A 52,914-nucleotide genomic window follows, 5' to 3' on the forward strand; every position below is an offset into this window, starting at 1 on the left:
GAAAACGATATTCAGTACAATACTCAGTACTACAATAACTGCCAGGTTGGTTGCCAGGAACAGCAAGACTCTTTTCATATACCCTTACCTCAGTGACTTAACTGCCTTTAATATATGGGCTGCTAACTGAATTTCAAATTAAGTGACGTGCTGTTTTAACGGGAAATATGTAAGAAAACATGTCCCGCTGCACGCTTTTCGCTACAATACCAACAATAGACAACAGCTTAAAATCAAAGGTTCTTATGCAATTATTATTACTAAGCAGCTCACGGGCCCATAACAGCGACTATCTGGCACCTTATATGGACTGGCTTAGCGGCCATTTGTCTGGCATCGACGAGTTGTTATTTATTCCTTATGCCGGTGTTACCGTTAGCTATAATGATTATCTTCAGCAAGTAGCCAGCGCTTTAACGCCGTTATCAGTTAAAGTTAAGGGTTTACATCAGTGCCAGAGCCCACAAAAAGCCATCGCAGATGCTCAGGCTATAGCCGTAGGTGGCGGTAATACTTTTCAGCTACTTCATAAGTTATATCAACAGGATATCGTCCACCTAATTGAGCAACGCGTAACCAGCGGCGTGCCTTATATTGGCTGGAGCGCCGGTTCCAATATCGCCGGTGCTACTATTCGAACCACCAACGATATGCCAATTGTAGAACCGGCTTCATTTAATGCCTTAAATCTGTTGCCATTACAGCTAAACCCGCATTACAGCGACTATAAGCCGGAAGGTTTTCATGGTGAAACCCGGGATATGCGCTTAGCTGAATTTATGCAGTTAAACCCACAAACGCCGATTATTGCCCTGCCTGAAGGTACCGCTCTTAAATGCAATGGTGATGAACTAACATTGCTGGGTAAAGATGGTGGCTACCTGTTTAAAGGCGGTGCAAAAACAGCCATTGCAGAAAACAGCGATTTATCTCATTTTTTAGATAACAGCCCGCCTACATTAAAACGAAGGGGAATAAACTACACTGAAAAATCTTAGTTAATCGGGGTGAAAGGTTGGACTGATTAAACCTGGCTGATAAAACGAAGGTTGGAATACAGGCTCAGTCGCCACAGAGTGTCTGAGTGAACGCGTCAGCGGTAGCGAGTTGCTGTGGCAAGCTTAGCCTGTGTTGCAACCTGAAGTCCTCAACAAATTCCTGGCTAAATTCAGACCTAACTGCGTTTGCTCTTCAGGGTTGTATGGTACTACGCCTAAACACGGCGCTGTAATTCGTTGCTGAAGATCAGCAATATTCTGCTCTGCTAACGCCATATCAGGGTCAACACAATTGGCTACCCAGCCCACCAGCTGACAACCACTACGGGCAATTTCCCGCACCGTCAGCATGGCATGGTTCAGACAGCCCAGTTTCATGCCCACAATTAATATTACCGGCAACTGCTGTTTCGCTACCCAATCGGCCAGATAACGCTGCTCGCTAATAGGCAACAACCAGCCACCGGCGCCTTCAACTAACAGTTGTTGCACCGGTAACTGCTGCCAGCTGGCCAACGCCTGATCCAGTGTCGCCTCGCTGATTGGCAACTTCTCGTTAACCGCCGCCAGATGCGGTGCTACCGGTGCCTGATAACAAATGGGATTAACAACGCTATACGGTAACGCGATACCGGAATGGTGCTGCAGCAGTAACGCGTCACTATTTTTTTTCTGCTCGTCAGCACCTGCTGCTATTGGCTTTACGCCAGCCGCGGCGATATTAAGCGCCCTAAAGCCCTGCAGTATTAAACCGCTGATAAAGGTTTTACCGGCATCAGTATCAGTCGCAGTAATAAAGTAACAATCAGCGGGCATCTTTGGTTCCTGAAATAACTAACACCTGATAACTTGCCGGTAAGCCCAGGCCAGTTCGATGTATCTCATAAGCGGCGGCCAGTTTTTGCCAATAGCCTTTACCGGTTAATCCTGAGTGACTGCGGCCGGCTACCTGATTCGCACCAATGGCTTTTAACTCACGCGCTAAACTTTGTACATCAGGGTAATACAACGGATAACTGCGTAAGTCGAACTGCCAGTTAACCGCTGGAGTGGCTTTCGCCTGGTCAATAAGCGCTGCTTCAGGTAAAAATAACTGGGTATGCGGCTTTTGATCTAACGTCGCAAACGCCTGTTGCAGTTCCTGTAAAGTGCCCTGCACCAGTGTGGTCACAACCATTTTGCCGCCGGGTGCCAGCACTCTGGCAAATTCGCTGAGCACAGCACCTGGCGTTGGGCACCACTGCAACATTAGACTTGAAAATACTTTAGCAAAGTGTTCGCCCGGTAATGGCAATACTGCCGCATCTGCCTGAATATACTCACTGGCCAGTTGTTGATACCTGGCTTTATTGAGCATACCCTCACTAAGGTCAACAGCAGTGAACGCAGTACAATAGTGTTTGAATTCAGGGTGGATCCAACCCGGCCCGCAGCCTGCGTCCAGTAAGCGGCCTGTTCCGTCTGCAGCAAGTAACGCCAGCGCATCCCTGGCCACCTGTTGTTGCAATCTCGCTGCCGCCAGATAGCTATCACTGGCTTTGCCAAAACTAGCCGCCACCTGTTGTAAAAAATCTGCCTGATGCAGCTTTGGCTGTTCGCTGAGTGTTGGTAGCACTGTTGATGAAACTGCCATCAGACTGCCTGCCTTAAATGCTGTACCAGCATGCTGATATCCTGCTCAGTATGCTGGCTGCTCAGGGTTATTCTTAATCGCGCGCTACCTGCAGGCACTGTTGGCGGCCGGATGGCACTTAGCCAAATCCCGGTTTGCTTGAGTTGCGCACTGGCAGCCAATGCCCTCTCGCTGCTACCCAGCACCACGCCCTGAATTGGTGTCGTAGAGACCAGCAGTGGTAAATCCGCAGCTAACTGGCGGAACAGCGCAATATTTTGCTGTAGTTTGTCCCGCCGCCATTGCTGGCCGCGACAAAGCGCAATACTTTTTAATACCGCGGCACACAGTGCCGGTGATAAAGCGGTGCTGTAAATATAATGGCGGGCAAATTGCTCCAGATAATCAATCACGGTTTTGCTGGCTGCAACAAAGGCACCACCCACACCAAGCGCTTTACCAAAATTTGCCATCTGACAAAACAATTCAACGCCAGCCACACCCTGAGCCGCAGCGGTACCGCGCCCTTCCGGACCCAGTACTCCCAGGCCATGCGCATCATCCAGTAGCAGTGGCGCATCATATTGCTTACATAAGCTCAGTATCGCCGTTAAATCGGGGCTATCGCCATCCATACTGAACACGCCCTCGGTTACCACCATAGCGTGCTGCGAGGCTGGCGTTTGTTGCAACAATTGCCCAAGTGCAGTCAAATCATTATGAGCAAAACGCTTAAAACCTGCCTGGCTATGCATTGCTGCATCAATCAGCGAGGCATGGCTGAGTTTATCCAGCAGTAAAACGTCACTCTTTTCTGCCAGAGTTAGCAGCATTGCCTGATTGGCCGCAAATCCTGATGAAAATAGTAAGGCCCGCTCCTGGCCAAGCCACTCGCACAGGGTATCTGTTAACTGCTGATGCACTTTATGCTGACCGGTTACCAGAGGCGAGCCACTGCTGCCGGCACCATATTCTGTCGCGCCTGCGGCATAAGCCTGCAATACTTCGGGATCCTGTGCCAGCCCAAGGTAATCATTGCCGGAAAAATTCAGATACTGTTTGCCACCAGCCGTAATTAAGCGGCCATGATAACGCTCTACAGTAACAGGTTGGCGTAACAACTGCCTGGCAGCACGCTCATTGAGGGCCTGCTGCAACCTGGCCAGTCTGGTTAGCGCCATATTACTGCGCCGCCTTTTTATTGCGCGGCATAGTAAAGCGGTGGATTAGCCTGTTCGTTCAGGGCATCAGCCAACGCCAGCTCGTGCGCCTCATCTGATACATCAGCCCGTTGCTCTGGTTTAATGCCAAGCTTGGCAAACAACTGCATATCAGCATTGGCTTCTGGATTGTCGGTGGTCAGTAATTTATCACCGTAAAAAATCGAATTTGCGCCGGCAAAGAAACATAACGCCTGCATTTGCTCATTCATGCGCGAACGCCCTGCCGACAACCGAACATGACTTTGCGGCAGCATAATGCGCGCGACAGCAATGGTACGGATAAACTCAAATCCGTCTAAATCGTCAACGTTTTCAAGCGGCGTGCCCTGTACTTTAACCAGCATATTAATAGGCACACTTTGCGGATGCTCTGGCAGGTTGGCCAGTTGCATCAACAGTGCCGAGCGGTCATTCGCACTTTCGCCCATGCCAACAATACCGCCACAACATACTTTCATACCGGCGTCGCGCACGTGGCTGAGGGTATCTAAGCGGTCCTGATAAGTCCGGGTGGTAATAATTTCACCGTAAAACTCCGGTGAGGTATCCAGATTATGGTTGTAATAATCCAGGCCTGCCTGCGCCAGAGTTTGCGCCTGACTGTTATCAAGCATACCCAGGGTCATACAGGTTTCCAGCCCCAGCTGTTTAACGCCTTTTACCATTTCAATGATATAAGGCATATCCCGTTGTTTCGGGTTGCTCCAGGCGGCGCCCATACAAAAGCGACTGGCCCCCTGCGCTTTTGCTGCTGCGGCCTGGGTTAGTACTTTTTCAACTTCCAGCAGCCGCTCGCGCTCCAGGCCGGTATTATAATGGCCACTTTGCGGGCAATATTTACAGTCTTCGGCACAGGCGCCGGTTTTGATTGATAGCAAGGTACTTATTTGCACCTCATTAGGCTTGAAAAACTGACGATGGATTGTTTGTGCCTGAAACAGTAAATCATTAAAAGGTAATGCGTATAAGGCATTAACTTCGGCCAGGGTCCAGTTATGACGAACCTGAGAAGTGGCAGCAGCTTGCATAAGTTGTATCCATTGTTGTTATGCGGTTTTTCGGCTAGTCTAACCGGCGGCTGCAACTTGTCAACGCTGACCACAGCTAAAACTTTACCACTGGTTATTTTATGAGCATTAATTATGGCCATTAACTTAGAATTTGATCGAAACCACATCTGGCATCCCTACACTTCAATGCTAAATCCGCTGCCAGTGTATCCGGTAAGCCGGGCTGAAGGTTGCGAGTTAATACTGGAAAATGGCCAGCGTTTAATTGACGGTACCTCATCGTGGTGGGCAGCTGCCCATGGCTATAATCATCCGCGATTAAATGCCGCCATCACTGAACAATTAGAAAAGATGGCGCATGTCATGTTTGGTGGCATCACCCATCAGCCTGCGGTAAGCCTGTGCCAGCAATTGATCGAATTAACACCAAAGCCGTTAACCAAAGTGTTTCTGGCAGACAGTGGTTCAGTTGCAGTTGAAGTGGCGATAAAAATGGCGCTGCAATACTGGCTGGCCAGCGACAAGCCACAGAAAACCAGACTTATTAGCCTGCGCAAAGGCTATCACGGTGATACCTTCGCCGCCATGGCAGTGTGTGATCCGGTCGACGGCATGCACGATATGTTTGCCGGCATCTTAAACCAGCACTATTTTCTGCCTGCACCTGCCAGTGCTTTTAATACCGAATTTAACCCGGCAGATCTGGCCCCGCTGGCTGAATTACTGCAACAACAGCACCAACAGATTGCCGCCCTTATTCTGGAACCAATAGTTCAGGGTTATGGCGGCATGCGCTTTTATCACCCTGAATATTTGCGCCAGGCCCGCACCTTATGTGATCAGTACAACGTGCTGCTGATTGCTGATGAAATTGCCACTGGTTTTGGCCGTACTGGTAAGTTATTTGCCTGTGAGCATTCCGGCATTACCCCGGATATTATGTGCCTGGGTAAAGCATTAAGTGGTGGTTACATTACCTTAGCCGCCACGTTGTGCACCGATGAAGTAGCTCGTGGAATAAGCCAAAGCGCTGCTGGCGGTTTAATGCATGGCCCTACTTTTATGGCTAACCCGCTGGCCTGTGCCGTGGCTAACGCCAGCGTTGACCTGATCCGGCAGCATAACTGGCCGGCGCAGGTGGCAGCCATTGAGCAGCAACTTAAACAGGAACTGGCGCCATGTCAGACCTTACCGGCGGTTAAAGATGTCAGGGTGCTGGGCGCCATTGGTGTGCTGGAAATGCGGCAAAGAGTTGATGTAGCGCGCTTACAACAGCAATTTGTTGAACTGGGTGTCTGGATCCGGCCGTTTAATCACCTTATATATATAATGCCGCCTTTTATTATCAGCAAGTCACAGCTTAGCCGCCTTACTGCAGCCATGTATAAAGTAGCAGCAGCAAGCAGCTAGCATTAGCTATTACCGTAAAATATAGAACAACATGCCGCTGGCACTTAGCAGCAATAAAATAATATTAAAATGTAAATGATCGCTGCGCCGCTTCAGGCGCAATCGGTTTAGCAGCAAACTAACAGCACTGACAATGACACAGCCCCACAGTAAATACACCAACCAGAAGGTTAAGCGGGGACGCCAGTAGTCACGGATATCCAGCCCCAGGTAGCGCACTAAGCCTGAATCCATTTCCGGCCGGGCATAGTGGCTGACAATTAATGCTGCAAAAAACAACAACCAGGCGGCAATAGCCAGATACTTAAATGCCCGGCATAGTAAGTCGGGCCCTTCCCTGCGTTCGAAATCCGGTCCGCGCTTGTCGGGCACTGCCTTATTATATGCTGACATTTTTGGCTTCCTTCCAACTTTTACTTGTTTTCAGCTTCTGGCAAAGTATGATTACAGCTTTCATAAATATAGCCTAGTTATAACACCATCTGGAGTTTGTTGCATGACGCACGCCGTAGTTAAAGATGTGTTGGCCGGTAAGTACTCAACCGGTTCACAGATCACCGTTAAAGGCTGGATCCGCACCCGTCGCGATTCTAAAGCCGGTATTTCTTTTTTAGCAGTGCACGATGGCAGCTGCTTTGATGCGGTGCAGGCTGTTGTGCCGTCTGATCTGGCTAATTATGAAAATGAGATTAAACGGTTAACCACCGCCTGTTCAGTTATCGTCACTGGTATCGTTGCCCGCTCTGAAGGCCAGGGCCAGGCTTATGAAATTCAGGCGCAAACAGTAACCGTGGTTGGTTGGGTGGAGAACCCGGATACCTACCCGATGGCGCCAAAACGCCACAGTATGGAATACCTGCGCGAACATGCGCATCTGCGTCCCCGTACCAACGTCATGGGCGCCGTTACCCGGGTTCGTCACTGTTTAGCCCAGGCCGTGCACCGGTTTTTCCATGAACAGGGTTATTACTGGATCAGTACCCCGATTATTACCGGCTCCGACACTGAAGGCGCCGGTGAAATGTTCCGGGTAAGCACGCTGGATCTGGAAAACCTGCCCCGTACTGAGCAAGGCAAAGTAGATTACCGTGAAGATTTCTTTGGCAAAGAAACTTACCTGACCGTTTCCGGCCAGCTAAATGGTGAGACCTACGCCTGTGCCATGTCAAAAATTTATACCTTTGGCCCAACCTTCCGGGCCGAAAACTCTAACACCAGCCGCCATTTAGCAGAGTTCTGGATGATTGAACCGGAAGTAGCGTTTGCCGAGTTAAAAGACATCGCACAGCTGGCAGAAGATATGCTGAAGTATGTTTGTAAAGCCGTACTGGCCGAGCGTGCTGATGATATGGCGTTTTTTGCCGAGCGGATTGACCCGACAGCAATAAGCCGCCTACAAAAACTGGTAGATTCATCATTTGTGCGGATGGACTACACCGACGCTATTGAAATTCTGCAAAATTGTGGCAAGACCTTCCAGTACCCGGTGCAGTGGGGTGTGGATTTGCAATCTGAGCACGAGCGCTACCTGGCTGAAGAGCATATTGGCGCGCCCATTATTATGCAAAACTACCCGAAAGACATTAAAGCCTTTTATATGCGCTTAAATGACGACGGTAAAACGGTTGCAGCGATGGATGTACTGGCACCGGGTATCGGCGAAATTATCGGCGGCAGTCAGCGGGAAGAGCGGCTGGAGCAATTCGATAAGCGGCTGGACGAGATGGGCCTGAATAAAGAAGACTATAGCTGGTACCGTGACCTGCGCCGTTATGGTACTGTGCCACACGCAGGTTTTGGTCTGGGCTTTGAACGACTGGTCTCTTATGTTACCGGTGTAGGCAATGTCCGCGATGTTATCGCGTTCCCGCGTACCCCGGGCAACGCTGAGTTTTAACAGGCGGCCTATTGCAAAACAACAAACCCGCCACTGGCGGGTTTGTTGTTTTATAAGGTATCGAACTATTACAAGCCGTTAAAAATAACTGAAAAACGCGTCCGGATCCGGCTCGTTACGCACCGGTGCATTACCGGTAGCCGTACCTAAATATAAAAAGCCGACAATTTCATCATCTTCACCAACATCCAGTGACTGCTTAACAAAATCCTGCTGCGCGTAGCTGCCAGTGCGCCAAATCCCACCAAAGCCCTGGGCAAACGCCGCCTGTTGCATCGCCATTACCGCGCAGGCAGCAGATTGTACCTGCTCATGGGCAGGTATTTTGGGGTGCTCTGTTACCTTGGCAATACAAACAATAACCATTGGCGCACGCAATGGTAACTGCCTGGCACGTTCATGCATTTCCGGCGAAATACCAGGCGCATCTTCAATTGCCGCCTCAGCAAACACATCGCCCAGCCGATTTAACGCCTCTTTGCCGGTAACAATAACAAAGCGCCACGGCTTTAAGCCACCATGATCGGGCACTTTTAATGCTGCCTGTTTTATCAGCGAAAGTGCTTCGCCATCAGGCGCCGGCTCAGCTAAACGCGGGCTGGAATATCGTGTCGTTAATAATGTCAACGCATCCATAACTTAACCTCAGTAAACAACTCAGTAGACGTTTAAGTAATTATTCTGGCTAACAGGCTAACAAAGATTAATGATTGTGCCCACGACAAACTACGACCAGCAAGGCTGTTTGCTTAGCCGCTCGCCAAACTGTTCAAATTAGCACCGTCAATTGGCCTGAACGGCTTGTTTCGCCTGCTGATACAATGCCAGATATTGCACCATAGCCTCTCGCCAGCCAAAGCTTTGTGCCATAGCGTTTTGCTGGATAGCGTTATACCGCTGCTTATCCTGATACAATGCCAATGCCTGACGCAGAGCCTGCAGCAATGCCTCAGTGGTTGGTGCTACAAAGCCAATACCGGTTGCCTGCTCGTCTGGCCACGGCACTACCGTATCTTTTAAGCCGCCGGTTAACCGCACCAGCGGCAAGTTGCCATAGCGCAAACTGTACAGCTGATTCAGCCCACAAGGCTCAAATAAACTGGGCATCAGAAAAAAGTCGCCTGCAGCCTCCACCAAATGGGCCAGTGGCTCATTAAAGCCCTCAATAAAGCGAAACTTGTTTGGAAACCTTACCGTTAACTGATGCAGCTGCTGACAATAATGCGCTTCACCGCTACCCACTATCACCACCTGCATCGAATAATTGGCCAACATATGGGTAAGAGCCGGGATCAATATATCGTAACCCTTCTGACCGGTTACCCGGCTTACGGCGACCAGCAAAGGCAGTTCGGCTACCGCCAACTGACAATCCTGCTGTAACCGCTTTTTACATTGTGCCTTGCCCGCCAAGTTTGCAGCATCATAGTTTGCCGGCAACGCCTTGTCGGTTGCCGGGTCCCATAGCTGATAGTCACAGCCGTTTAAAATGCCGCTGAAATCATGCCGGCGCTGCTGATACCAGGCCGCCAGGCCATTGGCTGCCGGCTCTGTCAGTAACTCGTCCCGGTACCCCTGGCTTACGGTATTTATTTTAGTGGCATATTGCAGCGCTATCTGTAAAAAGTTAACGCTGTTGTTATGCATGGGCAAATCGAGCTGCGCTGCCCAGTGCGCTGCTGATTGTTGCTGGTAGGCGCCATTGTGAATGGTAAACACAAACGGCGTAGCGGCCAGGTTAGGGTGCTGACGATAGTTAGCGGCCAGATAATACGCAGCCGGGCCACTTTGCCAGTCGTGGCCATGCAAAACATCGAACGCCGGTTGGGTGGTACACCATGCTAAAACAGCTTTGCAGAAAAAAGCAAAACGTAACGGGTTATCCGGATAACCGTGCTCGCCATCATCATATGGCCGGGCTCTGCCATAAAAATCATGATGCTCGACCAGATATACCGTTACCCCGGCAACATCAGTCTGGCGCACTGCACAGCCAAAGGTCTGGCCGCCAAGTTCAACAAATACCGACTGTTCCCCCCGAGTTTGCACGTTATAAAGCGAGCCGTATCTGGGTATTATTACGCTAACCTGATGACCAGCTGCCACTAAGTTACTGGCCAGCCCCCGGCAGGCATCTGCCAGGCCGCCGGTTTTTATAAGGCCTTCATATTCACTACAAATAAACAGAATACGCAACACAAAATCCTTAGCAATTACTCAGCGTCATCAAAGCCAATCTTGGCCCCTTTCGGGATAACAACCACCCCGCCCGGCGAGATATGAAAGCGGGCTTTATCCTGCACCGGATCTTCACCAATAATGGTGCCCGGGGCAATTTTTACGTCTTTATCGATAATGGCCCGGCGAATACGACAGCCACGGCCAATATCGTTGTTACCCATCAGCACGCACTTTTCAATGTAACTGTGGCTGTGCACATGCACGTTGTAACCCAGAATCGACTGATACACGATAGCCCCACTGACAATACAACCCGACGCGACCATAGAGCTTATCGCCTGACCGGTGCGGTTGGTTTCATCATGCACAAATTTAGCCGGCGGCATCGGCGGCGTATAGCTACGCAGCGGCCAGTAGCGGTTATACACATCAAACGGCGGGTTTACAGAAATTAAATCCATATTAGCTTCATAGTACGAATCTATAGTACCTACATCGCGCCAGTAGCCTGCACTGCTTTCTGATTCGCCACGGATGCGGTTGCTTGAAAAATCATACACATACACTTCGCCCTGCGGATACAGGCCCGGAATAATGTTGTGGCCAAAGTCATGTTTTGAGTCCTCTACCTGCGCATCGGCGACAAGTACATCAACCAGGCATTTTGCTTCAAAAATATAATTACCCATCGACGCCAGCACAAAATCGGGCCGGCCCGGAATGGTTTTTGGGTTCTGTTTTGGTTTTTCTTCAAAGCCAATCATTTTACCCTTTTCATCTACCTCAATAACACCAAACTCATGGGCCTGGCTGACCGGCACCGGTATCGCTGCCACGGTAAGCTTGGCTTTATTATGACGATGAAAGTCGAGCATTTGCCGCACATCCATTTTATAAATATGGTCGCCACCAAATACGCATACATGCTCCGGATCCAGGCCTTCAATTAAATGCAGATTCTGATAAATGGCATCGGCAGTACCTAAATACCAGTGCTTACCGGTTTGCATCTGCGCTGGTATCGGATCAATAAAGCGGTTGGTTAAACCACTTACCCGCCAGGCCCGGCCTAAGTGCTTCATTAACGAGTGCGATTTAAACTGGGTAATCACGAAGATCTGCAGCAAGTCGGAGTTAACAAAATTGTTTAACACAAAATCGATAATCCGGTAATTACCACCAAATGGCACGGCCGGTTTAGCGCGAATGCCGGTAAGCGGCGCCAAACGGGTTCCCTCGCCCCCGGCCAGCACCATGGTTAACACTCCTGACATAAAGACTCCCTGTAATGACTTTGTAATTATATGGAAATGTACTGCAAAGCTAATACCACGATAGCAGCATTGGTAAATAAAGCATTAGAAAAGTGACTTGCCAATAGCAAAATCAGACTTAAGTCGGTGATCTTTCGCCAGAGCATGGTCAGCAATAGATTTTAATGGCGGGAAACGAAAATTGGGTTACAGCAGGATGACAAAATAAAACCGCACCATGTTGGTGCGGTTTTATTTCTACAAAGCAGCAGAACGTGGGCTACGAGTACTTAAATCTTAGCCGCCAGCTCTGCGCCCTGGCGAATAGCGCGTTTGGCATCTAACTCGGCTGCAACATCGGCGCCGCCAATTAAATGATTGGGGATGCCGCGCTCAGTTAAGCCTTGTTGTAACTCCCGAAGTGGGATCTGACCGGCGCAGATAATCACATTATCGACATCCAGACAGCGCTCTTCGCCGCCAATTTCCAGCCACAGGCCGCTGTCGTCTACCCGCAGATAATTAACGCCGCCCATCGACTCCACGCCTTTTTTCTTTAATGACGCCCGGTGGGTCCAGCCGGTGGTTTTGCCTAAACCGGCACCTACTTTACTGGTTTTACGTTGCATTAAATAAATTTTACGCTGTGCGGGTTCTGGCAGGCTGTCGGGCAATAAGGCACCGCGGCCGGCATAGTCTTTGTCAACGCCCCACTCTTTTAACCAGGCATCAGGTTGCAGGGTTAACGAATGCTCTTCGGTCAGGTATTCAGCGACATCAAAGCCAATACCACCGGCACCGATAATGGCGACGTTTTTACCCACTGATTTATGATCACGTAACACATCCAGGTAACTAAGTACTTTAGGATGGTCCTGGCCCGCCAGGCCGATATCGCGCGGCAATACACCGGTGGCCAGAATAACTTCATCAAAGCCAGCTTCTGCCAGGCTCTCTGCAGTTTGCTCTGAATTTAAATGTAACTTAATGGCGTGCAGTTCCAGCATTTTACCAAAGTAACGCAGGGTTTCGTGAAACTCTTCTTTACCCGGAATTTGCTTAGCGTAGTTAAACTGGCCACCAATTTGATGCGACTTATCAAACAAATGCACGGTATGCCCACGCTGCGCAGCATAAACACTGAACGCTAAACCAGCCGGGCCTGCGCCGACCACTGCCAGTTTTTTAGGCTGTGCTGCAGCGGTAAAATTAAGCTCGGTTTCATAACAAGCTCTGGGGTTAACCAGACAACTGGCCCTTTTGTTCTGAAACACATGGTCCAGACAGGCCTGGTTACAGGCAATACAGGTATTAATCTGATCCGCGTTATTGGCAGCTGCTTTATTAACGAAGTCGGCATCAGCTAAAAACGGCCTGGCCATACACACCATATCAGCCTGGCCGTTGGCCAGAATGTCTTCAGCTACCTGCGGATCGTTAATCCGGTTGGTGGCAATAACCGGTATACTCAGCTCTTTTTTAACCCGTTCAGTTATCCAGCTAAAGGCTGCCCGTGGCACACGGGTGGTAATCGTCGGCACGCGGGCTTCATGCCAGCCAATGCCGGTATTAATTAAGGTGGCCCCCGCGTCTGCAATGGCTTTACCCAGCTCTACCACTTCTTCAAAGCTGTTACCATCTTCCACTAAATCCAGCATCGACAAGCGGTAAATAATAATAAAATCGTTCCCGCACTGCTCGCGCACCGCTTTTACCGTTTCAATGGCAAAGCGGCTACGGTTGGCAAAGCTGCCGCCCCACTCGTCCTGGCGGCGATTCGTACGCTGACAAACAAACTGATTAATTAAATAGCCCTCAGAGCCCATTACCTCAACGCCATCGTAACCGGCTTTTTTGGCAAGCCTGGCGGCATAGGCAAAATCTTTAATGGTGCTGGTGATTTGTCGCTTTGACATTTCGGCCGGTTTAAAAGGGGTAATGGGCGATTTAATTTTGCTAGGCGCAACGTTAAACGGATGGTAGCCGTAACGGCCGGCATGCAGTAATTGCAGGCAAATTTTTGCATCATGCTGATGCACCGCCTCGGTTACCTGGTAATGCTTTTTTACCTGCCACCAATGGCTGAGCTGGCTGCCAAATGGCACCAGATTACCACGAAAATTCGGGCTGATACCGCCGGTAATAATTAAGCCCACCCCGCCTTTTGCCCGTTCAGCGTAAAACGCCGCCAGCTTGGCAAAACCATTTTTCTCTTCTTCCAGGCCGGTATGCATCGAGCCCATAATTACCCGGTTTTTCAGGGTAGTAAAACCTAAATCCAGTGGTTGTAATAATTTTTGATATGCCACCGCAGCCTCTCTGGTCGTACCTGTTAAATTATGAAGAATGTAGCCGCTTTGGCTAGTGATAGCAAGTGCTAAACATTTACTTACAAATTGGATTTAGTCTTTGCCGGCAAATTGGTTAGCATAGCAATATTACAATAATGTTTTTTGTTATCTATACAGGAATTTACTATGTCTGAACCAAGAAAAGGTCTGATACGCCGTTTTTTCGGCGCTATATGGCGGGTTTATAAAGGTTTTCGCGCGACAGTGCTTAACCTGCTGTTTATTTTTATTGTCGCCATTGTGGTTACGGCCATGTTCAGCGGCGAAGACGAAGTACAAATAGCAGACACTGCTGCTTTGGTGCTTAACCTGAACGGTGATTTAGTTGAAGAAAAACGCTGGGTAGACCCGGTATCCGCAGCGGTAAATGAAAGCCTGGGTGCCGGTGAAGAGTCGCCAGAGGTGCTGGTTTCAGATGTGGTTAAAGTGATTAAAACCGCCACCACCGACAACAGAATTCAGGCCATGGTGCTGGATGTGTCGGGTTTAGCTGGCGCTTCTATCGATAAATTAAAACGTGTTGGCGAGGCCATTGAAGGCTTTAAAGCAGCGGGTAAAAAGGTATTCAGTCATGGCGCTTACTACGGCCAAACCCAGTACTACCTGGCCAGTTACGCTGATGAAATCAGTTTAAGCCCAATGGGTGCGGTTATTCTGGAAGGCTATGGCAGCTACCCGATGTACTATAAAGAAGCACTGGAAAAACTTAAAGTAAACACCCATGTATTCCGGGTGGGCACCTATAAGTCGGCAGTAGAACCGTTCCTGCGTAACGATATGTCTGAAGCGGCTAAAGAAGCCAATATTGCCTGGTTGTCTGATTTGTGGGCGACTTACAAGCAGGATGTCAGCAGCCGTCGTGGCTTTGAGCTGAGTAATTTTGATGAAACTTACGAGGCGTTATTCCAGAAGCTGCAAGCGGCTGATGGTGATACAGCTCAGTATGCAATTAACAATAACTATGCTGACAATATTGCAACCCGTGAGCAGTTCCGGCAGAAACTGATTGGCATTGTCGGCGAAAACGACAAACATACCTACAACCACGTTAGCTTTAACGACTATGCAAAATACGCCATTCCAAACAGTAACTTTGTTAATCCGTTAACCTCTAAAGTTGCCGTAGTTGTTGCAAGGGGCATGATAGTTGATGGCTCGGCCAAAGCCGGCACCATTGGTGGCGATTCAACCGCAGCCCTGTTACGCCGTGCCCGCTTCGATGAAAAAGTAAAAGCCGTGGTTCTGCGGATAGACAGCGGTGGTGGCAGTGCCTTTGCCTCTGAAGTTATTGGTCAGGAAATTACTCTGTTGCGTGAAGCGGGTAAGCCGGTTATTGCTTCTATGGGTGCGGTTGCGGCCTCTGGTGGTTACTGGATTGCGGCCCCGGCAAATGAAATCTGGGCAGCACCTACCACTATTACCGGTTCAATTGGCATTTTCGGCTTGCTGCATACCCTGGAAAACTCGTTAGATACCCTGGGCTTAAATGTTGATGGAGTAGGCACAACTGAACTGGCCGGTTTATCTTCAGGTTTACCGCTGTATAAGGGCTTAAATGACAAAGCGAAAGACGTGTTCCAGTTATTAATTGAACGCGGCTACAGTGAGTTTTTAACCATGGTAGGCAGCAACCGCAATATGTCGGTCTCTGAGGTTGATGCTGTGGCACAGGGCCGGGTTTGGACCGGCAGTACCGCGCTGGAACTTGGCCTGGTTGATAAACTGGGTACCTTTGATGAGGCCATTGCTGCGGCAGCTGAAAAAGCAGGCCTGGATAACTATGATGTGCAGGTTATCACTCAGGAACTGTCTCCTACTGAGCAAATGCTGAAAGAATTGTTTGGCAGTGCTCAGGCAAATGGCTGGTTGCCACAGGTTCAGGCGTCACCCGAGCAGCGCATGCTACAACGGGTTAGCAAACAACTGCGCCAGGATTTTGTTATTCTGAACCAGTTTAACGACCCTAACGGCATTTATTCCTATTGTGTAACCTGCACTGTTAACTGACAGTCAGGCTGAACTCTATTACAATGCCCGCCATGTTGCGGGCATTTTTTATGGTTAAGCCGGCTTTAATTCACCGAAAAGACTGAACAAATGAGAATGAACAGAAAACGTATCTATGTCGCTTATACCGGCGGTACCATAGGCATGCAACAATCCAGTCAGGGTTTTGTGCCGGTGCCCGGTTTTCTTAGTAGCACGGTTAAACAGATGCCGGAGTTCTTCCATCCCGATATGCCATTGTTCGATATTCATGAATATCATCCGGTGATTGATTCATCTGATATGACACCGGCCCACTGGCAACATATTGCCAATGATATTCAGCAGCATTATCAGCAATACGATGGTTTTGTCGTGCTGCATGGCACTGATACCATGGCATACACAGCATCGGCATTGTCGTTTATGCTGGAAAACCTGCAAAAGCCGGTGATCATTACCGGTTCGCAAATCCCGTTGGCCCAACTGCGCTCTGATGGCCAGGTGAATCTGTTAAATGCATTATATCTGGCCGCCAATTACCCGATTGCGGAAGTGGCGTTATTTTTCAACAACCAACTGTTTCGGGGTAACCGCGCGACCAAAGCCGATGCCGATGGTTTCAATGCCTTTGCGTCCCCCAATTTTTTACCGCTGCTCGAAGCCGGGATTAATATTGATCTGATAGAAGGTAAGGTTAGCCCTGCTCCGGCTAACGTTGCCGATTTAACGGTGGCAAGCATTACGCCGCAGCCTATCAGCGTGGTTACACTTTATCCCGGGATCAGCACCGATGTTATCAGTAACATGTTAAAAGCACCGGTAAGGGCTTTGATCATAAAATCGTTTGGGGTGGGCAATGCGCCGCAGCGGCCGGAATTGCTCAGCGTGCTGCAAGCAGCAACCGAGCGCGGTCAAATACTGGTGAACTGCACTCAGTGCTTTAAAGGTAAAGTGAATATGGACGGCTATGCCACTGGTAATGCATTGAAAACCAGCGGCGTAATAAGTGGTTTTGATATGACCCTGGAAGCCACCCTGACCAAGCTGCACTACTTATTAAGCCAGCAGTCTGATCCGGCACAGATCCGTCAGAAAATGCAGCAAAATTTGCGCGGTGAGCTCAGTAACAATGCAAAATAATCAGGGCGCTTACGCGCCCTGTTATTTAGCAGTGTTTACTCACTCAAAAATATTGCTTTAAGCCGGGCCACTAAAGGCTGTTCAGTCTTAGTCAGCGGACCAAAAGCCAGCCAGTGTTTCAGCAGATTTTGTTTGTCAGTCACTTCACCGGCGTTATGCTTCAGGGTCAGCAAGGTTAACTGCACTTGCTGGCGCTCGCTGCGCTCCTGCTCCGGGCTACTGATCTCACTGACTATCTCCAATGCCTGAGTTAAGCCTTTGCGATCTAAACCCAGCGCACCAGCCAGTTCTGTTTGCGGTTTAAACTGGGCTGGCCAGTTATCAGTGCCAGCAGCTGGCTGAGCTAATTGCGCAAACAATTCTTTAATATCCTGCTGTGCGGCCTCACGGCTTTGCTGCTGTACTAAATCAGCAAGTTGCTGCTGCAGTTTATCACGCTGTTTACGGGCGCTGGCAATCACCCCGACATCCAGCTGCTGCAGTTGCTCTCTGACCGCTTCAACCTCAGTGCTGGCACTGCCAACTGTTAACGATTGTAAGCGCTGTTCAATATCTGTCAGGGCAGTGGTTAATGCCTGCTCTTGCGCTAGTTGCTGCTGTTGCTGCTCAGCAAATGCGGCCTGGCGTTGGCTGAAAAAACCATCGCAAATCTGGCGGAATTGCTGCCACAATTGCTGATCGTGTTTTTTACCGGCAAAACCCAGCGATTTCCAGCGCTGCTGTAAGTCTTTCAGTATTTTACTGCTCTGATTGCTGTCAGCCAGCGCCACTGCGGCTTGTGCTTCAGCAATTAACGCTTGTTTCTGTTCAGCAACCTGTTGCTGTGCTGCACTAACCTGTGCTTTCAAAGGCTCTAATGCGGCCTGGTAGCGTTGTTGCAGCGCCAGAAAATCCTGCCGTTTAACCGGGCCGGCTTGCTGCCAGGCCTGAGTTAACCCTTTTAAGGCGCTCTCCAGCGTTGCAGCATCAGTTTCTGCAGCGGCCAGTTGCTCTAACTGGCTGATAATCGCCTCTCGCGACGTGACATTGGCCGCTTTTATTGCGTCCTGCTCAGCAAAATACGCTCTGCACGGTGCGTAAGCCTGCTCACAGGCAATATCAAAGGCTGCATTTAATTCTGCGTCCTGCTCTGGCGCTGCTTTGCCAAAACTGCCCCACTGCTGGCGGGCCTGCTTTACCTGCTCGGCCCGGGCTGGTAGATCAGCCGGTTCAGTTAGCGCAAGTTGTTGCAATTGTGCCAGCAATTCCTGTTTCCGGGGGGTGGCAATGTATTCCTGCCAGTCGGCCAGCTCTGCAATTCTCTTGCTGGCAAACTCAAAGTCCGCAGCCAGCTTTTGCTGCTCGGCTTCGCTGAGCGTGCTGTAATCGGCACTGATCCCTTTAAATAGGCCAAACAGCACTTTATAGCGCCCTTGCTGGTCAAGCCTTTTAAATTCAGCCAGTTTGCTTCGGCACTGGCGAACGGCACGCTCGTTATGGCTACTGATCGCCGAAATAGCCTGCTGCCATTGTTGCTGTAATTGCGCTTTTGCTTCGGCAAGCGAGGCGGGAACTGGTAGTGGTAAATCTGTTGTAAGGCTACGCCAGCTGGCTTTATATTGGTTAAGTTGCGCTTTTGCTGCATCAAGCACCGCCGGGTCTGCCGGTACTGGTTGCGCAGCCCAGTCACTGACTAACCGTGATACCTGGCTGAGCTTTTCAGCCGTTTGCGGCAAACTGGTTAGCTGGCTACTCAGGGCCTGTTGTTGTGTTTGTAAATCCTGGCGCTGTGCAACGCTTAAGTGTTCTGCAGCTGAGCTCTGCTCCGACAGCATTGCAACCTGCTCAGCAATAGCCTCGGCTGCACTGATATCAACCTGCGCTAACGCCTCGCTTAATTTGGTCGACAGTTCAGCGAACGCTGCAGAGAGTTGCTGATATTCCGCTGCAGCAGCCGCTTGTTGCTCTGCTTGTGCCTGCTCTTTTGCCAGTTGTTGTAATTGAGGCGCCAACCAGCTTTGAAGTTTGCTAAGCAATTGCTGGTATTTTTCTGCAATTGCCGTGGCTTCGGCTGCCGGCAAGCAATCCAGATCAGTCTGTAGCTGCTGCCACTGACTTTGCAGCTCAGTAAGCTGCGCCGGGATCTCGGCGGCAGCATGACGCTCACGAAGTGCATTTAATTTGGCCAGCAGCAAAGTTATATCTTTACGAAGCCTGGCAGGCTTCTGCTTTTGCTCGGCCTGTTCAGTGATTTTCAGCTGGAGCTGTTGCGCCAGCTCACCGGTTAAAACTTTGCTGAGTTTTTCCAGTTGTTTCTGATCGTCCAGCTGCCCCAGCAATTGCTGCTTCTGGGCAATGGTCAGCACAGTACCGGTCAGGGCTTTACTGTTTAACTCAGGTTTATTTAAGCGGCCAAGCACAGTAAACAGCATTTCGGCATCGGTTTCCCGCTCAGCTAATTGCTCCAGTAATGTCAGACGGTTGCACTGGGCAATAAACTGCTGCTTTTGTGGCGCAGAAATTTGCTGGTCCAACAGCATGGTTAACAAGTGCTGCTCAGCATGCAGCCGCAACCTGTCACTGTTATCCTGCTTACTGGCCTGCCACCACAGCGCAAAGTCGTTCAGGTGTTCAAGCGCACTGCGGCGAACCGTCTCGCTGCTGTCGTTAAACGCCAGCTCATGTAAAATTTCTTTGTGCTCTCGCTGGCCTGCAGATAAACCGGCAATTGCCTGCTGACGGGTACTGCTATCAGGATGTTGCCACTTAGGCTTAAACCAGTTTTTAAATATCATCGTGTCTGAACCTTGCTATTGCATCATTATTATCAAATTGCTTTTTAAGTTCAGCTTTTGTTTTCTGGATCAGCTGACCATCGGCACCCACTGTAAATAATTCGTCTGATTTGAGCACAGTGGCTTGATATGCCATCACCAACTGTAAGGTTTGGGCTTTTTGCTGCTCGTTTAATGCCGTGCCATCAGCCCAGCGTCCGGTAGCAACAGCTTCTGCCAGTTTTTGATAGGTTTCAGGCGCCATGGCGCTGACCAACGCTTTGAAATCCATGATTTTACTTTCGCTTTAGCATAATAATACGAGCACGGCTAACCACGTACCAACAAAAACCCAGCGCTATGGCTGCATTTGACAAATATTGGTTGTAACTGTGATTTTCCGGTTGCCACCAGTATAAAATACCGAAACCGCCCAGAAACAATACCATCGCCAGCATTGACTGGTTCATCAGCGACTGCATCTTACGGTTTTTCTTATCCCGTTCAAGGGCTGCCAGTTGCTCTGGAGTATTGCTACTGAGATCGCCACCACATTTACTGCAGGCGGCAGCTTTATCAGAGATGCGTTGCCCGCAGTACGGGCAGGAAATAATTGCCATAATACTTACCTTTACTTCTTAACTTAAACGCGACGCCATGCTGATAAACTGCCTTAGCGCAGCTTATCGACTACCTGCAAAATAGCAGCCAGGCTATCCTGGCCTAGTTTCATGGAGCGGATATCTGACCAGCCGAAGGCAGCATCGGGCAAATCGGCGTTATCTTTAAATGGCATTTCCACGGTATAAGCCAGACATTTAAACTGCTCGGCTACCCATGAGGTGGCCACCGTTAAATTGGCCTGACCCGGTTCATCTTTGTCATAACCGTATTTCACCTGAAACTCCGGCGTTACCGCCAATAACGCAGCTTTAAAATCCTGCTCCAACTGCTTCATATGCTCATTGTATGAAGGCACGCCTTCTGCACCGGCAACAAAGTTATACGGCAGGTTTTCATCACCATGAATGTCTAAAAACATATCCAGGCCGGTTTCCAGCATTTTCTGGCGTACCAGATAGACTTCAGGGCTGCGATCCAGCGTCGGATTCTGCCATTCCCGGTTCAGGTTAGCACCGGCCGCATTGGTACGTAAGTTACCGCGGACACTGCCGTCCGGATTCATATTCGGCACAATATAGAACACCGCTTTGGCCAGCAGACTGCGGGCTACACCGTCGTCTTCATCAAGCAACCGATCCAGTAAACCTTCAACAAACCACTCGGCCATGGTTTCACCCGGGTGCTGGCGGGCCGTGATCCAGATTTTCTTTTTGCTGTCGTCAGGCTCACCAACTACCAGCAAACTCATATCGCGGCCATCCAGGGTTTCGCCTAAATCAATCAACTGACAGTTATAATCGTTCTGGGCCTGGTGCAGTAAATCCTGATGCCGCTCGTAGCTGTACGGCGCAAAATAAGCAAAGTACACCGACTCCGCTTCCGGGTAGTGATTAATAATTAACGCCTTACCGTCGTATTCGGTTTCTACCCGAAACCAGGTTTGCCGGTCATAAGAGGCAACAGCCTGGTAGTCTTGCCAGCCATCAGGGTAAGCTGAACCGGCGGCATTGGTCAGGGTAATTTTATGCATTTGCGGATGCGGGCTGTTTAACCGGAAATGAAACCACTGATAAAAATCGGACTGGTTGTCTTTACGAATGGCCAGCTGAATATCGGCCGGATCATCGGCTTTGATGATTTCGATATTACCACTGTCAAAATTGCTGGTGATTTTCATAATTTGGTTCCTTTCTTACTCAAAATTCCTGTTTCATATGATGGATAAAGCCTAACATAGCCAATATGGGCTGAACATGGTTCTCAGGTCTCATCTCGCAGAAAACTAATGTTGCTAAAACCCATATTAGTAAACGCCTGCTGCCGGAAGTTTTTAATTGCAGCTTTATCTTTAGCCGTTTTTGCCACCTGCTGTTCCATTGCCAAAAAACCGCTCAGGTCAATACCCTCTGCCGCCGCAGCAGCTTCATATAAATCATTAAAACGGTCATAGCTAAAAGCAATAATTTTAGTGGTACCTTTAAAGGTGTATTGTACTTGTCTTGCCATTTACCCTCCCCGCCCGGTTGGTTTGCGGCACAACCAGATTGAAAAACCGATCATTGCGCAGCCGATGCTAAGGCGCATTAAAGCTGTATCGCGTTGCCAGATAATAATATTAACCAGCAGCCCTGCCGGAATAAGCGCATTGTTCATTACCGCCAGCATGCCGCTGGATACTTCGGTTGCGCCTTTATTCCAACCGTAATAACCCAGGCCGGATGCAATAAGGCCTAACCACAGCAATACGGCCCAATGCAGAGTGGTTGTCGGGTATTGACTGCCGCCAAGTATTAACCAGGCAGGAATCGCAATCATCGCAGCGCCGACATAAAACCAGCCAAACAGCTGATACTGCGTTACCCCAGGATGAGCCGCCAATAACCTTTTATAGCCAACCTGACCCATCGCAAAACATAAATTGGCGCCCTGCACTATGGCAAAGCCTGTCCAGTACTGGCTACTGACCGACTGATAACGCATCAGCGCTGCTGCCAGCACGGCTATTACTGCGGCCAGCAGAAACTGCGGATTAAAGCGTCTGGCCAGCAAATCATGCAGCAATGTAATATATAACGGAGTAAAAATAGTAAAAACCAGCACTTCTGCCACACTAAGCAGCAAAAATGACTGATAGTAAAATAAATACATCAGCCCCAGCTGCACTGCCCCCAGGCCAATTACCGGTAATACCAGGTTCAGGCTGAAGCGATAACGCAGTAACATAGGGCTGAATAGCAATACCGCCAGCAATATCCGGCTTAGCACCGCAAAATATGGGTCAACCTGGCCTGCCAGATAAACGCCTATCAGGCTGAATGAAAACGCCCATAAAACGGTAACACTAACTAAATAAATCATTATTGCTGGGTTCTGACAACGGGCGCTGCGTATAAAGTAGTCATCATATCCTGTGCCCCTGCTGGCACACTTTGCAACCGTTGTTGCCACTGTTCAATGGCTTTGTCAGTGGCCACTGGTTCCTTACTGCCGGCGGCTAAAGCATTTATCGGATAACAACGATATTGTTGCCAGATTTGCTGATCAATGTAAGCTGCAGCAGCCTCCGGTTCGTCCGGTATGGCCTCAAGCGGATCAGCAAAAGCAACGTGAACCCGGCCTTTGTAGCCGACAATGCCTTTGATAATGGCATCAATATCTTCAAATTCGGATTTCTGGTAACTGCCCTGTGTTTTTTTCTGCCACAGCTCGTTAATCTTGTCTGCATCGCACGGATCATATTCATACGAAATACACACTGGTACAATATTCAGGCTTTGCAGGTATTCGTTAAAAGTCAGGCCCTGCTTTTTTCCTTCCATGTAGAACATTTTCAGGATAGTTGGATCCGTCTGATCATTACCGTCTTTAGCCCGCCCTTCGCGCTGAGCAATCCAGACAGAGTGCTGGCTGGCCAGTGAATGCTTGATATAGGCTGACAGTTGTGACAGATTTTTCAGCATCTCACGCGGGCCTTTGGCACCGCGCTTTACAATAAAACTTTTGTTTAACTTCATCAGCTCGGTGGCACAGGCCTTCCGCAATAAATTATCGCCAATAGCGATGCGTACTGTCGGAAAGCCCTGCTGATGCAGACACCAGTTAACCATGGCCGGGTCCATCGCAATATCCCGATGATTAGATAAAAATAAATAGGATTGCTTTGGGTCCAGTTTCTCAAGCCCGGAATAGGTGACTTTATCGGTGGTGCTGGCAATCATCCGGTCCATAAAGCCAGCAACCTGTAATTGCACAGCTTTAACCGACTTAAGCCGGGCCCAGCGTCGCTTCAACCATAAACGCACCAACGGCGACAGCAACCAGCCAAAAGGCCCGGATAAACGCGGAAAACGGTAGTGAAGAATAGCCTGAATAAATTCGCGATCGGCGATCAGGCGCGCAATGGCGGGCGCGACTTCGTTGTCATGATATGGCCGGATATCGGCGAAAGGATCCTGCTCCACTTGCTGCACGTATACTCTGTTCGGTTAGTTAAAACAGCGGCCTATTTTACTGAGTTAGTAAAATTTCACCAGTAAAGAACGCATTTAATTCTGGCAACCGGGCAACAGCAATCAACCACAGCAGCCTGTCAGGCCCAGATCACACAAATTGCAGCCACTACAATAAGTGCTAACCCAAGATGGTCATTCCGCACTAACTTCTCTTTTAAAATAAAAGATGAAATCAGCAACATAAATAATACTTCTACCTGGCCCAGTGTTTTTACCAAGGCTACTGACTCCAGGCTCATGGCACTGAACCAGCCGACCGAGCCGACGCAACTGCAAACGCTGACCAGCAGGGTTAACTTAGGCCGTTGCCAAAGTGCCAACAAGGTTGAGCGGTCTTTTAACGCTAACCACAACAGCAACAGCAGGGTTTGCAACACTATCACCAGCAGTAATACCCAAGCAGCACCATGTGGAAAAGGCAAGCCCAACACCAGGCTGGCCTGACGAACCCATAACGAAGTAAGGGCGAACGCTAAACCACTCCCCAGGCCGAGCAGCATTACCGGCCAGGATAACTGGCGCAGACTGGCACCACTTAATAAAAACACCGCCCCACCGCCCAGTGCCACGCCAAGCCAGGCAAGCGGGCTTAGTGTTTCACTGAACAATATTACGCCAAGCACAGCCGCTAATACCGCTTCGCTTTTCGCCAGGCCGGCACCAATAGCGTAGTTGCGCAACATAAACAGTTTTACCATCAGTGCAGTCGCCAAAATTTGAGCCAGCGCCGCACCAATAATAAAGCTGGCGAAACTGCCACTAAGATCGGGCAAAGGAGCAGGTTGCCATTGATACAATGCCGATAAATACAGGGCAGCCAGTGGCGATGCCCAGATAAACCGCGCCAGCGTTACCCCGGCTACTTTAACTTCTTTACTTAATTGTTTTTGAAACGCATTGCGCCAGGCCTGCATAAATGCAGCCAGTAAGGTAAAAGGGATCCACAACACGGCTTAAACCCAAAGACGTAAAGACGGCTATGCTAGCAAGTAAGCATGTATTTTGATAGCAGACCAGCGAAATAGATGCTATTCAGCAGGGTTATGCGGATGCGTATGGCACTGCCGTATCACCCTTCTTTCGGTTGATGCTTTTAACGGAATGTCACTTAATCAGCAAAGTTCAGCTCAACTGGTGTGGCATTTGCTGGAATAACCACGTTTTGAGCCTGCAAAAACACAATGTTGTCTTCCGTTTCAGGGTCGTCTTCCACGTCACAACTTAACGCTGCAGTGTAACTGTCAGCATCTACATAACCAATACTGTAGTTATATTCGCTGACACCATCGAAGTAAACCGTTGTACTGGCATAAGGCTGGTAAGTTTTAACCCCACCGTTATCTGATAACTCTGCTATTGGCCTGTCTGCCCCCTGATACAAATAAACCGTTGCAACAGCTGAAGCCTCATCTGCAGGTGCCACAGTGCAATTGTTATTGATCAGAAACCCTTCGGCAACCTGGCCGGTTAGGTGACCAATGTCGCTATTATCAACTAATCGTAAACCGGTAGGTTTTAACAAGTACCCCGCCTGCCCAACAGGATTTACCATTGCCTTACGCAGGTCAAATTCTAGGGTGTAACTGAACGTACCGCCGGCCGACAGCATCAGACCACCTAGTTTCAGCTCGTTGGACGGTACACGCAATGGCACGCGGCTGCCATCCTCCAATTCGACATAACTGCCATCTGCAATTTCCAACCGCAGCTGGCCATAGTTTCCGGCCATAAACTCAGCACCACTTACCAGAGCTTCCGATTTAGCACCATCCAGTAGCAATAAATTGATACCCCGGGTATTAGCAATAATATTGCCCTGGCCGTCTCGACAGTTGTCGTTTGCGTCGGCTGCAACACTGTCATCACCTATGATGAATCTTTGGTTACCGACACCATTACCGGTTAATTCAATTTCATTGAAGCAAACCATCACTGCCCTGGCGTCATTTACCGGAGCATCACTGACTCCCAGGCTAAATGTAACTGATTGAGGCTGATTATCAGCCGAGTCACCACCACAGGCGGCTAACGTGGAAACGGCAGCAATCACTGCGCCGGTTAAAATTGCTTTTTTCATTATACTATCCTCTGTGTTGACCCCCTTAGTTAATAACACCCTTACTGAACCTTTGGTTAATTTACCGTGATGCGCTCTAACTGGCGAAAATTACTGCAGTTAACTCTTCCGGCATTGCTTTCTGGTACGGAATCATTATGATACTCCCCACGTCGGTACGTAGCGCAGCTTGGTAGCGCACTTCGCTGGGGGTGAAGGGGTCGGAGGTTCGAATCCTCTCGTACCGACCATTAAATTTGTACAAAAAAAGCCACTGAGCTTTGCTTAGCGGCTTTTTTGTTTGTTGAAACAAACGCAAATTAAACTGCAGCTGTTTTCAGAGTCGCCTTAGTTGTTTGGATAAGCGGTCTATTTCGCTATCTACTGCCTGAATATCCGTATCGTATTGCGCTGCAATTGCCGCCATTTCTTTTGAGACGCTTTCTTCCCACACTGCGCCGGCCAGATTATTGTTGGCTTTAAGCTTTGATTGGCGTAATTTTGTAATTTCAATATCACGCCGGCTTTGTAATCTGGCTTTATCACCTTTTAATCTGGTTATTTCCTGCTGCAGATCCCGCTTTACTAAAACATCCCTTACTCTGGCCAGAGTTTCTGACGGGCTTTCAGTCTGCACTGCCGGTTGTTGCTGGTTTGCAGGGCTTAAATTGCCATCTGTGGTATAACCGGTTTCTTCAGCATCATCACTGCAGGGGATTTGGCTGTAAGTCACTACGCCATTTTGCTCACATTTATAAACTGTTGCCATTGCAGAAAAAGACAGAACCCCTGCCACGGCGCTGATAACGATGAGTTTCATTGGCCATCCTTTTGATTCCTTGCACTGAACCAATGATAAACGATAGAACGTAAACATCCAGCGCCGAGCATCTCGAAATTGTTAAGACTTGAAATTGTTAAGCGCTGTTCAGCGCTTTTGCCGTTGCCAGAATGATTCTTCAGGTTGTTTGTCGCTATCGGGCTGTCTTATTTTATAGTATCTTTACCTTTAAATTTAAGCTGTTAACTAAAAGTCAGCTGCATATTGAGTGAAATACCATCGTATTTTAATGTTTAACAGGAGTTATCCATGATTATAAAAACTGCCAAATCCTTGCTTGTGGCAAGCCTTATTGCGTTTGGGGCTGTAGCGACAGTAAGCGCTGCGACCTTTAACCTGGCACCACTGCCCTATGCTGCCGATGCGCTGGCACCGGTAATTGATAAAGAAACCATGCAAATTCATCATGGCAGGCACCATCAGGCCTATGTGAACAATCTTAATGCTCAGGTAGAAACCTTTCCTGAATTAGCAACGCTGCCGCTGGAAGCCATAATGTCGCGGATGTCACGCTACAACAGCGCAGTTCGTAACAATGGAGGTGGCCACTATAATCATCAGTTGTTCTGGCAGATAATGGCTCCACCGGGCCAGGGTGGCCAGCCCTCTGTAGAGTTGCATGGCGCAATAAAACGCGACTTTGGTAGCTTAGAGGCTTTGCAAACAGCATTTAATCAGGAAGCAGCGACCCGCTTTGGTTCTGGCTGGGCCTGGCTTATTGTGGATAAAAACAACAAGCTGGCTGTTACTTCAACCGCGAATCAGGATAACCCACTGATGGACGTAGCAGACGTTCAAGGCACACCTATACTGGCGCTGGATGTCTGGGAACATGCATATTACCTGCAATACCAGAACAAACGTGGCGACTATGCTACGGCCTGGTGGAAACTGGTGAACTGGCATAAAGTAAATGAGCTATATGGCGCAGCAACAAAATAATAGCTCAAAACTGTATGGCCATTAAATAAGCCGGCTGTTTTTAATGCGAGAACCGCAGTGCTGAGTTACACTGCGGTTTTTTTATCGCTGGGAAACCTGTATGGCACTTAAAGCGACGGTTTTTAAAGTTCAGCTGCAAATCGCAGATATGGACCGCAACTATTATCAGGATCACAGTTTAACCCTGGCTCAGCATCCCTCTGAAAACGATGAGCGAATGATGGTTCGCCTGTTAGCCTTTATTATTAATGCCTCTGAAACGCTGACCTTTACCAAGGGCCTGAGCGCCGAGGAAGACCAGGCAGAACTTTGGGATTGCGATTTAACCGGTAATATTAATCTGTGGGTTGAATTTGGTCAGAGCGATGAAAAATGGCTCAGAAAGGCCTGCGGCCGGGCCCGCCAGGTACAGTTATTTTGTTACGGTGGCCGCAGTGTGCCGGTGTGGTGGAAAAACATTGAACCGGCGCTGCAGCGTTATCAGAACCTGCAGGTAACTGACATTCCTGAAACCGCAGTAAAAGAGATGGCAGCACTGGTTAATCGCACCATGCAGCTACAGTGCAATATCAGTGAAGGTCAGATTTGGTTATCTGATGCCAGTCAAAGCGTGCTGATTGAGCCGGTTGTGCTTAAACCATTACAACAACCGGGGTAAGGTTTCGGTTATAACAAGCGGCTGACATTACGTCAGCCGGGGATCAGACTCTGCCACCATAGGCTGCTGTTTATTTTGTGCCACAAACGCCAGCAATGCCGGATAGTCGTCCAGCTCGAGCAACTCGCGAAACAATATCCAGTCCAGCAGGCTGTAAAGCGCCATTGCCGGATAGCCCCAGCTGGCAAATTCAGCATTGGCAGCTTGTTGCTCTAATACAAACAATGAGGTAACAATCCGCTCCCGCTGCAAATTGTAAAACAGTTTATCGTCATTGGTATCCAGGCCACTGCGACTGCACTGAAACAGCATCACCAGCGAATCATTCACTGCATTAATAACCGTTAATTGATTTTCCTGATACCAGCTAAGGGCGGTAATACCCTGCTTCGCTGCCAGATAGCGGTAAATAACGCCGGAATCGAAAATGGTCTGCGCACCATCGGTAAGCATTGGGATCCGTAAAGTCGGGTTCATTGCTGCCAGCGTTTGCCTGTCGGCTCCTTCCAGAATATTCAGTTTAATAAACTCGCAGGGCACATCAGCCAGCAGCAAGCGAATGCGCCGGACATAAGGTGAGGTTTGTGAACCATATAATTTCATTGTTGCTCCTTTAAAGCCGGTGCCCGCCGTAACGCCGACACACTAAAACCGGTTACCAGCATGGTGCCGGCAATTACAATACCGGCTCCGGCCAGGGTATGCCAGCCGATGGTTTCCTGTAAAAAAAGATGGCCCCAGATTACACCGAATACCGGGATCAGAAAAGTAACGGTTAATGTCGGGGTGGCACCTAGATCCTGTACCAGCCTGAAATACAATAAATAAGCGACGCCGGTACACAGGATCCCTAAGGCCAGCACCGCCAGAAAACTCTGCGTTGCCGGCTCTGTTACAGGGACTGGAATAAACCACAGTAGCGGCACCAGCCAAAGGGTGGCTCCCCACATATTGCCATGAGCATTGCTGAAGGCCGGCACCGGTCTGGCCAACCGGGTATACCAGGTTGCAATGCCGTAACAGCAGGCTGCCCCTGCAGCAGCCGCAATTGCGGGTAACGCGGCCCGGTCAGCGACAACATCATCAAAACCAACCAGAATTGCCACCCCGCTGATCCCAAGGATCAGGCCCAGCATTACCTTGAGTGTCATGGTCTGGCGAAAAAACAATACACCGATAATTGCGCCCCACAACGGCGCTGTCGCATTTAGCACCGCCAGCAGTGATGCCGTCAGTGTTTGCGCCGCGTAGGCAAACAGTAAGAAAGGCAACGCCGTGTTAAAAAAGCTCAGCAGCATAAAATGGCCGGCGTACTGGCGTACAGGTAAACTGCGCTTGTATACCAGTGCCACTGCTGCCAGAAATACCGATGCCAGCAATACCCGGCCAAACATCAGCCATGCCGGGCCAAAATCGGCCACAGCAACGCGCATAAACAGAAAAGAGGCGCCCCAGATTGCTGCCAGACACAGTAGACGAATAATACTTGCAACTGCCACGGCCTTGCTCCCTGCTGCAAACTTTTAACGAAAGACATAAAAAATTAATTAAAAAATTAACGGCACGATGTTGCCAAGCTATGCAGTTTTATTGCATAATCATCCCGCTTCATTTTTGCTTTATAGCTTTTTGACCCACGCTTTGTCGTGGGTTTTTTATTTTATGCTGCCTGAAGTCTCTCAGCTTTTATCATCATGGCTAATCCGGCTGGCATCGGCGCCGGTTTGTTGCCGATACTTGGCATCAGGCCGGGTGTTATAGGGGCGATCTGCCGGCGTGGTCATTAATTCAAAGTTCAGAGCACCAATTTTCATATGTGGACGCAGTGCCAGTGGTAACTTACCGCTGTTGTAGAACTCCAGGACGATGTTGCCTGACCATCCAGGATCAATCCGGTGTGCGGTAACATGCACCATTAAGCCAAGGCGTGCTAACGATGAGCGGCCATCCAACCAGCCGACGATATCTGAAGGTAACCGCACTGACTCCTGCGTCACCCCGAGCGCTAGCTCACTGGGATGCAGTATAAACACCTGGTCGTCAGGGATATATATCTCGTCACTCATTACTGAATTCAGCGCGGCATCCACCTGCGCCCTTGGGCCGCTTAAGTCAATATAAGGCGCGGCATGGGCCTGAAACACCCTGAATTTATTGCCCAGCCGGATATCAACACTTACCCCACTGATCATGTCGGCATCAGGTGCCGGTGTAATACCAATTTTTCCCTCGGCCAGGTAACGCTCTATGTCGCGGTCACTCAATCTCATGCTTAATCATCCGTTATTACAATGTCTACCTGGTGCGCGGTGGCACCAGTGATATTAGTTAACATATTCCACGCAATTGTACGGTAAATTGCGGCAATTGGCTGCAGCTTTAATACCGCTGGTTCACCACCATCTGCGTGTTCACGTATTTGTCGCTGCAGTGGAAGTTGCCCAAGTACCGGTACCTGATAGCGCTCTGCTAGTCGTACCCCACCCGCTGTGCCAAAAATATCATCACTCTGGCCACAATGCGGGCATTGGTAATAACTCATATTTTCAATCAGGCCCAGTACCGGAATATTAACCTGGTTAAACATGGTAATGGCCTTGCCGGCATCACTAAGCGCCACATCCTGTGGGGTGGTAACAATTACCGCACCACTGACTTTCAGCTTTTGCGACAGGGTTAGTTGAATATCGCCGGTACCCGGTGGCATATCGACAATCAGGACATCAAGCTCTGGCCACAACGTTTCGTTAATCAGTTGCAGTAATGCCTGGCTGGCCATTGGGCCACGCCAGACCGAGGCTTTGTCTGGCTCTATCAGAAAACCAATCGATTGCAGCGTAACACCAAAAGCCTGCTTCGGGTTTAGCAGCTTATTATCTGGCGAATCTGCCCTGGCATCCTGCAGCCCAAGCATTAACGGAATGGACGGCCCGTAGATATCTGCATCTAATAACCCCGTCCGCAGGCCAATATGGGCCAGGGTCGTCGCCAGGTTAACAGCGGTAGTTGACTTGCCTACCCCGCCTTTGCCCGATGCAACCAGTACAATATGCTGAATATTCGCCATAACCGGTTCAGTGCTTTGCAGTAACTCAATTAAGGACTCAGGATCTATTGCCGGCGGATTGTCACTGGTGGGTGGTGTGTTTTGGTTTTTGCCTGGTTTTGCCGGTTTTACTGCCTGTTTTTTCAACCAATTAAACATTGCTGCTCCCAACGTTACTACACACAGGAAAGAATTCGCTGATATCTGCCACATTTTTGCCCCTGCAGAGCTTTGGCGGATGCGATTTAATGCTGGCTATTGTATCATTAAGCAACTTTTTTTCAGTTATTTATGCAAAGAGCCTCCCAGATGTCGCAACGGAAAATATTAATCACCAGCGCTTTACCCTATGCCAATGGCCCTATCCATCTGGGCCACCTGCTTGAATATATTCAAACTGATATCTGGTCACGCTTCCAAAAGGCCCGGGGCCATGAATGCTATTACGTTTGTGCCGATGATGCCCATGGCACCCCTATTATGCTTAAAGCACAGCAGCAGGGGATCTCACCAGAGCAAATGATTGCTCAGACCAAAATAGAACATGAAGCCGATTTTGCCGGTTTTGCTATTGGGTTTGACAACTACTACTCCACTCATAGTGATGAAAACCGTGAGTTTGCCAGCTTGATTTACCAGCGTCTGGACAAGGCCGGCCATATTAAGCGTAAAACCATCAGTCAGTTATATGACCCTCAGAAAAATATGTTTTTACCCGACCGGTTTGTCAAAGGTGATTGCCCAAAATGTGGTGCGCTGGATCAAAACGGTGACAGCTGTGATGTCTGCGGAGCCACCTATAGCCCGACTGATGTTAAAAACCCACGCTCAGTGGTATCGGGTGCCACCCCGGTTTTAAAAGATTCTGAGCACTACTTCTTTGACTTACCTGCCTTCAGTCAGATGTTGCAGGACTGGACCCGCAGCGGAGCTCTGCAGGAAGAAATGGCGAATAAACTGCAGGAATGGTTTACCGACGGCCTGCAGATGTGGGATATCAGCCGCGATGCCCCCTATTTTGGCTTTGAAATTCCCGGCGCACCAGGCAAGTTTTTCTACGTCTGGCTGGATGCGCCGATAGGCTATCTGGCCAGCTTTAAAAACTATTGTGATAACAATAGTGTCGATTTTGACAGCTTCTGGCAGCCAGACTCTGCAGCCGAGGTTTATCACTTTATCGGTAAAGACATCATATATTTTCACAGCCTGTTCTGGCCTGCCATGCTAGAGGGCGCCGGCTTTCGCAAACCAAACGCGGTATTCGCCCATGGCTTTGTTACTGTAAATGGCGCCAAAATGTCGAAATCCCGCGGTACTTTCATTAAGGCCCGCACATATCTGGATAACCTTAACCCGGAATACCTGCGTTATTACTTTGCTTCAAAGCTGACTTCAGGGATCACCGATCTTGATTTAAATCTGGATGATTTTACCCAGAAGGTAAATGCCGATTTAGTGGGCAAAGTGGTTAATATCGCCAGCCGCTGTGCAGGTTTTATTACAAAACGGTTTGACGGTAAACTTGCCGCAGAGCTTGCTGAACCGGCCCTGCTGCAGGATTTTATTGCAGCAGGTGACAGTATTGCTGAAAGCTTTGAGAAGCGTGAGTTTGCAAAAGCCATTCGCGACATTATGGCGCTGGCAGATAGGGCCAACCAGTATATTGATAACAAAGCCCCCTGGGTATTAGTAAAAGATGACAGCCGTCAGCAGGAAGCGCATGCGGTATGCTCAATGGGCCTGAATTTATTCCGGGTATTAATGCACTATTTAAAACCGGTGTTACCGGTAATGGCCGCAGAAGTTGAAGCCTTTTTAAATACCGAACTGAGCTGGCAGAATTATCAGCAACCATTGCTTAATCACGCCATCAACCCGTTTAAAGCGTTGATGCAACGGGTAGACCCGTTAAAGGTTGCGGCTATGGTTGAAGCATCTACCGACAACCTGCAGCCCACGACACAAACATCTGCGCCTGCAAAGGCAGAGGACACTAAACCCGCTGTCAAACCTGCAGCCGCTGGTCGCGAGCCGTTAAGCGACACCATTAGTATTGATGACTTTGCCAAAATTGATTTGCGGGTGGCAAAAATCGTCAGTGCCAGTGCAGTAGAAGGCGCTGACAAACTGGTCCAATTGCAACTGGATATTGGCGAAGGCGAAATACGTCAGGTATTTGCCGGTATTAAAGCGGCATACACGCCTGATGATCTGATTGGGCGCAGCACCGTTATGGTAGCCAATCTGGCACCAAGGAAAATGCGTTTTGGTATGTCTGAGGGGATGGTGCTGGCCGCAGGACCGGGTGGAAGTGACATTTTCATTTTAAGCCCTGATGAAGGTGCCACGCCTGGCATGCGGGTAAAATAGCCTGATGCTGAGCCCGTTTCGCAGTTTCTCATCATTGTTTGCCACCACCCTTATCATGGTGCTGGGCGCTGGTCTGTTAACCACTTATCTGGGGTTATCACTGGCGGCAGATGGTGTTGAGCAATTGTGGATAGGCGGCATGATGTCAGCCTATTATCTCGGGCTGGTAGTCGGCTCAAAACTGGGCCATAAATTGATCGGCCGGGTCGGCCATATCCGTACCTTTGTTGCCAGTGCCGGGGTGGTCACCGCATCAGCCCTTGGCCACGCGTTAACAGACGACTTGCAAATCTGGATAGTACTGCGCCTGCTGGTCGGTACTGGCATGATGTGCCAGTATATGGTGCTGGAAAGCTGGTTAAACGAGCAGGCTGAAACCAACCAACGGGGTACGGTGTTTGCCAGTTATATGATTGTGTCTTATATAGGCATGGTTGGCGGCCAGACTGTACTATCGTTTTTTCCGGAGCTGGGCTTACAGCCGTTATTGCTGGTTGGTATATGCTATGCGCTTTGCATAGTGCCGATAGCCCTGACCAAACGGATCCACCCTGCACCACTTCACCCGGCGCCGCTGAAAATTCTGCCATTCTGGCGTCAGGTCCCGCAATCTTTAACAACCATTCTGATGGCTGGTGGTATTTCAGGGTCATTTTATGGCCTTGCTCCTGCCTTTGCCGCCGGCTCAGGCTTATCTACTAAGGAAATTGCGGTGTTTATGTCTGCCACCATTCTGGCCGGCTTACTGGCACAGTGGCCTATGGGCAAGCTGTCTGACAAAATCCCGCGTAGCCGGTTATTACGGGTAAACAGTGCACTGTTAGGGCTTATTGTACTGACGATGGCAACTCTGCCCGTGACAGGCCCGTTGCTGATTGGTTTAACTTTCTGCTTCGGTATCCTGGCGTTTACCCTTTACCCGCTGGCCACCGCGTTGGCAAATCAACATATTGATGCCGAAGAGCGGGTTGCGTTATCTGCCACCATTTTACTGACCTTTGGTATTGGTGCGACTATCGGTCCGCTCATCGCATCAGGCCTGATGCAGTTACTTGGTAATAGCATGCTGTATGGCTATATGGCACTGGCCTGTTTAGTGCTGTTTATCAGGCTGCAACGGGTTAACTACAATCAGAAAATGGCCAAAAAAATGCTGTCACAGCAGCATTCTTCAGACTATCAGGTCGCCTCAGGAGATTTAGTTTCGTCGCCACTGGCAGCAGCGCTGGACCCCCGGGTTGATGAAGGCCTGGTGCAGCAACAAATGCGGGATGACATCAGCACTGAGCAGATACCGGAAACTGCGGTTGAACAAGACTCCGCATCAGATTCAGATCCGACACTTTCAGCTGATGCCGCAGCACCCGGCCGGGATCACTCAGCTGTTAAACCAGGTTAGTTGTTAATTTTGGTTTATCAGCGCTTTATTCCACAAATTCTGATTTTTGGTATAAGAAAAGTACTCTTCCGGATGCCAGCATTTGGGTAGCAGCGCCATACTTTTGCGCTCTTCAAAGTTCGACACCAGTTTACTTAAAATCTCCAGTAACCTTTCTTCACTGATCCGTTCTAATTTTTTGCGGGCTTGCGGGTAATATAAATTATTGTCAACGCTGACAACACAGCCCTGAGCAGACACATTATACGTCAGGTTACGGGTTACCATCCGGCAAACAGGCGTTCGTGGATTGTCCGGGTACAAGCTGGTGACAATCGCATATTCATAGCGATCTAAATCCTGTCGATCAGAATCTTTCGGAATATAGGTTACGCCAAATCCCTGCGGGAAAACCCCGGTAATAGCAAGCAGGCCGGCGACAGCTACCGGGCTGTAGACGCCTTTCTCCACCCCTTTCTCCAGCACCAGGCTGACTTTTGGCAAACTTTCATAGCTGTAGTTTGCTTTGGTCGATAACACTACCGAAGTGTAAATCTGAGGTATTTTTAATAAGTTGCCGACGCCGTGCTCCGGCTTAACCGCATTTTTCAGCAGAAAGATAGCAAAAGCCTGCTTTTCCCGTTCATTTTGCAGGTACCAGTCACGTTGCTCTCTGGAGTTGCCCTGATAGCTGCCTATACCAATCGCCTGCACTACGAAATTCAGGCTTTCCCGGTAGCTTATTTTCAGAAGCTCAGTTCTTTCATCGTTTTCAAGCACCCTGAACTGATCCAGATCACCGTCTGCTCCCTTCAGAATGCGTTGAGCGTCGGGATGACAGGTACCGATATCCTGCAGTAGTGCCGCCATCAGCAGCGGGATCTGGACATCATCCCGAAAAGGCTGATAGTCATCTTCCGGCGCCGTGTCAGCGCTTGCCTGATACCGTTTCAGAATGTATGGGTGGCTGATGTTACCGTCCAGCAGCAGCCGATCCAGCAGGCGTAAACTGAGTAACCCTTTATAAAGATGTTTGGTTTTCTGATTTGACGATGCCACGTTTTTGCCCACAGTTGGCGACATCAACTGAATGGTACCCAGCATTTTTGCAGTCTGCAGATTTGTTTCTTCAAAGCTGTTACTTTCTGACAATGCCAGAATATCAGAACATAGCTGGCGCATGGTTTCATAGCGGCCAGACTGCTCCTGTTGCTGCTGCAGGTTAAAACTGTCCTGCTCACTCTGTGCCTGCTGCAGATTCCGCTCTATCAGCGCCTGATCACCTTTGCTGGCCTGGGCCTGGCGGTGTTTGAACAGAAATACCTGCTGCTCTTTTTCTGCTCGTTGCTGCTCGCGCTCAGCGGATTGACCAAACCACAACGCCGCTTGCTCAAACAAAGAATCAGCAACAACAGTTTCATCATAAATACGATTTAACAGGGCTTTGACCGCTTTAGTGAAATTGGATTTACCTACATTTCCAATTGACATTATTCGTATTTATCCTTGTTCAGCTTTGCTACACACAATATTAACGATCAACCGTCAGAACTCCAGCACTAATTTACCGACATTATTGTTGCTTAACAAAACATTATGAGCCTGCTGGGCATTTTTCCAGTCAACACTCTGATCAAGTATTGGTGCAAATATACCGTTATTCATCTGCTCTGCAAAGGTGGCAACAAAGCCTGCTGTCAGTTGCGCTTTGTAGCTGTTCGTTCTGTTACGTAAGGTGCTGCAGACTATCCTGCCACGCTTTTTAAATAAGGGCGCTAAATCCAGTTGCTCAATTATCCGGCCTCCCATCAGCGCATAAATGATAATCAAGCCGTCTTCTGCCAACACCCGAACATTATGCTGCAGGTATTCACCGGCTACAGGGTCAAGAATTAAATCAACGCCTGTCGGCCAGTGTGTAGTAAGCTCGTCAGCAAACAGACTGTTGCGATAATTTACCGCCAGCTCAGCACTAAGTTTGCGACAGGCTTCAGCTTTATCTGAGCGGCCAACAGTCACGGCAACTCTGGCGCCGGCGAGCGTGGCAAGTTGCAGGGCGCTGGTTCCTATGCCGCTGGCTCCGGCGTGCAATAACAACCGCTGACCTGACTTCAGGCCGCCTATCACAAACAATAACTGATAAGCGGTTAAAAACGCTTCAGCAGCTGCTCCGGCTTGCAGCCAGCTCCAGCGCTTGGGTTTGGCAATTGCATGGCCACTTTGTAGCAGCGCATATTCAGCGTAACCGCCGCCGGCAACGATGCCAAAGACATCTTTACCGAGCCAGTGCTCATCGGCCTTGCTTGCTACCTTAACCACGGTGCCAGCTACTTCGAGGCCCAGAATATCACTTTCACCAGGCGGCGGCGGGTAGAGGCCCTGGCGTTGCATTAAATCTGCCCGGTTTACCCCGGCGGCTTTTACTTTCAGCAGCAACTGCCCCTGCTGTGGCTGTGGCACTGGCCGTTTTTCAATATGCAACGCGCTGTTTTTTCCAGGTTGCAGTACATTTACAACCTGCATTTGCAGCGGAATGTTTGTCATTTTCACCCTAAATGTTTCAAACTGGCAGGTTTTGCTTTTGCTTTGCTGTCAGCTTCTCTAAAATGCGGCTTTTAGTCTAGCACAGTGTAACCAAGCGTATGAGCAAGCAAACTACAAGCCCTGCCATTATTCTTGCCCCCGGTCGGGAAAAAGCATTAAAGCGGCAGCATCCGTGGATTTTTTCAAACGCGATAAGTCAGGTGATCAACACCCCCAACAGCGGAGATATCGTTGAGGTTCTGAGCAGCAAAGGTGAATGGCTGGCGACCGCTGCCTACTCGCCCCGCTCGCAAATCAGAGCACGGGTATGGAGTTTTGTTCAGAACGAGACTATTGACGAAAACTTCTTTTATTGCCGCTTAGCAGAAGCCTGGCAGCTAAGACAAAGCCTGTTTGATCTGCAAACCACTAATGCCGTAAGGCTGATTGCCGGCGAGTCTGATGGATTGCCAGGCATTACTATCGATAAATATGCAGATGTACTGGTGTGTCAGCTATTATCCGCCGGTGCGGAATCCAGCCGTAAATTATTGCTAAGCGCTTTAATTAAATTGTTTCCGAAGCACAGCATATTTGAGCGCTCTGATGTTGATGTCCGCAAAAAAGAGGGGCTGCAACCTGCTACGGGTTGGTTGCATCTGCCGCGTGATTCAGCTGAAGTGGTTATTCAGGAACACGGCATGGCGTTACTGGTAGATATAATAAATGGCCATAAAACCGGTTTTTATCTGGATCAGCGGGCCAGTCGTCAGGCGGTTAAGCGTTATGCTCTTTCCAGAACGGTACTAAATTGCTTTAGTTACACCGGAACTTTTGCAGTGGCGGCACTACAAGGTGGCGCCAACCATGTTACCAACGTCGATCTATCAGAGTTAGCACTGACAACAGCAGAACGAAATGCCAATTTAAATAAACTGGACTTAAGCGCTTTGACTCAGCAAAAGGCAGATGTATTTAAATTACTGCGCCAATATCGGGAACAGGGCAGACAATTTGATATGGTTATCCTGGATCCACCAAAGTTTGCCGACAATAAATCGCAGCTGGCCGGTGCTTGTCGCGGTTATAAAGATATTAATATGGTGGCGATGCAATTAGTGAAACCAGGTGGTTTGTTATTCACTTTTTCATGTTCAGGCCTGATGGAAGACAGCTTATTTCAGAAAATAGTGGCAGACGCTGCGCTGGATGCGAAACGTCAATGCCTGTTTTTAGAGCGTTTAACCCAGGACAGCGATCATCCGGTATTAAGCACCTTTCCTGAAGGCCATTATCTGAAAGGCCTGATCTGTAAAATTGCATAACACTAACCGGCAGTGTTGCTAACCCGCTGTTAAAAGCGGGTTAGTTTAATTCCATAAAAGCCAGACCAACCTGATAACCATCTTCACTTTCCTGAGCACACCGAACTACCTTAGCTGTAGCGTCAAGTGGCGGAATACTCGCATTATTAGATTCCAGTCTTACTTTAATTAACGTGCCCATCTCCAGTGGCTCATCAATATCTACCGACATACCAGACGCACTTAAATCGCGGCAAATACCGTCTATCATCCGGCCTGCTTCAGGATCATTAAGCTGTAACTGTACATCTGCATTAACCATCATTCTGAAATAATGCCGTCCATCGCCTTTTGTTAACATCACTTTCCCCTGTCAATACAACAACACTATTTATAGAACTTTCCTGACGGTGTGTAAAGTGCCAATAGACAGCCCTCAACATTGCAGGTTTAATATGCTAGCCAGGCTGTTGAATACCTTTTTAAACTGACCTAGCTTTTTAAATCAGCAACAGCGTGCAAAATACGTTTAACTGAAACCGGATAAGGCGTACCCAATTGCTGCGCATGCAATGATACTTTTAGCTCCTGTAACATCCAGTAAATGTTTTGCACAGGCTCAGGTAGCAACGGTGCACCAGCATATTTACCCAGTAAATTAGTGTAGGCATCTGCTGCTTTCTGATACTCATGCATTAACAGCCGGTCGCGCTGCGGGTCAACCGGCAACTTTTCAAGGCGTTTTAACATTGCCTGCAAATAGCGCAGGATGTCAGGTAACCGGGCCGCACCGTGCCGGCTGACAAAGCCTTTAAATACTAATTCATTGAGCTGCTGTTTAATATCGCCCTGTGATTGAATATGCGCCAGGTCTACCTTGCCTTTTAATCGTTTTTGAATGTCGTGACCTAAAGTTAGAATTTGTTCAACCTGGAGCGCTATTGCCACAACCGTCTCACCCAGACCGGCTCTTACTTTATCCCGTAATACACTGAATTGCTGGCTGGTTGTGGGCAGTTCGCTGCTAGCAATTAACGAATCTACGCCCGCGGCGATACAATCATCTATCAGCTCCAGCACCCGACCGAATGGATTAAAGTACAAACCTAACTTTGCTTTATTCGGTAACGACTCCTGCAGATACTTTACCGGTGATGGCACATTCAACAGCAATAAACGTCTTAATCCCAGTAATGTCATTTGTCGCGCTTGTTCAGGATTATCTAAAAGCTTTATGGCAACTGAGTTCCGTTCGTCAACCAGGGCCGGGAACGCTTTAATTTCATAACCTGCCTGAATTTTTACATATTCCAGCGGTAACTTGCCAAAACTCCAGTCGGTTAGCTCGGATTGCTCAATCCCTTGCTCGGCGACCTGGCTGAGGCTTTGTTGGACTTCGCCCTGCAAGCCTTGTTTTAACAAGGCCAGTGAACGGCTTTGTTGCAGCGTTTTGCCCCTATCATCAACCACTTTAAAATTCATGGTTAAATGGGCAGGTAAGCTGGTTAAATCCCAGGCATCCTCCGGGATCGTTACGCCTGACATTCGCTTTAAACGCTGGCTGACCACTTCAAGTAAATGGCCCTGCTCCGGCGCAATAACCTGCAACAGCGCATCAGCATAATTGGGTGCCGGCACAAAGTTACGCCGGTATTGCTTAGGCAGGGATTTTATTAACGCAACCATTAACTCATGCCGTAACGCCGGTATTAACCAGTCAAAACCGTTGTCTTCAATTTGGTTAAGTAGCGCCAGCGGTATAATGACACTAACACCATCATCCTGCTCACCCGGGGCAAAGTGATATTCCAGAGCCAGAGTGACATTGCCCTGACGCCAGCTTTCCGGAAACTTATCAGCGGTAATATCACTGGCATCACGGTTTAGCAGGCTATCCGGGTCAAAATTTAAAAAGTCAGGCTGACTGGCGCGCTGCTTTTTCCACCATTTAGTAAAATCTATCCGGTTATTGGCCCATACCGGCACTTTTTCAGCATAAAACGCTGCAAGTGTCTCTTCATCAACCAGAATGTCGCGCCGGCGCGACTTCTCCTCCAGCGCCGTCACGCCGTCAATCAGCCGCTGGTTATGGCTTAAGAAAGCTTCGTTGCTACCCAACTCCTGGTTAACCAGGGCTTCACGGATAAAAATCTGATGGCTAACGTGCTCATCAATTTTACTGTATAACACCGGACGTTTTGGCACGATCACCAGCCCATACAACGACACTTGCTCATAGGCCACTACCGCACCACGTTTTTTTTGCCAGTGCGGCTCGCTGTAACTACGGGTGACTAAATGGGCTGCCAGCGGCTCAATCCATTCCGGTTCGATCTTAGCCAGGCTGCGCGCATACAGTTTACTGGTCTCAACCCACTCCGCCGCAACAACCCACTTCGGTTTGCGTTTAAACAAATTGCTGCCAGGGAAGGCGTAGAAGCGGGTCTGGCGGGGCCCCAGATAGTCGGCCTCGGTATCTTTAAAGCCTACCTGGCCCAACAAACCGGTTAGCAGGGCGCTGTGCAGCGACTGATAGCCGGCGCTACCTGTATTAAAACTCATCCCCTGCTCTTTTGCTAACTGGCTAAGCTGGCCCACTAAGTCCTGCCATTCCCTTACCCGCAGATAGTTTAAAAACTCCTGCCGGCACAGGCGGCGAAACTGATTGTTGCTTAATTCCTGCTGTTGTTGCTGTAAGTAATCCCACAGTTTCAGCCAGCTGCTAAAGTCTGAGTCGGGGTCAGCAAAGCGGCCATGACTCTCATCTGCTTTTTGCTGTTTATCAAGTGGTCGTTCCCGCGGGTCCTGAATTGATAACGCAGCCACCACCACCAGTACTTCGTTTAAGGCACCATTACTGCTGGCACTAACAACCATTCGGGCCAGTCGCGGATCTATTGGTAAACGGGCAAGTTGCTTACCTAAAGCCGTTAAACTTAATTTTTGCCGGCCCCGCTGTGGCTCTATGGCGCCGAGTTCTTCCAGCAGTTTTATACCATCGTTGACAAAACGGTTGTCTGGCCGCTGTAAAAAAGGAAACGCATCAATATCACCCAGACCCAATGCCAGCATCTGCATAATAACCGACGCTAAATTGGTGCGCAGTATTTCCGGATCAGTAAACTCTGGCCGGCCGTTAAAATCCTCTTCGCTATAAAGCCGGATACAAATACCGGCTGCAACCCGGCCACAACGGCCTTTTCGCTGATTGGCACTGGCCTGACTGATTGCTTCTATCGGCAGTTGCTGCACTTTCGAACGATAACTGTAACGGGACAAACGGGCGGTACCAGGATCGATAACATAGCGAATACCAGGCACTGTCAATGAGGTTTCTGCGACGTTTGTTGCCAGCACAATTCTTCTGCCGGCATGGCTTTGAAAAATCCGGTTTTGCTCAGCAGCACTTAATCTGGCATAGAGCGGCAGTACTTCGGTATGCGGCAATTTAAGCTTTTCCAGGGCGTCGGCAGTATCTCTTATTTCCCGCTCACCATTTAAAAATATAAGAATGTCGCCGCGCGGTTCCCGGTATAGTTCTTCTACCGCATCAAAAATACCCTGTAATTGGTCGGTATCTTTATCATCCTGTTCAGTGTAAGGACGGTAGCGGGTTTCAACCGGATAGGTGCGGCCTGATACTTCAATTACCGGTGCATCAAAAAAATGGCGGGAAAAACGCTGTGGATCAATCGTTGCTGAGGTAATAATCAGTTTTAAGTCTGGTCGTTTCGGTAGCAACTGCTTTAAATAACCCAACAGAAAATCGATATTCAGACTGCGCTCGTGGGCTTCGTCAATAATGATAGTGTCATACTGATTTAGAAACCGATCCTGCTGCATTTCTGCCAGCAACACCCCGTCGGTCATCAGCTTTACCAGCGTCTGGCCGGTAGTATGATCACCAAAGCGGATTTTATAGCCAACCTGTTGCCCGGGCTGACAACCTAACTCTTCAGCTATCCGATCGGCCACACTACGCGCCGCAAGACGTCGTGGTTGAGTGTGACCGATAGTCCCGGCAACCCCGCGTCCCAGCTCCAGGCATATTTTCGGAATTTGGGTGGTTTTACCTGAGCCCGTTTCACCGGCAATGATCACAACCTGATTCGCGGCAATGGCGGCCTTAATATCATCCTTTTTTGCAGCAACAGGTAATTCCATCGGATAACTGATGGCGGGCACAGCAGCCTGACGTGCAGCTCGCTGCGCAACTGAACGCGAGATATCCGCGGCAATTTTCTGTAACTGTGGCAACTGAGCCGCTTGATCGGTAATTTTTCGACACTGATTTAAACGGCGGCGCAGCCGGAACTGATCCTGTAACAGACAATCAGTGACTTTGGAATATAAAGATGCAGCACTTACTACTGGCTCAACAGACAAAATAACACCCTCAGCAATCAGAGGGCGTCATGCTACCAAGCTAGCAGGGTTGAGGTCTAGCGTTAAACAACACGCCGGTAGTGAGAATGCAGCTCTTTATCGATTGCGGCTAAAACATCAGAGCGGTTGATAATACCCAGCAAATAACCATCATCATCGACAACGGGGTATAGCTTAGGTTTTAGTTTCAGCATCATCTGCGCTAAATCAATCACGCCATCGTAAGGTTTTACTGTTAATACTTCTGTATTCATCACATCAGCAACCCGGGCGGATTGCTGATCATGGTAAGTTGACATTAACATCCGCGCCAGACAATCCTGCTCCGACACAAAGCCAATGATCTTGTTAGCAATATCAACCACAGGCCCGCCGGTCTGCTTCCCTTTAATTAAACGATCAACCGCCATCTCTACTGGCATATCGACGGTAAAAGTAACAGGATGACGATGCATATAGTCAGCGACTTTCATCAAATCCATCTATTCCCTCCAAACATCTAATCGCAACCAGTTTGCGCCTCTTCAGTTTAGTTCAGGCTGGTTTAATTGCCTGCTTTTTCAGTTTCAGTGGCGAAAATTTCAACTACGGTACCTGCGTAATTACGTTTTGCCCGATACATTCCCTGAGTATTAAAGGCCCAGCTAAGTTCACCTTTGTTATCAACAACAATAACACCGCCTGTGCCGCCAACCTGCAGCAGCTCAGTAATGACCTCATTGGCAGCTGTCGCTGCAGTTTTACCCTGGTATTTAACCCTGGCGCAAATATCTGACGCCACGTTATAGCGAATAAAATACTCGCCATGGCCAGTACCTGACACCGCACAGCTGCTGTTATCGGCAAAGTTACCAGCACCAATAACCGGCACATCGCCTACCCGGCCCCAACGTTTAGCGGTCATGCCGCCGGTGGATGTCGCCGCAGCCAGATTACCGGTGTTATCTATCGCTACTGCACCCACTGTTCCCATCTTCCAACCTGGATCAACTTCAACAGTTGCTTGTTGCGGTAGTTTTTGCCGGGCCTGCTTTGCCTTCTTCAGCGCTTCATAGCGAAATTCGGTATTAAAGTAACTGTTATCAACCAGTTCCAGTTGCTGCGCAGCGGCGAACTGCTCGGCGCCTATACCGGTTAACATAACGTGGTCTGACTTTTCCATCACCGCCCGGGCCAGCAGAATAGGATTTTTGACATTGGTAACACTGGCAACAGCTCCGGCGTTACGATCCTGACCGGTCATAATGGCGGCATCCAGTTCATGGTTTTCATCCCAGGTATATACCGCACCTTTACCAGCATTAAAAAGCGGCGAGTCTTCCAGTACAGTTACGGCCAACGTCACGGCATCCAGGCTGCTGCCACCGGCAGCCAGCAATTCATAGCCCTGATTTACTGCTTTAGTCAGGGTCGCCTCGTAATCCTGTCGCTGCTCTTCAGTCATTTTACTGCGATCAATAGTGCCTGCGCCGCCATGGATCACAATGCCGACAGGTGCGCCTGCGGCCATAACTGAAGCAGACAGGCAAAACGGAATAGCCAGTAATAATTTTTTCATTGGTTGTCCTAATGGTTATTGTCTGTTCTTTGTACTGGAATTGTTTTCAAATCACAACTTGTTGTAAAACTTATTAGCCTGGCGGCTGACTCTGCCAGCTACGCCTGCTTAATTACAATGAAAAGTTACATCTAGCGTCAATACCAATGTTATGATTGTTGGCATTGGCTTATAACTGCAGCTGCATTAATCTCAGAACTATATTATGTCGCAACCACTTTCGTTCTATTTTCACGATTATGAAACCTGGGGGGCCGACCCGAAGCGGGATCGACCCGCTCAGTTTGCCGGGATCAGAACCGACCCTGAACTGAACATTATCAGCGAGCCGGATGTCTGGTACTGTCAGCTGGCCAATGACTATCTGCCTCATCCGCAAGCGGCATTAATCACCGGATTAACGCCGCAATTATGTAATAAAAAAGGAATGACCGAAACTGAGTTTATGCAACGCATTCTGAGCCGTTTCAGTGAGCCTGGCAGCTGTGTTCTGGGTTACAACAGCTTGCGGTTTGATGATGAGGTAACCCGATATAGTTTATTCCGCAACTTTTTTGAACCCTATGGACGGGAATGGCAACAGGGTAACAGCCGCTGGGATTTAATTGATGTGGTTCGGGCTTGCTATGCATTGCGTCCGGAGGGCATTAACTGGCCCCTGCGGGAAGATGGCAGCCCCAGCTTTAAACTGGAGCATTTGAGTAAAGCAAACGGCCTGGCTCATGAACAGGCGCACGATGCGTTATCAGATGTTTACGCCACCATAGCTATTGCCAAATTGATCAAAGAGAAACAACCTAAACTTTTCAGCTATTTATTTGAGCTGCGTAAAAAAACAAAAGTAAGCGAATTGATAGATGTTGCAGGCTTAACACCGTTGGTTCATGTTTCATCCAGATTTCCGGCCAGTTCTGGTTGTATTAGCTGGATAGTGCCTCTGGCTTTTCATCCAACTAATAAAAATGCAGTTATCTGTTACAACCTGCAAGCAGATCCCACGCCGCTACTGACAGACAACATCGATACCCTGGTTAGTAAACTGTATACCCGCACTGCCGATCTGGCAGAGGATGAAGAGCGGCTTGGCCTGAAACTGATACATTTAAATAAATGTCCGGTGCTGGCCAATGCTAAAACGCTAAGTATCGAGCGGGCTAACGAGTTAGGAATCGATAGAGCGCGTTGTCTCACCCATCTGGAGTGGTTTAAACAGCACCGGGAAATACAACAAAAGGTGATTGAGTTATATCAACAACCTTCTGACTACCCCAACGAAACAAACCCGGATTATCAACTTTATAATGGCTTTATCAGTGATGCTGACAAACAGAAAATGCAACAGTTACACCAGTTGTCAGTGGAGGAATTAGCAATAAATCCACCTTTGTTCAGTGACGAACGTCTAAACAACTTGTTATTTTTATACCGGGCAAGGAATTATCCGCAAAGCTTAACGGATCCAGAGCAGCAAAAATGGCAGCGTTACCGCACTGATAAACTGATGCACGGCCTGGATAATCCGAACCTGACAATGGAAGACTATAGTCTGGCACTGGAGAACCTGGCGCATGAGCATGCCAGCGATGAGCAGAAAATGAAAATTTTAAAAGCGTTGTATTTGTATGTGCAAAGCTTGTAACGATGGCTTAGTTTAAATAAAAAACACCGGTATAAAACCGGTGTTTTGGTTTATTCTTTGTCGGCCAGTTTTTTCAGGTTTTCATGAATTTTAAACAGCACGATTAATAATTCACACCAAATGCGCACACCTATACTGCCAAATATTAAAATACCCAGCCCGGACCAAAAACCACCGTAACCGAATATTGAGCCGATACCACTGACTAAGACCGCTAACAACAATAACCAATAGACAAAAGTAATAATTTTCGGGGTTAGCATTGAATCAAAAAACAATACATCTCTCATTTTATTTCCTTTTTTTATTATGCTCCAAGTCGTAACACTGGGTTACGCTTTCAACATAAAGCACAACATCCTGACTAACAACTCCGACTAGTAGCAGTATGCTAGTATTAATATTGGCCTTTCAATTTCAATAACCTACCCTTATACTCTATCGCTACTTGTCGGAGTGCCCAGCTGTTTACAGCGGGCTGAGACCGTGAAAACGGGATCCGTTGAACCTGATCAGGCTAATACCTGCGAAGGGAAACAAGGGGAAATGCAATACATAACAAACGGCACCAATCCGGCTGGCGGATTGGCGACTTGTTGTCACCTGCCCCCACTCCGGACAAGCAACCTCAACTTGTTAACCGGAGTTTGCTATGTCTGTTACTGCTATATCTAAACGCGATTTACGTGCTCATGCCCGCGCCTATATTCAGGCGTTACAGGGCGAAACCTTTCCGGGTTCAACCCGCCGTTACCTGCAATGCAACAACAGCAAGGTGCAGGTGCCGGTAAGAGATATCCATTTAACACCTAGTCGTTTGCCAGATGGCACAACGACGCCCAACGCCCCGCTGCCGGTTTATGACACCTCAGGCCCCTACGGCGATCCGACCCAACCATTAGATGTCTTAAAAGGTCTGCCCAAACTGCGGCTGAACTGGATTATGGACCGGGCCGATACTATGCACTCACCGCTGCCCCCTTTCGCTGACATTGCGCTGGATGAACAAATTACTGAATTTGAGCACCAGCCCCTGCAGGCGAAACCCGGTAAAATCGTCACCCAACTGCATTATGCCCGACAAGGCATTATCACTCCGGAAATGCATTTTATTGCACTCAGAGAAAACATGGTAGCAGAGGATGGCGTTCGCAGTCATGCTGGTGAAAGCTTTGGCGCTACGATCCCAAAAAAAATCACTGCAGAGTTTGTCAGGCAGGAAGTGGCTGCCGGGCGCGCCATTATTCCAGCCAATATTAATCATCCGGAAGCCGAGCCAATGATTATTGGTCGGAATTTCAAAGTAAAAGTTAATGCCAATATCGGCAACTCGTCAGTCAGTTCCAGTATTGAAGAGGAAGTAGAGAAGCTGGTATGGGCAACCCGTTGGGGCGCCGATACAGTAATGGACTTATCAACCGGCCGGCGTATTCACCAAACCCGAGACTGGATCTTGCGCAATAGTCCGGTGCCTATTGGCACAGTGCCGATATATCAGGCTCTGGAAAAAGTAAACGGTGATGTCAGTAAACTTAACTGGCAGATATTTTACGACACCCTGGTTGAACAAGCCGAACAAGGCGTTGACTACTTTACCATCCATGCCGGGGTACTAAAAGATTATGTGGCGCTCACGTCAAAACGCGTTACCGGCATTGTCTCGCGGGGCGGCGCCATTATGGCGCAGTGGACCCGGCTTTATAATCAGGAAAGCTTCCTGTATCAGCATTTTGAAGATATCTGTCAATTATGTGCCGCCTATGACATTTCGCTGTCGCTGGGCGATGGTTTACGTCCTGGCAGCATAGCTGATGCCAATGACGAAGCGCAATTTGCCGAGCTGCGTACCCTGGGCGAACTGACCAAAATCGCCTGGCGTTATGATGTCCAGGTTATGATTGAAGGGCCGGGCCACGTGCCGATGCAACTCATTCAGGAGAATATGACCGAGCAACTGAAGCACTGCCACGAAGCACCGTTCTATACGCTTGGCCCGCTAACCACCGATATTGCTCCGGGTTATGATCATATTACTTCTGGTATTGGCGCAGCGATGATCGGTTGGTTTGGTTGTGCCATGCTCTGTTACGTCACGCCAAAAGAGCATTTAGGCCTGCCCAATAAAGAAGATGTAAAACAGGGGCTTATTGCCTATAAAATTGCGGCTCATGCGGCTGATCTGGCCAAAGGCCATCCGGCTGCGCAGCAGCGGGATAATGCCTTGTCCAAAGCCCGCTATGAGTTTCGCTGGCAGGATCAGTACAATCTGGCACTGGACCCCTTTACCGCCAAGGCCTATCACGATGAAACGCTGAGTCATGAAGGAGCAGACACGGAGCAGTTTTGTTCTATGTGCGGCCCTAAGTTTTGCTCTATGCGGTTAAATCAACAAGTACAGCTGGAAAAAATTGCGGACGAGGCGTTAAAAGATGCCTGAGCAACATATCGCAAGCAAACCCATTGTCTGGACTATTGCCAGCTCAGACAGTGGTGGCGGCGCCGGTATTCAGGCAGATTTACTGACCTTTACCGCTCTTGGTTGCCATGGCTGCAGTGCTGTCGCTGGGGTTAGTGCCCAAAATAGTATGACATTCAATGTCATAGAAGCTGTCAGTCCAGCGATGCTGCAATCTCAGCTTGATTGTCTGCTCAGCGATATGCCGCCTGCTGCCATTAAAATTGGTCTGATCCCGGATGAACAGTTATTGCTGTTGCTGCGACAATGGCTGGAAAAAAATAAACCCCGCCACTCGTTCAGGGTTATTGCCGATCCGGTACTAAGCACCAGTAGCGGCCATAACTTTGCCAGCGGCCGGCTTATCAGCAGATGGCGCAACTTGCTGCCACTGCTGGACCTTATTACCCCTAACCTGCCGGAACTAGCGCTACTGTCCGGCATGCCGGATGCCGCCATTTCAGCTCAGGTAACACAGCTGGTACAACATGCTAAGACAGCTGTATTGGTTAAAGGTGGCCACAGTACTAGTGACGATGTCGTTACCGATCAGTTGTTTGAAAAAGACAGTTATTTCGAGCTTAAACACCAGAGAATAACAACACCTCATACTCATGGTACCGGCTGCGTGTTATCTGCTGCCATAGCTGCAGGATGCGCGCAGGATTACCCTCTGCATGACGCCGTTATCATCGCTACAGCCTACTTACAACAAGCGCTTGAGCACGGTTACCCGACCGGTAACGGCGCGGGCTGCATGCAACATCACGGCTGGCCGTCAGAGTATCGCTATTTTCCTCAGTTACACTGGCCTGCGGATTACCGTGCCCAGCAAGGTTGCATGCAACAATTCAGCTTTGCCAGTATGGCCGTGCCCATTGGTTTGTATCCGGTTATCGACAGCGTGCAGTGGTTGAAACGGTTGCTGCCACTGGAACCCGATGTGATTCAACTGCGCATTAAAGATGGCTCAGAACGCGAAGTTGCACAACAAATTGTTCAGGCAGTTCAACTTAGTCGTGATTACAAATTGCGCTTATTCATTAATGATCACTGGAAATTAGCCATTAAATATGGCGCTTATGGCGTACATCTGGGCCAGCAAGATTTAGCTACGGCCGATTTGAAAGCAATTGCTGATGCAGGTTTACATCTGGGTATCTCCACCCACAATTACCTGGAACTGCTTAGAGCCAGACAATTGAAACCATCATATGTCGCTCTCGGCCATATTTTTGCAACCCAAACAAAACAGATGCAATCCAAACCGCAAGGGGTAAAGCGCCTGAAGTACTATGCCGCAATCTGCCAGGATATTCCGACAGTGGCAATAGGCGGTATTGACGCCCAGAAGCTGGCCGCAGTTGTTGGCAGCGGCGTTGATGGTGTGGCGGTAGTATCAGCAATCACTGAGCATAGCGATCCGGAACGCGCCTTTATGCAGTTGAGACAACAATTCCGGCAGTACAAATTGGAGGCGCATTATGCATATTCGACTTAATGAACAGTTGTTGCAATTAACCAGCAACTGCACGGTTGCTGAGCTACTGCAGCAGCAACAGCTGGCAAGTGAAGGTCTGGCGGTAGCTATTAATAATACCGTGATCAGCAAGCGCTGCTGGTCAGAGCATAAGCTGCAAAGCAATGATAACGTGCAACTTTTTCAGATTGTTACCGGAGGCTGAGATGTTACAGATTGCTGATAAGACCTTTAACAGTAGGCTGCTGCTCGGTAGTGGTAAATTCGCGAGTAGCCAGCTGATGCAACAGGCTGTTAAAGTCAGCAACTGCCAGCTGGTTACGCTGGCAATAAAACGACTGGAGCTGAATAAACCACAGGACGACTTACTGACACCGCTGCGAAATCTGAATATTAAGCTGCTGCCTAACACAGCCGGAGCCAAAACTGCCAAAGAAGCAATATTTGCTGCAGAGCTGGCCCGTGACGCCTTACAAACGTCCTGGCTTAAACTGGAGATCCATCCGGATCCGCGCTATCTGATGCCCGACCCAGTCGAAACACTGCTGGCAGCAGAGCGACTGGTTAAAATGGGCTTTGTGGTACTGCCCTATTGCAGTGCCGATCCAGTATTGTGTAAACGACTGGAACAAGCAGGTTGTGCGGCAGTGATGCCACTTGGTGCCGCTATAGGCTCGAATCAGGGCTTACAAACCCGGGCTATGCTGGAAATTATTATTGAGCAGGCTCAGGTTCCGGTCATCATTGATGCTGGCTTGGGTGCCCCGTCTCATGCGGCTGCAGCAATGGAGCTGGGCGCTGCGGCAGTTTTGGTCAATACTGCCATTGCCAGTAGCGCAGATCCGGTGGCAATGGCTGGCGCCTTTGCTAATGCGGTAAGAGCCGGCCGCGCTGCCTATCTTGCTGGATTGGCATCAGCTCAGCCGCAGGCGGTGGCTTCCAGTCCGTTCACTGACTTTCTGACAACGCTGTGAGGATCTGGCAATGAGTTTCAGCGAGCAATGGCAACCGCAACACTGGCAGAGCATGCAACTGCAAAGCCGCAGTTTTTCAGCCAGTCAGGTACAGGCAGCGTTAACTAAAAACCAGCTGAGCATATATGATCTGCAAGCGCTGCTGTCGCCGGCAGCACTGCCACTACTGGCTCAGATAGCAACTAAGGCGCAGCGGCTTACCCGTCAGCGTTTTGGCCATAGCGTGCAATTTTTTGCACCGCTGTATTTATCAAATCTGTGTGCCAATGAATGTAGCTACTGCGGATTTTCGATGAGCCAGCAAGTTAAACGTCGCATTTTAAATTTAGCGGAAATAGAACAGGAATGTCTGGCAATAAAAGCACTTGGTATCGATCAGGTCCTGCTGGTAACCGGTGAGCACGAACGAAAAGTAGGTATTGATTACTTTTGCCAGGTGCTGCCTGTGATCAGGCGCCACTTCAGCAGTATTCAACTTGAAGTACAACCGCTGACAACCACTGAATACCAACAGCTGAAAAGCCTGGGTGTCGATGCTGTGATGCTATATCAGGAAACCTATAATGCCACGGCGTATCAGCAGTTTCATTTAAAAGGCAAAAAATCAGATATCCGCTGGCGGCTGGATGCACCTGACAGAGTGGGCAATGCCGGTATTGATAAAATCGGCCTGGGCATTTTACTGGGCCTGACCGACTGGCGTACCGATGCAATAGTTCTGGCGCAACATCTTAAGTATCTGCAAAAGCGTTACTGGCAATGCCGCTTTAGTTTATCAGTACCCAGGATCCGCCCCTGCAGTGGCGGTTCTGACAAGGTAACAGCCATTGACGATAAAGCGCTAATCCAGTTAATTTGTGCCTTTCGGCTGTTTGCCCCTGAGCTTGAAATCAGTTTATCCACCCGTGAGTCTGCTACATTTCGCCAGCAGGTAATACCGCTGGCCATAACCAGTATTAGCGCTGGCTCTAAAACCCAGCCAGGTGGCTACAGTGTCGATCCGGATAATTTAGAGCAATTCAGCATTGATGATACCCGCTCACCAAAACAAGTAGCAACGGCACTTTCGCACCAAGGCTTACAACCTGTATGGAAAGATTGGGATAGTTTTTTGGGAAGATAAAGCATGGCGGCTAAAACGCCGGGATCGTTGGGCGGCGTACTACATTGCTCACCCCATCCCTGGGATTCGCCGCTTCGCGGCCCGCTGAAGCTGTCCAAACATGCTCCTGGCATGTTTGTCGCATGGGGTCGCCCTGCTCGAGCAATACACCGCCAAATCATAGCCAATAAAAAAGCCCCTGCTCTTTCGAGAGGGGCTGTTTTATTGAATTGGGAGCCTGGCGGTGTA

Annotated in this window: 47 protein-coding genes, 1 tRNA gene and 1 riboswitch (1 of these 49 only partly in view); of the genes, 17 read left to right on the plus strand and 31 right to left on the minus strand. The window is 49.1% G+C overall.

Annotated elements, in window-relative coordinates:
- On the minus strand, window positions 1-78 hold the beginning of the coding sequence (htpX, locus tag KQY15_RS12580) for a protease HtpX (protein WP_217669670.1). 783 nt of this gene lie to the left of the window's left edge; 78 of the gene's 861 nt are visible here — the first part of the coding sequence; its start codon is at window positions 76-78; the stop codon falls past the left edge of the window.
- A 167-nt stretch (window positions 79-245) separates the two neighbouring features.
- Between htpX and pepE the strand changes: the two genes are divergently transcribed.
- Entirely contained in the window at window positions 246-998 is a 753-nt protein-coding gene (gene pepE / locus KQY15_RS12585; RefSeq protein ID WP_217669672.1) for a dipeptidase PepE, read from the plus strand.
- Between the two features lie 123 nt (window positions 999-1,121).
- Here the strand turns inward: pepE and bioD are convergent, their stop codons facing one another.
- Genes bioD through bioB form a run of 4 tightly spaced genes read right to left on the minus strand, consistent with a single transcriptional unit; the run spans window position 1,122 to window position 4,861 of the window.
- Window positions 1,122-1,814, minus strand: a complete 693-nt coding sequence (gene bioD, locus KQY15_RS12590; protein ID WP_217669674.1) for a dethiobiotin synthase — start codon at window positions 1,812-1,814, stop codon at window positions 1,122-1,124.
- Window positions 1,804-2,631 carry a methyltransferase domain-containing protein gene (locus tag KQY15_RS12595; RefSeq protein WP_217669676.1) on the minus strand — a complete coding sequence of 276 codons (828 nt, stop codon included), beginning with the start codon at window positions 2,629-2,631 and terminating at the stop codon, window positions 1,804-1,806. The genes bioD and KQY15_RS12595 overlap by 11 nt, the downstream gene beginning before the upstream one ends.
- On the minus strand, window positions 2,631-3,791 hold the full coding sequence (gene bioF, locus KQY15_RS12600) for an 8-amino-7-oxononanoate synthase (protein ID WP_217669678.1): 1,161 nt from the start codon (window positions 3,789-3,791) through the stop codon (window positions 2,631-2,633). Before bioF ends, KQY15_RS12595 begins: the two co-directional genes overlap by 1 nt.
- Window positions 3,792-3,808: 17 nt before the next feature.
- The gene (gene bioB, locus KQY15_RS12605) at window positions 3,809-4,861 is read right to left on the minus strand and encodes a biotin synthase BioB (protein ID WP_217669680.1); all 1,053 of its coding nucleotides are present in this window, start codon (window positions 4,859-4,861) and stop codon (window positions 3,809-3,811) included.
- 114 nt (window positions 4,862-4,975) lie between these two features.
- Here bioB and bioA point away from each other — a divergent pair, with 114 nt between their 5' ends.
- A complete protein-coding gene (bioA, locus tag KQY15_RS12610; protein ID WP_217669682.1) occupies window positions 4,976-6,253 on the plus strand; it encodes an adenosylmethionine--8-amino-7-oxononanoate transaminase in 1,278 nt (425 codons plus the stop codon).
- 9 nt (window positions 6,254-6,262) lie between these two features.
- On the opposite strand, the gene KQY15_RS12615 is transcribed toward bioA, so the two are convergent.
- Window positions 6,263-6,646, minus strand: a complete 384-nt coding sequence (locus KQY15_RS12615) for a hypothetical protein (protein ID WP_217669684.1) — start codon at window positions 6,644-6,646, stop codon at window positions 6,263-6,265.
- Between the two features lie 103 nt (window positions 6,647-6,749).
- Between KQY15_RS12615 and asnS the strand changes: the two genes are divergently transcribed.
- Window positions 6,750-8,150 (plus strand): asparagine--tRNA ligase, encoded by a 1,401-nt coding sequence (asnS, locus tag KQY15_RS12620; protein ID WP_217669686.1) that lies wholly within the window; start codon window positions 6,750-6,752, stop codon window positions 8,148-8,150.
- Between the two features lie 78 nt (window positions 8,151-8,228).
- On the opposite strand, the gene KQY15_RS12625 is transcribed toward asnS, so the two are convergent.
- The 4 genes from KQY15_RS12625 to KQY15_RS19250 all read right to left on the minus strand — a co-directional run bounded on the left by KQY15_RS12625 (window position 8,229) and on the right by KQY15_RS19250 (window position 13,893).
- Entirely contained in the window at window positions 8,229-8,786 is a 558-nt protein-coding gene (locus KQY15_RS12625) for an NAD(P)H nitroreductase (protein WP_217669688.1), read from the minus strand.
- Between the two features lie 147 nt (window positions 8,787-8,933).
- On the minus strand, window positions 8,934-10,346 hold the full coding sequence (locus KQY15_RS12630) for a glycogen synthase (protein ID WP_217669690.1): 1,413 nt from the start codon (window positions 10,344-10,346) through the stop codon (window positions 8,934-8,936).
- A gap of 17 nt (window positions 10,347-10,363) precedes the next feature.
- On the minus strand, window positions 10,364-11,605 hold the full coding sequence (gene glgC, locus KQY15_RS12635; RefSeq protein WP_217669692.1) for a glucose-1-phosphate adenylyltransferase: 1,242 nt from the start codon (window positions 11,603-11,605) through the stop codon (window positions 10,364-10,366).
- A gap of 269 nt (window positions 11,606-11,874) precedes the next feature.
- Window positions 11,875-13,893 carry an NADPH-dependent 2,4-dienoyl-CoA reductase gene (locus KQY15_RS19250; RefSeq protein ID WP_217669694.1) on the minus strand — a complete coding sequence of 673 codons (2,019 nt, stop codon included), beginning with the start codon at window positions 13,891-13,893 and terminating at the stop codon, window positions 11,875-11,877.
- Window positions 13,894-14,061: 168 nt separating this feature from the next.
- On the opposite strand from KQY15_RS19250, the gene sppA reads away from it, so the two are divergent.
- Window positions 14,062-15,942: a signal peptide peptidase SppA gene (sppA, locus tag KQY15_RS12645; RefSeq protein ID WP_217669696.1), complete on the plus strand. Its 1,881-nt coding sequence runs from the start codon at window positions 14,062-14,064 to the stop codon at window positions 15,940-15,942.
- 96 nt (window positions 15,943-16,038) lie between these two features.
- Window positions 16,039-17,064 carry an asparaginase gene (ansA, locus tag KQY15_RS12650; protein ID WP_217669698.1) on the plus strand — a complete coding sequence of 342 codons (1,026 nt, stop codon included), beginning with the start codon at window positions 16,039-16,041 and terminating at the stop codon, window positions 17,062-17,064.
- Window positions 17,065-17,099: 35 nt separating this feature from the next.
- Here ansA and KQY15_RS12655 read toward each other — a convergent pair whose 3' ends face one another.
- From KQY15_RS12655 to KQY15_RS12695, 9 genes are all read right to left on the minus strand, one after another.
- Window positions 17,100-19,838 (minus strand): DUF349 domain-containing protein, encoded by a 2,739-nt coding sequence (locus KQY15_RS12655; RefSeq protein ID WP_217669700.1) that lies wholly within the window; start codon window positions 19,836-19,838, stop codon window positions 17,100-17,102.
- Window positions 19,828-20,109: a YeaC family protein gene (locus KQY15_RS12660; protein ID WP_217669702.1), complete on the minus strand. Its 282-nt coding sequence runs from the start codon at window positions 20,107-20,109 to the stop codon at window positions 19,828-19,830. The genes KQY15_RS12655 and KQY15_RS12660 overlap by 11 nt, the downstream gene beginning before the upstream one ends.
- 4 nt (window positions 20,110-20,113) lie before the next feature.
- The gene (locus KQY15_RS12665; protein WP_217669704.1) at window positions 20,114-20,437 is read right to left on the minus strand and encodes a zinc ribbon domain-containing protein; all 324 of its coding nucleotides are present in this window, start codon (window positions 20,435-20,437) and stop codon (window positions 20,114-20,116) included.
- 53 nt (window positions 20,438-20,490) lie between these two features.
- Entirely contained in the window at window positions 20,491-21,618 is a 1,128-nt protein-coding gene (locus KQY15_RS12670) for a M14 family metallopeptidase (protein ID WP_217669706.1), read from the minus strand.
- Between the two features lie 83 nt (window positions 21,619-21,701).
- Entirely contained in the window at window positions 21,702-21,947 is a 246-nt protein-coding gene (locus tag KQY15_RS12675; RefSeq protein WP_217669707.1) for a DUF2960 domain-containing protein, read from the minus strand.
- On the minus strand, window positions 21,948-22,799 hold the full coding sequence (locus tag KQY15_RS12680) for an EamA family transporter (protein WP_217669709.1): 852 nt from the start codon (window positions 22,797-22,799) through the stop codon (window positions 21,948-21,950). It abuts the gene before it with no gap.
- Window positions 22,799-23,911 (minus strand): 1-acyl-sn-glycerol-3-phosphate acyltransferase, encoded by a 1,113-nt coding sequence (locus tag KQY15_RS12685; protein ID WP_217669711.1) that lies wholly within the window; start codon window positions 23,909-23,911, stop codon window positions 22,799-22,801. The genes KQY15_RS12680 and KQY15_RS12685 overlap by 1 nt, the downstream gene beginning before the upstream one ends.
- Window positions 23,912-24,030: 119 nt before the next feature.
- Window positions 24,031-24,903 (minus strand): EamA family transporter, encoded by an 873-nt coding sequence (locus KQY15_RS12690; RefSeq protein WP_217669713.1) that lies wholly within the window; start codon window positions 24,901-24,903, stop codon window positions 24,031-24,033.
- Window positions 24,904-25,061: 158 nt separating this feature from the next.
- The gene (locus tag KQY15_RS12695; RefSeq protein ID WP_217669715.1) at window positions 25,062-26,030 is read right to left on the minus strand and encodes a DUF4382 domain-containing protein; all 969 of its coding nucleotides are present in this window, start codon (window positions 26,028-26,030) and stop codon (window positions 25,062-25,064) included.
- A 153-nt stretch (window positions 26,031-26,183) separates the two neighbouring features.
- On the opposite strand from KQY15_RS12695, the gene KQY15_RS12700 reads away from it, so the two are divergent.
- Window positions 26,184-26,260 (plus strand) — tRNA-Pro (locus KQY15_RS12700).
- 86 nt (window positions 26,261-26,346) lie between these two features.
- On the opposite strand, the gene KQY15_RS12705 is transcribed toward KQY15_RS12700, so the two are convergent.
- On the minus strand, window positions 26,347-26,829 hold the full coding sequence (locus tag KQY15_RS12705; protein WP_217669717.1) for a DUF4124 domain-containing protein: 483 nt from the start codon (window positions 26,827-26,829) through the stop codon (window positions 26,347-26,349).
- 270 nt (window positions 26,830-27,099) lie between these two features.
- On the opposite strand from KQY15_RS12705, the gene KQY15_RS12710 reads away from it, so the two are divergent.
- Complete coding sequence (locus tag KQY15_RS12710; protein ID WP_217669719.1) at window positions 27,100-27,792, plus strand: superoxide dismutase; 693 nt, start codon at window positions 27,100-27,102, stop codon at window positions 27,790-27,792.
- A gap of 100 nt (window positions 27,793-27,892) precedes the next feature.
- Window positions 27,893-28,450, plus strand: a complete 558-nt coding sequence (locus KQY15_RS12715) for a YaeQ family protein (protein WP_217669721.1) — start codon at window positions 27,893-27,895, stop codon at window positions 28,448-28,450.
- Between the two features lie 27 nt (window positions 28,451-28,477).
- Here KQY15_RS12715 and KQY15_RS12720 read toward each other — a convergent pair whose 3' ends face one another.
- From KQY15_RS12720 to apbC, 4 genes are all read right to left on the minus strand, one after another.
- Complete coding sequence (locus KQY15_RS12720) at window positions 28,478-29,053, minus strand: glutathione S-transferase family protein (RefSeq protein ID WP_217669723.1); 576 nt, start codon at window positions 29,051-29,053, stop codon at window positions 28,478-28,480.
- Window positions 29,050-29,949 carry a DMT family transporter gene (locus KQY15_RS12725; protein WP_217669725.1) on the minus strand — a complete coding sequence of 300 codons (900 nt, stop codon included), beginning with the start codon at window positions 29,947-29,949 and terminating at the stop codon, window positions 29,050-29,052. Before KQY15_RS12725 ends, KQY15_RS12720 begins: the two co-directional genes overlap by 4 nt.
- Window positions 29,950-30,129: 180 nt before the next feature.
- Window positions 30,130-30,720, minus strand: coding sequence for a dCTP deaminase (gene dcd / locus KQY15_RS12730; RefSeq protein ID WP_217669727.1), 591 nt, complete (start codon window positions 30,718-30,720; stop codon window positions 30,130-30,132).
- Between the two features lie 2 nt (window positions 30,721-30,722).
- On the minus strand, window positions 30,723-31,655 hold the full coding sequence (gene apbC / locus KQY15_RS12735; protein ID WP_217669729.1) for an iron-sulfur cluster carrier protein ApbC: 933 nt from the start codon (window positions 31,653-31,655) through the stop codon (window positions 30,723-30,725).
- Window positions 31,656-31,805: 150 nt separating this feature from the next.
- Between apbC and metG the strand changes: the two genes are divergently transcribed.
- Both metG and KQY15_RS12745 read left to right on the plus strand, forming a co-directional pair.
- Window positions 31,806-33,866 (plus strand): methionine--tRNA ligase, encoded by a 2,061-nt coding sequence (metG, locus tag KQY15_RS12740; RefSeq protein WP_217669731.1) that lies wholly within the window; start codon window positions 31,806-31,808, stop codon window positions 33,864-33,866.
- 4 nt (window positions 33,867-33,870) lie between these two features.
- Window positions 33,871-35,265: an MFS transporter gene (locus KQY15_RS12745; protein ID WP_254795684.1), complete on the plus strand. Its 1,395-nt coding sequence runs from the start codon at window positions 33,871-33,873 to the stop codon at window positions 35,263-35,265.
- A 3-nt stretch (window positions 35,266-35,268) separates the two neighbouring features.
- Here KQY15_RS12745 and KQY15_RS12750 read toward each other — a convergent pair whose 3' ends face one another.
- Together KQY15_RS12750 and KQY15_RS12755 are read right to left on the minus strand one after the other, a co-directional pair.
- Window positions 35,269-36,735 (minus strand): hypothetical protein, encoded by a 1,467-nt coding sequence (locus KQY15_RS12750; RefSeq protein WP_217669732.1) that lies wholly within the window; start codon window positions 36,733-36,735, stop codon window positions 35,269-35,271.
- A gap of 54 nt (window positions 36,736-36,789) precedes the next feature.
- Window positions 36,790-37,788 (minus strand): NAD(P)H-quinone oxidoreductase, encoded by a 999-nt coding sequence (locus KQY15_RS12755; protein ID WP_217669734.1) that lies wholly within the window; start codon window positions 37,786-37,788, stop codon window positions 36,790-36,792.
- 98 nt (window positions 37,789-37,886) lie between these two features.
- Between KQY15_RS12755 and KQY15_RS12760 the strand changes: the two genes are divergently transcribed.
- Window positions 37,887-39,092, plus strand: coding sequence for a class I SAM-dependent rRNA methyltransferase (locus KQY15_RS12760; RefSeq protein ID WP_217669736.1), 1,206 nt, complete (start codon window positions 37,887-37,889; stop codon window positions 39,090-39,092).
- 40 nt (window positions 39,093-39,132) lie between these two features.
- Here the strand turns inward: KQY15_RS12760 and KQY15_RS12765 are convergent, their stop codons facing one another.
- The 4 genes from KQY15_RS12765 to KQY15_RS12780 form a co-directional block, all read right to left on the minus strand.
- Complete coding sequence (locus KQY15_RS12765; RefSeq protein WP_217669738.1) at window positions 39,133-39,432, minus strand: PilZ domain-containing protein; 300 nt, start codon at window positions 39,430-39,432, stop codon at window positions 39,133-39,135.
- Window positions 39,433-39,563: 131 nt separating this feature from the next.
- Entirely contained in the window at window positions 39,564-43,457 is a 3,894-nt protein-coding gene (gene hrpA, locus KQY15_RS12770; protein WP_217669740.1) for an ATP-dependent RNA helicase HrpA, read from the minus strand.
- Between the two features lie 62 nt (window positions 43,458-43,519).
- Window positions 43,520-43,939, minus strand: a complete 420-nt coding sequence (locus tag KQY15_RS12775; protein ID WP_217669742.1) for a CBS domain-containing protein — start codon at window positions 43,937-43,939, stop codon at window positions 43,520-43,522.
- 62 nt (window positions 43,940-44,001) lie between these two features.
- A complete protein-coding gene (locus tag KQY15_RS12780) occupies window positions 44,002-45,015 on the minus strand; it encodes an isoaspartyl peptidase/L-asparaginase family protein (protein ID WP_217669744.1) in 1,014 nt (337 codons plus the stop codon).
- A gap of 205 nt (window positions 45,016-45,220) precedes the next feature.
- Between KQY15_RS12780 and sbcB the strand changes: the two genes are divergently transcribed.
- The gene (gene sbcB, locus KQY15_RS12785; RefSeq protein ID WP_217669746.1) at window positions 45,221-46,654 is read left to right on the plus strand and encodes an exodeoxyribonuclease I; all 1,434 of its coding nucleotides are present in this window, start codon (window positions 45,221-45,223) and stop codon (window positions 46,652-46,654) included.
- Window positions 46,655-46,704: 50 nt separating this feature from the next.
- Here sbcB and KQY15_RS12790 read toward each other — a convergent pair whose 3' ends face one another.
- The gene (locus KQY15_RS12790) at window positions 46,705-46,944 is read right to left on the minus strand and encodes a DUF4282 domain-containing protein (protein ID WP_217669748.1); all 240 of its coding nucleotides are present in this window, start codon (window positions 46,942-46,944) and stop codon (window positions 46,705-46,707) included.
- A 152-nt stretch (window positions 46,945-47,096) separates the two neighbouring features.
- Window positions 47,097-47,207, plus strand: a riboswitch (TPP riboswitch).
- 99 nt (window positions 47,208-47,306) lie between these two features.
- On the opposite strand from KQY15_RS12790, the gene thiC reads away from it, so the two are divergent.
- From thiC to thiH, 5 genes are read left to right on the plus strand one after another with little or no spacing between them, the layout of a single operon-like run.
- On the plus strand, window positions 47,307-49,091 hold the full coding sequence (thiC, locus tag KQY15_RS12795) for a phosphomethylpyrimidine synthase ThiC (RefSeq protein ID WP_217669750.1): 1,785 nt from the start codon (window positions 47,307-47,309) through the stop codon (window positions 49,089-49,091).
- Window positions 49,084-50,610: a thiamine phosphate synthase gene (gene thiE, locus KQY15_RS12800; RefSeq protein WP_217669752.1), complete on the plus strand. Its 1,527-nt coding sequence runs from the start codon at window positions 49,084-49,086 to the stop codon at window positions 50,608-50,610. Before thiC ends, thiE begins: the two co-directional genes overlap by 8 nt.
- Entirely contained in the window at window positions 50,594-50,794 is a 201-nt protein-coding gene (gene thiS, locus KQY15_RS12805; protein WP_217669753.1) for a sulfur carrier protein ThiS, read from the plus strand. Before thiE ends, thiS begins: the two co-directional genes overlap by 17 nt.
- Window position 50,795: 1 nt before the next feature.
- Window positions 50,796-51,563, plus strand: a complete 768-nt coding sequence (locus KQY15_RS12810; protein ID WP_217669755.1) for a thiazole synthase — start codon at window positions 50,796-50,798, stop codon at window positions 51,561-51,563.
- A 10-nt stretch (window positions 51,564-51,573) separates the two neighbouring features.
- Window positions 51,574-52,686 carry a 2-iminoacetate synthase ThiH gene (gene thiH, locus KQY15_RS12815; protein WP_217669757.1) on the plus strand — a complete coding sequence of 371 codons (1,113 nt, stop codon included), beginning with the start codon at window positions 51,574-51,576 and terminating at the stop codon, window positions 52,684-52,686.
- Window positions 52,687-52,914 lie beyond the last annotated feature (228 nt).

It is taken from the genome of Arsukibacterium indicum (genome assembly GCF_019100565.1).
GTDB lineage: Bacteria > Pseudomonadota > Gammaproteobacteria > Enterobacterales > Alteromonadaceae > Alishewanella > Alishewanella indicum.

Bases quoted from the DNA above. Each gene is read 5' to 3' on its own strand.
- bioF (WP_217669678.1), bottom strand. From the start codon at position 3,791: ATGGCGCTAACCAGACTGGCCAGGTTGCAGCAGGCCCTCAATGAGCGT.
- KQY15_RS12750 (WP_217669732.1), bottom strand. From the start codon at position 36,735: ATGTCAATTGGAAATGTAGGTAAATCCAATTTCACTAAAGCGGTCAAA.
- KQY15_RS12670 (WP_217669706.1), bottom strand. From the start codon at position 21,618: ATGAAAATCACCAGCAATTTTGACAGTGGTAATATCGAAATCATCAAA.
- dcd (WP_217669727.1), bottom strand. From the start codon at position 30,720: ATGAGATTGAGTGACCGCGACATAGAGCGTTACCTGGCCGAGGGAAAA.
- apbC (WP_217669729.1), bottom strand. From the start codon at position 31,655: ATGTTTAATTGGTTGAAAAAACAGGCAGTAAAACCGGCAAAACCAGGC.
- ansA (WP_217669698.1), top strand. From the start codon at position 16,039: ATGAACAGAAAACGTATCTATGTCGCTTATACCGGCGGTACCATAGGC.
- bioD (WP_217669674.1), bottom strand. From the start codon at position 1,814: ATGCCCGCTGATTGTTACTTTATTACTGCGACTGATACTGATGCCGGT.
- KQY15_RS12660 (WP_217669702.1), bottom strand. From the start codon at position 20,109: ATGGATTTCAAAGCGTTGGTCAGCGCCATGGCGCCTGAAACCTATCAA.
- KQY15_RS12680 (WP_217669709.1), bottom strand. From the start codon at position 22,799: ATGATTTATTTAGTTAGTGTTACCGTTTTATGGGCGTTTTCATTCAGC.
- asnS (WP_217669686.1), top strand. From the start codon at position 6,750: ATGACGCACGCCGTAGTTAAAGATGTGTTGGCCGGTAAGTACTCAACC.
- KQY15_RS12595 (WP_217669676.1), bottom strand. From the start codon at position 2,631: ATGGCAGTTTCATCAACAGTGCTACCAACACTCAGCGAACAGCCAAAG.
- KQY15_RS12665 (WP_217669704.1), bottom strand. From the start codon at position 20,437: ATGGCAATTATTTCCTGCCCGTACTGCGGGCAACGCATCTCTGATAAA.
- KQY15_RS12710 (WP_217669719.1), top strand. From the start codon at position 27,100: ATGATTATAAAAACTGCCAAATCCTTGCTTGTGGCAAGCCTTATTGCG.
- KQY15_RS12755 (WP_217669734.1), bottom strand. From the start codon at position 37,788: ATGACAAACATTCCGCTGCAAATGCAGGTTGTAAATGTACTGCAACCT.
- KQY15_RS12625 (WP_217669688.1), bottom strand. From the start codon at position 8,786: ATGGATGCGTTGACATTATTAACGACACGATATTCCAGCCCGCGTTTA.
- glgC (WP_217669692.1), bottom strand. From the start codon at position 11,605: ATGTCAGGAGTGTTAACCATGGTGCTGGCCGGGGGCGAGGGAACCCGT.
- KQY15_RS12780 (WP_217669744.1), bottom strand. From the start codon at position 45,015: ATGAAAAAATTATTACTGGCTATTCCGTTTTGCCTGTCTGCTTCAGTT.
- KQY15_RS12655 (WP_217669700.1), bottom strand. From the start codon at position 19,838: ATGATATTTAAAAACTGGTTTAAGCCTAAGTGGCAACATCCTGATAGC.
- thiS (WP_217669753.1), top strand. From the start codon at position 50,594: ATGCATATTCGACTTAATGAACAGTTGTTGCAATTAACCAGCAACTGC.
- KQY15_RS12765 (WP_217669738.1), bottom strand. From the start codon at position 39,432: ATGTTAACAAAAGGCGATGGACGGCATTATTTCAGAATGATGGTTAAT.
- KQY15_RS12705 (WP_217669717.1), bottom strand. From the start codon at position 26,829: ATGAAACTCATCGTTATCAGCGCCGTGGCAGGGGTTCTGTCTTTTTCT.
- KQY15_RS12745 (WP_254795684.1), top strand. From the start codon at position 33,871: ATGCTGAGCCCGTTTCGCAGTTTCTCATCATTGTTTGCCACCACCCTT.
- KQY15_RS12715 (WP_217669721.1), top strand. From the start codon at position 27,893: ATGGCACTTAAAGCGACGGTTTTTAAAGTTCAGCTGCAAATCGCAGAT.
- KQY15_RS12760 (WP_217669736.1), top strand. From the start codon at position 37,887: ATGAGCAAGCAAACTACAAGCCCTGCCATTATTCTTGCCCCCGGTCGG.
- pepE (WP_217669672.1), top strand. From the start codon at position 246: ATGCAATTATTATTACTAAGCAGCTCACGGGCCCATAACAGCGACTAT.
- bioB (WP_217669680.1), bottom strand. From the start codon at position 4,861: ATGCAAGCTGCTGCCACTTCTCAGGTTCGTCATAACTGGACCCTGGCC.
- KQY15_RS12695 (WP_217669715.1), bottom strand. From the start codon at position 26,030: ATGAAAAAAGCAATTTTAACCGGCGCAGTGATTGCTGCCGTTTCCACG.
- KQY15_RS12675 (WP_217669707.1), bottom strand. From the start codon at position 21,947: ATGGCAAGACAAGTACAATACACCTTTAAAGGTACCACTAAAATTATT.
- thiC (WP_217669750.1), top strand. From the start codon at position 47,307: ATGTCTGTTACTGCTATATCTAAACGCGATTTACGTGCTCATGCCCGC.
- metG (WP_217669731.1), top strand. From the start codon at position 31,806: ATGTCGCAACGGAAAATATTAATCACCAGCGCTTTACCCTATGCCAAT.
- KQY15_RS12775 (WP_217669742.1), bottom strand. From the start codon at position 43,939: ATGGATTTGATGAAAGTCGCTGACTATATGCATCGTCATCCTGTTACT.
- sppA (WP_217669696.1), top strand. From the start codon at position 14,062: ATGTCTGAACCAAGAAAAGGTCTGATACGCCGTTTTTTCGGCGCTATA.
- KQY15_RS12720 (WP_217669723.1), bottom strand. From the start codon at position 29,053: ATGAAATTATATGGTTCACAAACCTCACCTTATGTCCGGCGCATTCGC.
- KQY15_RS12810 (WP_217669755.1), top strand. From the start codon at position 50,796: ATGTTACAGATTGCTGATAAGACCTTTAACAGTAGGCTGCTGCTCGGT.
- KQY15_RS12790 (WP_217669748.1), bottom strand. From the start codon at position 46,944: ATGAGAGATGTATTGTTTTTTGATTCAATGCTAACCCCGAAAATTATT.
- sbcB (WP_217669746.1), top strand. From the start codon at position 45,221: ATGTCGCAACCACTTTCGTTCTATTTTCACGATTATGAAACCTGGGGG.
- KQY15_RS12615 (WP_217669684.1), bottom strand. From the start codon at position 6,646: ATGTCAGCATATAATAAGGCAGTGCCCGACAAGCGCGGACCGGATTTC.
- thiE (WP_217669752.1), top strand. From the start codon at position 49,084: ATGCCTGAGCAACATATCGCAAGCAAACCCATTGTCTGGACTATTGCC.
- bioA (WP_217669682.1), top strand. From the start codon at position 4,976: ATGGCCATTAACTTAGAATTTGATCGAAACCACATCTGGCATCCCTAC.
- thiH (WP_217669757.1), top strand. From the start codon at position 51,574: ATGAGTTTCAGCGAGCAATGGCAACCGCAACACTGGCAGAGCATGCAA.